Raw genomic sequence first — 54,832 nt, 5'->3', positions numbered from 1 at the left:
GGTCCGTTTTTGTGCAAAGTCTCTTGCTAATCTTCTATATTCATAAAAAAAGTTCTACCAATTATGACTAATCATGATTCGGTAGCGCAACCAAAAGCCCCAACCCGGAGAAGGTTGGGGCTTTTGGTTAAACCCGGTTAGCGGGAAGTTTATTGGCCGCCCTTTGTGGTGTCGGTCGGGGCTGGTTCGGGGTCCTTGGGGGCCGGCTTCTTGGGCTTGCCGAAGAGGTTGCCCAGCGTCTGGCTGGCTTGGGCTTTGAGCTTGGCCTGGGCTTCGAGGCGCTTCTTCTCAATTTCCTGGCGGGCCTTATCTTCCAGCTCAGCTCGTTTGCGGTCCAGCTCCTTGCGGGCACTGTCCTGGGCTACCTGGGTGCGGGCGGCCAGCTTCAGCTTGGCGTCGTCTACTTTGCTTTGCACCACACTCTGCACCAAACTCTTGGCTACATCCTTGGCCTGACTCTTCACGCTGCCGGTCGTCAGGGCCACCTGGGGCGAGGTTACCGTACCCCCGATTTTCAGGCCCAGCGTCACGCGCTCCGTACCCTTGATATCCTGCACGCCGGTAAGTTGGGTGAGCTTGGCATTCAGGGCGTTGCCCACGCGGCCAGTGGGCACGTCGAGGGCCATGACGTACTCCAGGGCCCCACCGATATTGGACGAGCCGCCCAGGGTGCTTTTCACCTGGCCCACGGTAAAGTCGAAGGGCTTCACGATGAAGTTCCCGTTGATAAGCTCAGCGGCCACGTCCTTATTGTTCACGGCAAAGCTCTTGAGCTCCTGCAGCTGGGTCAGGGAGCTGATTTTGCTCAGCACCGGCGAGGCGCCCACGGCAGCCCGCACCACCTCAAACAGGCCCTTGCCGGTGAGCGTGCTGTAGACGGGCATCATGTCCTGGCCCATTTCCCCGCTCACGTTGAAGTTGGTCGAGAAAATACCCTCAACCTGCGAAGCCAGTGGCACGAGCTTCTTCACCGAGTTGAAGGCGGTAAAGGCATTCTGGAAATCGAGGTTCTTGATATTGAGGCCCAGGTTGAACTTGGGGTGGGCCAAATCCTTGCTGGTGTAGCTGCCGGTGGTGGCAAAGTTGCCGCCGAGAGTATTAAACGTCAGCCCGTTGAGGTTTACGGCCTGGTCGCGCACAACCAAGGCGCCCTTCATGTTGTCGAGCTTGAGGTTGTCGTACACCACCTGGCCCACGTTGGCGTTCAGGGTCAGGTCGAAGAACTTCGGGATTTCCAGCACGCCGTCGGCCTGGGTGGGCGTGGCGGGGGCTTTGGCGGCCGTGGTAGCACCGGCGCTGGGCTTACCGCTCACGTTGTCTACCATCCACTCGTTCACGTTGAAGCGGCGCGAATTCACGTTCAGATTGCCGCGCAGGCTCTGACCGGGCGTAAAGAGGTAGCCCATGTAGTTTGAAATCGTGCCCGAGGCGGCAATGTCGGACGAGCCCACGAAGCCGGTCATGTCGCGCAGCACGATCTGGTCGTTGTTAAACGTGGCCGTGGCCTTGGTCACCTTCACGCCCTGGGGCAGGTCGGGGCTCTTATACGTTACGTTCTGGGCATTCACCGTACCCGAGGCCACCACGCTCTGGTAGCGGCCGGCTTCGATGTCGGCCATCTTGCCCTTGGCGGCCACGTTGCCGTTGAGGCGGCCCGTTACGGTCATGCCTTCCAGGGGGAAAATCTTGGTCAGCTTGGTCAAATCCACCACGCCCTTGATGTCGGCGTCGAAGATGGGCTTGTCGATGTTCTGAGCAGCCACGCGGCCTTCCAGCGGCTCCCCGTCGAGCAGCATCCGAAACTGCGGAATGTCGATGCGCGTGTCGTTTACCTGCCCGGTAGCGTTGACCACCGTGCCGTTCAAAGTCAGGTTTTCAATCGGGGCCGGAAATTGCTTGCTCTTCACGTAGCCGTTGGTCAGGTTCATCTTGGCATTCACCACCGGCATCTGGGTTTTAGAATACGTGCCTTTGGCCGTGGCGTCCACAAACAGCAAACCGCGCAGCACCAGGTCCTGCACGGGGTACACCTTCATCATCTCGGCCAGGTCCACGTTGGCTTTCACGCGGCCATCCACCTTCATCGGCTCCAGCCCGTCCACAATGACATTGCCGTCCACGGGATTTTTGCCCAGGTCCAGGTGAAACTGCTTCACGTTGACCTTTACGTTGTTGGTAAAGCCCGAGGGGTTGTCCACGTTCATGTCCACGTTGATGTTGCGGGCAGCCTGGGGCAGCTGCGGATACTGGAACATACCGTTCTTGATCTGCAGGTTCACGCCGTAGCCGGGCATTTTCAGCTCGTTCTGCACGCCCTTGAAGTAGCCGTCAAACGCCACTTTGCCCTCGGCCTTCACGTCCTTAAACTGCTCGGTATACACGCCCGGCACCAGACTCAGGATATTCTTGAAGTCAGTTTCCAGGGCCTTGAACGTCAGGTCGTAGGTAATGTCGGTGGCGTTGGGCAAGCCGATAGTACCCTGGAACGAGGCCGGAAAGTCGTTGAGCTGCACCTTGTTGTCCTTGAAGGTAAAGAGCATCTTGCCCAGGTCCATGGCCATGGTCACGTCGGCCGTCAGCTTCTTTTTCGAGACGTACTCGGTGCCGGCGTAGGTCATGGACAGCTGCTCGGCCGTGGTCTGGCTCACCAGGTCGAAGATGTTCTGGGCAAAGTCGCCCGAGCCCGAGTGGTTCAGCCCGCGCATTTCCATGCTGAACGGGATGGTGCGGTCCTCGTAGCGCAGGTGCCCGTCGTTTACCTTCCAGCCTTTAATGGCCAAACTCACCTGGCTCGTATCCTGGCCCTGGGCCGCCGCGGCCGAGTCCGAAATCATGATATCCCAGTTGGCCCGGCCGCTTTTCAGTACTTTGGCGCTGATATCGGGCTGGTCGAGCTCAATGGACTTAATCTTAATTTTCTCCCCGCGCACCACGCTCATCAAGTCCATGCCGACCCGGAACGCGGGCAGGTAAGCCAGGGTGTCGCGGGCAAAGGAATCCTTGCCAATGACCCGAAGCTGGTCGATGCTCAGGGCCAGGTCGGGAAAGGTGCGGAACAAGCTCAGGCTTACGTTGCCCGGGTCGTACTCCACTTTGGCATTCACGCGCTGGGCGAGCTGCTTGTCCAGGGCCTGCTTGATTTTATCCTTAAATAAGATGGGCGTTAGGGCCACGGCCGCCACCAGCACGACCAGAAAGATCAGTAAGCCTAAAAAGAACTTGCGCATACGAGGAAGAGTAAAAACGAAGAAGGAGTCGGAGCCAAGCCGCAGTATACTCAGCTGTTGACAAAAGTAGTGCAGAACTTACCGCCGCCGGGGCCCCGGGCTCGTAGATTTAAGGAAATAGCGCGGATGGCCCCGCCGGACGCCACTTGCTTAGAAGATGGATAATTTCGACTGTTTAGTTCCAGCGGCTGGCGCCGGCCACGTACGAAAACAGATACCTAACGCGTTAAGGAAGTTGCTTATGCGGACGTATCAGGTTTCTTCGGCTCAGGTTATTGGCTTGCCCCAGGTGCGGTGGCAGCCGCTGGCGGCTTCGGTGCTGGTAGCGGGCTGCCTCCTGGCCGGGGCCCATTCGGCCCAGGCCCAGGACTTGTACTTTGCCCAGCCCTACGCCACCCGCCTGCACACCAACCCGGCCTTCACCGGCCTGCTCGACGACTACAGCCTCACGCTCAGCTACCGTAACCAGTTTCCGACCCTGGCCGGTACGTTCCAAACCAGCCAGCTAGCCGCCGACTACCGCTTCCAGGACCAGACCAGCGCCGTGGGGCTGCTGCTCAACCTGGACCGCACCGGCAGTATTGGCTACACTAGGATAGAGGCCGGCGGCACGTACGCTTACCACGCCCGCCTCACGCCCCAGCTTAGCCTGAGTGCCGGCGCCCAGGCCAGTTACGGCAACCAGCGCATCAGCTACGACAACCTGGTGTTCGGGGACCAAATCGACAACAACGGTACCGTGCAGGGCAGCAGTGCCGAAGTGCTGGACTACAACCCGGTCAGCTACCTGACGCTGGGCACCGGAATCGTGCTCTACGGGGAGCGGTTCTGGCTGGGCCTGGCCGGGCACCATCTCAACCAGCCTGATTTGGGATTTCGAAGCCAAGCCAAACTGCCCCTTCGATTGAACTTAAACGGGGGCTACAAACATTACTTCGTGCGCAGCACCGTCAAGCAGCAATACCGCGAAATCAGCCTCTCGCCCACGCTCAGCTACACCCGGCAGGGCGGCAGCCAGCGGGCCGAAGCCGGCCTCTACGCCGTACTGACGCCCATCACGCTGGGCCTCGTCTACCGTGGGGTGCCCTTACCGGGTTCTGAGCGGCCCCAGCAGATCCTGACGGCCATTGCCGGGCTCAGCGTGGGCGCATTTCGGCTCGGTTATAGCTACGACGCGAGCCTGAGCGCCCTGAGTGCTGACCTGGGCGGGGCGCACGAGGTATCGTTGAGCCTGCGGCAGTTCGATTCGCTGGAAGCGGCTTGGCGCCGGTTGAAACGGCGTAATTACCCGTCAATTCCTTGCCCAGCGTTCTAAAATTTCGTATTATTGCATCCAAATTGCCTTTCCTAAATCATTTTCTCTCAGGTAGTTTCAACTTGATCATGAATTTTTCCAAGTACCTGCGTTTTGCGGTCGTAGGAGCCTGCGCGCTGGCTTCCTGTAAGGGTGGGCCGCCCACAGCTACCAAGCCCGGTAAGTACAGCTCGACCACGGGCATTGAGTACAACACCGAGGAAGGCATGAAAGTGGCCGACTACCGGGGTATCCCCGAAGGTCCCGGTTTGGTGTTTATCGAAGGTGGCCGTACGGTTCTGGGTACCCAGGAGGAGGACGTGACCATGTCGCACGACAACATCGAGCGGACGGTTACCATCGCCTCTTTCTACATGGATGAGGCCGAGGTGGCCAACATCCACTGGCTGGAATACCTGCACTTCGTGCGCAAAGACTCGTCGGAGGAAATTTACCAGCGTGCCCTGCCCGACACTACCGTGTGGGCCCGGGAGCTGTCTTTCAACGACCCTTACGTCGACTATTACTTGCGTTACCCTGGCTTCCGCTACTTCCCCGTGGTGGGCGTAAGCTGGCTGCAGGCCAACGACTACTGCACCTGGCGGACCTCGAAAGTAAACGAGCGCCTGGCTATGGAATCAGGGGAAGGCAGCGAACCAGCAACGAAGAAGAAAGGGCTGTTCGGCAAGAAAAAAGGTGGTGACGCCGCCGAAGGAACGGATACCGGTGGAGGCGTAAAAATCTCTATTGAGAATGGTAACACCCTACCCAACTACCGTCTGCCCACCGAGGCTGAATGGGAGTACGCTGCTCAGGCTCTGATCGGCACCCAGGAAGTGGGCAACGAAAACCAGGAAAACAAGCGGATCTACCCCTGGGATGGCCGTCAGGTGCGGAACCCCTATGGCAAGAGCATGGGTACTTTCCTGGCCAACTTCAAGCGCGGCCGCGGCGACTACGCCGGTATTGCCGGCAGCCTGAACGACGGCGCCATGATTACGGAGTACGTATACGCCTACCCACCAAACGACTACGGCCTGTATAACATGGCTGGCAACGTAAACGAATGGGTGCAGGATATCTACCGTCCCCTGTCGTTTGAAGACGTGGAAGATCTGAACCCCTTCCGTCGTAACGGCTTCCTGGACCCCTCCGAGAAGTACGACAAGAAAAACTACCAGTCGCTGATCGACGACCATGTGCGCGTCTACAAAGGCGGTTCGTGGAAGGACGTAGCTTACTGGCTGTCGCCTGGAACGCGTCGCTTCATGGCCGAAGACTCGGCTACGGCTGCCATCGGCTTCCGCTGCGCGATGATCAACGCTGGCTCGAATAAGTAAGCTGCGCAACGAATCCAACCGGATTTCTACAGAAAGGCCACCTGCAAGGGTGGCCTTTTTTGTTGGTTGCCCGCGAATCAGGCGGTAGTGTTTTTGACCCGCTCTGGACCCAAGAAGGGTTGCCGTTCCCGCTGTAAAAGCCAACGCCCTTCGGGGTCAGTGTTCGGCGCAGGCAATGGTGGCAATGCTGACGGCCCGGCAGCCCGCGTCCAGTAAGGCTACGGCGCAGGCTTCGAGCGTGGCGCCCGTGGTCAGCACGTCATCGACGACCAGCACGTGTTGGCCGATAATGGTGTGGGGCTCGGCTACTTCAAAGACGGTGGCCACGTTTTGCCAGCGCTGGAACCGGTTTTTGCGAGTTTGAGAATCGGTGTGTTCGAGGCGACGCAGAGCGGTGGCGCTCCAGGGCACTTGCAGACTTTCGGACAGCCCTTCAGCAAAGGTGTCGGACTGGTTGAAGCCGCGCTTGGCCAGCTTACGCGGGTGCAGCGGTACGGGCACAATCAGGTCGAACCCGGGCTGCAGACCTTGGGTCGTCAACTCGGCGCCGTACCAGCGGCCCAGCACCAGCCCGACTTCGCGCTGCCCCTGGTACTTAAGCTGATGCAAGAGATGCTGCACCCGGCCGCGGCGCAAAAACCGGAGGTAGCTCAGCGTATGTTGCAGCGGGACCTTGCCCCAGAAGCGGCGCGCCAAGGGGTTTTGCGGGGCAGACAGCTTATGATAGTCGGTGTAGGGCAGCTGGGCCCGGCACAGAGTGCAGATGTGGTCTTCGCCCCGCAGCAGGGACTCGGCGCAGGCCAGGCAGGTTTGGGGAAAAACCAGGGAGGCCAGATCGGCCAGGAAGGCGGGCAGCATAACCGGAGGAATAACGCTTGGTAACGATACTGGATAACGGGTAAAAGGTAAGGATTTCCCGGACAAGGACGGGGTAAAAAACGGTAGATGAGCCGACTAGCGGACCGCGGACCAAGTAAGAGTGGGGGCAGGCGACTTTTGTGCCTACTTTCGTGTTTATAGCCCAGACCTTACTAAGCTACTATGAGCCAAGTCACCGAGTTTAATGAGTACCGCCAGCGCATGAATGAGAAAATCATGGCGGCCGACAACAAAGTCATCAAGCGGTTTTTCAACCTCGACACCAACACCTACCAGGCTGGCGCCCTGGACGTAAAAACCAAGGAAATGCTGGGCTTGGCCTGCTCCATGGTGTTGCGCTGCGACGACTGCATCAAGTACCACCTGGGCAAGTGCCACGAGGAAGGAATCAATGATGAGGAAATCTACGAGGTGTTTGCCATTGCCAACCTGATTGGGGGCAGCATCGTGATTCCGCACTTCCGCCGGGCCGTGGAGTACTGGGAAATTCTGAAGGAGGAAGCCACCCCGCTGGCGCCGCTGCACCACCACGACGCCTAGCCATGCCGCTGCACACCGACGAAACCGAAGCGCAGTTTGAGGCCCGCTGGTGGCAGCTCATGAACGAGATGCGCACCCGATTCGGCAAAAAGCCCGACCTGAACGCGCTGCTGCTACTTATCGGGGTGCAGGAGTTGGGCCAGGGTGCCGGGCCTTTTACGAAAGAGCAAAAGCAGGACCTGATGCACATTGCCACCTGCCGGCTCTTCAGCCTGTCGGGCCACTATGCGCTGGACCACGTGGACGAAGATGGCTGGCCACACTACCGGCTGGTGCGGCCCGTGCCATTTGCCAACCTCAAGGAGCAGGAACGCATGCTCAAGTGGCACATGCTGGAGTATTTCGACGCCTTTATGAAGGAAGAGGAGTGACCTGGTGGCGTCTGAAAAACGGCATCTGGGCTAGTAGTCTAACGATGCTGTTGGCGGCTTCGGAAGCTCGGGCTCAGGAAATACTGGGCCAGGATATGCCCATCAGTCTGCAGGGTGGCCGCGTGCAGCCCGCAGCGGGGCCCCTGCGCATTCGGGAGGTAATCGACCTGCAGCCCAAGAGCAAGCTGCTGGGCGTGGCGCGGCGCAACATTGTGAGTCCGTTTCGTCTGATGGTGTTGCATCAGCCCCCCGCGGCCGAGCTGATGGCGCTCCTGCGCCGCTCCCTGCCCACGGCTCCGGCGGCACCCCAGTTTGTGCTGCGCCTAACCGAGTTTGGGGCTACGGCAATCAACCAGGGCAAGCTGAACGTAGCGGCCGAACTGGGCCTTGAGTACTACGTGCAGCACCCGGATAGCAATTATTACCTAGTAGCCCGCACCTACGCCAACGACCAGCAACTGCTAGTAGCCCAACCCGAACAAGCCTGCCCGCTCCTGCTGACGGCGCTGCTGCAGCAAAGCCTGGAGCAAGTGGCCCGGGCCGACTGGGACCAGCCGGGCCCGGCTTATACCTTGGCTCAGCTGCGCCAGCCGGTGGCAGCTCCGGCGCCCGATCTGCGGGCGGCGCGGCAGCCGGGCGTGTACCGGAGCTTTTACGAGTTTCGGCATAATACCCCTAACCAGCCGGGCAACGTGACGGTAGACGCCCGCGCTTACCGTAACACCGAGTGGCAGGGCAAGCGGGCCGTTGACCCGGCCCTGCTGACGCCCGAAGGCCGGCGCGTGGAGGTAAAAGACGCCTGGGGGTTCTGCGACGGGCAGCAGGTATACATCAAGTACCACGGCGAGTATTACTTGCTGGAGCAAAAAGGCAGTAATATCATGTTCTTTGCCCCCGACTTTGGGCACGATGGCAGCGGTTTGCTCAGCGCCGGGCCACCCCGCAAGGCTTTTTCCCTGAGTATGGTTACGGGCTTTATCCAAAGCTACCAGGGCACGGCTGGGGCGGCAGCTAGCCTGGGGAAGCGGCCCACCCACCTTATCGTGTACCGGCGCCGGGCCGGAGCGGCGCTGCCCGTGACGGTAGATGGCGAAGAACTGGGCCAGCTTGGGGCCGACCAGTACGTGTCGATTCCGTGGCAGGCGACGGGGCAGAAAGTGCAGTTGTGCGTGGGCGGGGCCTGCGCGCAGGTGCAGCCTACTGCCGCCACGGCCACCTACCTGAAGCTGGCCGAGGACGGCCGGGCGGCGTTGCGGGAAGTACCGGTGCGGGAAGGCGCCGCCCGCGTCAGCCGCTTGGCCGACCGGTAAATCATTGTGGACGACTGCGGTGGCCCGGGGCTGCCGCGGCCTTACTTTTACTTTGTGAAAATCATTACTTACAACGTGAATGGCTACCGCTCGGCCCTGAGCAAAGGACTGCTCGATTGGGTGAAAGAGGCCAACCCGGACGTGCTCTGCCTGCAGGAAATCAAGGCCGGTACCGCGCCGCTCGATGTGGCGGGCTTCGAGGCGCTGGGCTACCAGGCCTATATGCATCCGGCCCAAAAACCGGGCTACAGCGGCGTAGCCACGTTTACCAAAGTGCCGCCCCTGCACGTGGCCTACGGCTGCGGCACCGAGTGCTACGACCAGGAAGGCCGGGTCTTGCGTCTGGATTTTGCCGGCTGCTCGGTGCTGAACGTTTACATGCCCTCGGGCACGAGCAGTGAGGAGCGGCAAGCTTTTAAGGTGGAGTGGCTGCACTTTTTCCGGCGTTATGTCGAGCAGCTCAAGGGCAGCGTACCGCCCCTGGTTATTGGTGGCGACTACAATTGCTGCCAGCGCGACATTGACCTGCACAACCCCAAGGCCAATCAGAAAAGCCCGGGCTTCACGCCGGAGGAGCGGGCCTGGTTTGCCGACTTCCTGGCCGACGGCTTCGTGGACTCCTTTCGCCACCACCACGGCGACGCCACCGGCCACTACTCCTGGTGGACGTTCCGGGCCGGAGCCCGGGCCCGCAACGTGGGCTGGCGCCTCGACCACCTGCTCGTCGACCAGAGTCTGCAGCCCCGCATTGCCGACGCCGGCCTGCTGCCCGATGTCATTCACTCCGACCACTGCCCGGCTTTCGTGGAGCTGCGCTAGCCCCGGCGCTATCAGTAAAACCGGCCCCGGCCTTGCTCAGTGGGAGCAGTGCCGAGGCCGGTTTTTATAACCCCCAAAGCTAGGACGCCAGCAGCGCTTCGGCCACTTCCCGGCCCGTGGCCATGGCTGCGTTCAGGGACGGATAAGCCGCGTAGTCGCCGCAGCGGTAGAGGTTCTGGCTTAGCTGCAGGGGCTGGTGCGGGGGCTGCCCGCCCGGGTACACCGGCAGAGCCTGGGGCAGGTGGTAAGTGCGCAGGTGTTGCCAGCGCCGGGCTTCGGGGCCAAACCAAATGGCTAGGTCTTCGCGCAGATAGGTGGTTAGCTCCTCTTCCGTCAAGCCCTGGCTGCCATGGGTGCTGACCGAAACCAGGGTGCGGCCGGCCGGGGCGTAATCGGGGGCGACATGGCTGGGAAAGGCCACGTTGTGGGCCAGCGTGTTGGGTGCGGCGTTGAGGCGCAGCAGCTTGTCGGCCTTCACCGGCGAGGCCTCGGCGGCAAAATAGGTGCAGGTGGTGCGGCGCCAGGCCGTAGGGAAGCTCAGGCGGGAGGTGGGCAGCAGCCGGGCCGCCGCCTCGCCATCGGTAGCCACTACCACGGCCGCGGCATCCAGGGTTTCGCCTGAGGTTAGCTCTACGGCGTGGCTTTGCACGCTGGCCACGGCCGTATTCAGCCGGACGCTACCGGCGGGCAGGCGGGCGGCTAGCTGCTCAGGAATCTGCTGCATACCCAGGGCCGGAATGGCGGCCTCACCCTCCACGAACTGCTTGAAGACAAACTCGAAAAAGTTGCTGGCCGTGCTCAGGCTGCGGTCCAGGAACACGCCGCCGAAGAAGGGCCGGAAGAAAGAGTCGATGATTTGCTCACTCCAGCCGTTCTGGCGCAGGTACGTCAGCGTGTCGGCCGAGGGAAAGTCGAGCAACTCCTGGTTGGTGCTGGTTTTGACGCGCTTGGCTAGGGCCAGAATCCGGAACTTGTCGGCCAGGGTCCCGATGGGCGAAGTCAGGGCCGAAAACGCGGCCAGGGGCTGGTCCAGCGGGTTGACCAAGGTCGTCTGCCGGCCGTCGGCCAGGCGGATAGCCGCGCCCGAGCGAAACGCCCGCAGCCGCAAGGCCCCGTAATCCAGCAGGCGCTGCACTTCCGGATAACGGGTCTGGAGCACCTGAAAACCCCGGTCGAGGCGGAAGCCCTCGGGCGTCACGTCGGTGCGGACCCGCCCGCCCACGGCGTCGGCGGCTTCCAGCACCAGCACGGACCGGCCGGCGCGGTGCAGGTAGTTGGCGCAGGTGAGGCCCGCCATTCCGGCCCCGATAATGATGATGGGAGTAGCTGAAGTTTGGCTCATAGGTTCCTCAACTGTCAGCACCGGAGTAAGGTTGAGGCCAACGGCCGCTGAATAGTCGCTAAAAGTGAATGAGCAGCGGTTAAGTCGGAGTAAACAAGCTTGTTACGCACTTAAAACAGCGGCTTGCGGACTTTCATCACCTTGCGGGTTTTCATGGTGTAAAACTCCGCAATGCCGTTGCGGGCAAAGCTCACCCGCCACACGCCCATGACGTCGCCGAGCTTATAGCCGGTGGCCTGGTCCTGCGGGTACTGCTGCTTAATGAGGGCGTAGTCGGCCGCGGCAATGTCCTTCCCGACCTCCCCGTGGCAGCGCAGGCACTGCGCATCGCTGAGCACAATGGGCCGCTGGTATGCAAACACATCCGCCGTGGGCCGCTGGATGAGCCGGGCCGTGTCGGGTTGCAGCTCGGCCGCCGACAGCGGGGCCTGATTGCGCGGGTTACGGGGTCGGGCCGAGAAGCGCCGGGGCGTGGCCAGCAGCACCCGGGCCAGCGAATCGGTGGAGGCGTAGGCTTCGGGGCGGCAGTAGGGCAGAGCCGCGGCTACCCCGCCTTTGTGCAGCTGCTCGGCCAGCAGGCGGCGCAGTTCCCGGTCGGCCTGGCCCGTGAGCGAGTCGCCGGCCCAGCGGGTGGCCCGCAGGAAGTCGGCCGGCAGGATGCGCTTCACGGTCATGTTTTCCAGGGTCGTGGCAATCTGCTTCCCGTTTTCGATGTGCTCAATCTGGTCGGGCCGGCAGCCGGCCAGCAGCAGGCTCAGAGCCAGAATTCCGGCGAATAACGGGGGGAAAGCAGGGCGCATAGGGGCAGGAAAGCAAGGCACACAAACCGGCCGGCAACCACCGGCTTTGGTAGTGCAAACAACGCAAAGAATCGGAAGTTGGCCGCTAGCGGGCCAGCAAATACTCCCGTAGCGCCTCGTAGCTCGGTTCCAGCACGGTGCTTTGCTTGGGCTGCCGCATCAGCTCGTGCAAAGCCTCGGGCAAGGCAATGGTCTGGCCAATCAGCGGCTCCACCACCTCGGGGAACTTCACCGGGTGGGCCGTTTCCAGAAACAGGCCGTGCTGCCCGGGTTGGGTTTGCAAATATTCCTGCAGGGCATGGAAGGCCACCGCCCCATGCGGGTCCAGCATGTAGCCGGTCTGCTGGTACACCTGCTCGATGGTGGCGCTGGTTGTGGCGTCGCTCACCGTGCAGCCGTGAATCAGCCCGCTGATGGTGGCGTGGCTCTGGGCAAAGAGCTCCAGAATCCGGGTGAAGTTGCTGGGGTTGCCCACGTCCATGGCGTTGGAAAGGGTCGGCACGGCGGCTTTGGCCATAAAGTCGCCGGTGCGCAAGTAGCCGGCCACCGCGTCGTTGGCGTTGCAGGCGGCCACGAAGTGCCGCACCGGCAGGCCCGACACGTAAGCCAGCAGGCCGGCGCAAAGGTTGCCGAAGTTGCCGCTGGGCACGGCCACCACCGGCGGCTCGGGGTGCTGCCACTGCTGCCAGGCGTAGATATAGTACAGCTGCTGGGGCAGCCACCGGGCCACGTTGATGGAGTTAGCCGAAGTCAGGGTCAAATGGCTGGTCACGGCTGCGTCGGTGAAGGCCTGCTTCACCAGCTGCTGGCAGTCGTCGAAGTCGCCCTGCACTTCCAGGGCCGTAATGTTCTGGCCCAGGGCCGTGAGCTGCCGTTCCTGCACCGGACTCACTTTGCCCGACGGATACAGAATGACGACATCCACGCCTTCCACGCCCAGAAAGCCGTTGGCCACGGCCCCGCCGGTGTCGCCGGAAGTCGCCACCAGCACGGTTACCTTCTTGGTTTGCTGGCGCGAGAAGTAGCCCAAACAGCGGCTCATAAACCGCGCCCCCACGTCTTTGAATGCCAGCGTGGGGCCGTGAAACAGCTCCAGGGCCGCAATCTGCTCGGTTACGGGCACTACCGGAAACGGGAAGTCCACGGTTTCGGCGCAGATGCGGGCCAGCTCGGCGGCGGGTATCGTGGCGCCTACGTAGGGCTGCATCACCTGCAACGCCAGTTCGGCTTTGGGCAGGGTTTTGAGAGAAGCCAGCAGCTCCGGGGAGAAGCGCGGAATGGTTTCGGGGAAGTACAAGCCGCCGTCGGGGGCCTGGCCGGCAATGGTGGCAGCCCGGAAATCGACGTTCGGGGCCTGGTGCTTGAGGCTATAGTACTGCATTGGCGTGAAGCTGTTCGGTGGGCACCACCCGCACCCCGGCCGGACTGATGCGGGTGACGTAGGTGTGAAAATCGATGCCTAAATCGGTGTAAATCTGCTGCATGACCCGGGCCACGGCCTGGGCCGTTTCCTCGGTGCGGCTGAGCATGAAGATGGACGGGCCCGAGCCGGAAATACCCCCGCCCAAAGCCCCGGCCAGCCGGCTCTGCTCCTTCACGGCCGCAAAGCCCGGAATCAGAATGCTGCGCACGGGCTCGATGATGACGTCTTCCAGGGAGCGGCCAATCAGGTCGTAGTCGCCCTTGAGCAGGCCCGCCACCAGGCCGCCCACGTTGCCCCACTGCCGGATGGCGTCCTTGAGCAAGACTTCTTTCTTGAGAATCTGGCGGGCGTCGGAGGTCTTCACTTCAATCTGGGGGTGGACCACCGTCACGTGCAGCTCGGGCGCGGGCAGGGTCACGATGTCGAGCGTGGGCTCGGTGGCCCGAATCAGCGTGACGCCGCCGTAGATGGCCGGGGCAATGTTGTCGGCGTGCTGCACACCCGAGGCCACTTCCTCCCCAAACATGGCAAAGCGCACCAGCTCTTCCTGGCTAAACACGTTGCCCAGCAGCTCGTTGGCCCCCACCACGGCCCCGGCGGCACTGGCCGCGCTGCTCCCGATGCCGCTGCCGGGCTTGATGCTTTTCTGAATCCGGACCTCGATGCCGGTGCCCGCCGGGGCTTCGCGCAGCAAGGCCAGCAGGGCCGCCCCGGCCACGTTGCGGGTGGGCTCGGTGGGCAGGTTGTAGTCGTCCTCGTTGATGATGGTCACGCCCGGCGTATCGGTCAGGCGCAAGTGCATGGTATCGGTGGGCGTCTCGAGGGCAAAGCCCAGCACGTCGAAGCCGCAGACGACATTAGCCACGGTGGCCGGAGCCAGTACGGTGATGGAAGCAGACATAAGGTGAATCGTTTGAAAATCGTTGGTCATGCTGAGCTTGCCGAAGCATCTCGCGGGCTGATGTTGTTTATTCTGTCATCCTGAGCAAAGCGAAGGACCTTGTCACGCCGGAACGAGTCGTTGTTACGCAAATCGTTCTGCTCCCATAAGGTCCTTCGCTTTGCTCAGGATGACAGCCGGAAGAAGATGACAGCCGAAGAAAACACGTTCCCCTACCCCCGGGCCGTGCGGATGATGTCGGCAAAGACGCCCGAGGCCGTTACCTCGGCCCCGGCCCCGGCCCCTTTGATAACCATGGGCTGCTCGGGGTACCGGTCGGTGTAGAAGAGTACCGCGTTGTCTTTGCCGTGCAGGGCGTGGAAGTCGTGGCCGGGGGCTATGGACTGCAGGCCCACGCTGGCTTTGCCGTCGGCGTAGCGGGCCACAAACTTGAGCTTTTTGCCCTGGGCCGCCGCCGCGTCGTAGAGGCTGCGGAAATGGTCCTCGTGCACGGCCAGCTGCTCATAGAAGTCCTCCACGCTGCCTTCCATGCACGACGCGGGCAGAAACGACACGTTGTGAATCTGCTCCATCTCCAGCTTCTCCCCCGATTCGCGGGCCAGAATCAGGATTTTGCGGGCCACGTCGGTGCCGCTCAGGTCGAGGCGGGGGTCGGGCTCGGTGTAGCCTTCCTTCTGGGCCTGGCGCACCACCTCGGCGAAGGGCCGCTTGCCGTCGTAGTGGTTAAACACAAAGTTCAGGGTGCCCGAGAGTACCGCCTCAATCCGGTTCACCACGTCGCCGCTACGCAGCAGGTCGTTCAGGGTGCCGATGATGGGCAGGCCGGCCCCCACGTTGGTTTCGAACAGGAAATCGGTGTTGAACTCCTGGGCCAGCGACTTGAGCCGGGCGTAGTTCACGTACTCCGAGGCGCAGGCAATCTTGTTGCAGGCTACCACGGCCACGCTTTTCTCCAGCAGCGCCCCGTACACCTGGGCCACGTCGGCGCTGGCCGTTACGTCCACAAACACGGCGTTGCGCAGGTTGCGGGCGTGAATGGCTTCTACCAGTGTCGGTAGGTGCAGGGGCTCCCCGTTATCTAGGGCCTGCTGCCACTCGCCGGGCGCCAGGCCCTGCTCGTGCAGGGCAAACGTGCGGCTGTTGGCCACGCCCACCACGCGCACGTTCAGCTTGAGCTTTTCCTGCAGGTAGGCCTGCTGCCGGTCGAGCTGTTCCAGGAGCTTGCTGCCCACGTTGCCCACGCCCACCACAAAGAGGTTCACCTGCTTGCTGGTGGCCTCAAAGAACGACTCGTGCAGCACGTTGATGGCCTTTTTCACGTCCTGGGCCCGGATAACGGTCGAAATGTTCTTCTCCGACGAGCCCTGGGCAATGGCCCGGATATTGACCCCGTTGTTGCCCAGCGCCCCAAACATTCGGCCGCTGATGCCGGTGTGGTTTTTCATGTTCTCGCCCACCAGTGCCACAATGGCCAGGTCGGTTTCCAGGTGCAGGGGGTCCACTTTGCCCACGGCTATTTCGTAGGCAAACTCCTCGTCCACCGAGCGTTGGGCCGCCGCCGCGTCGCGGCTGTTGATGGCCACGCTGATGGAGTGCTCCGAAGAACTCTGGGTGATGAGAATCACGTTGATTTTCTCCCGGGCCAGGGCCTCAAACAGCCGCTTGGAAAAGCCCGGAATGCCCACCATGCCGCCGCCTTCGAGGCTGAGCAAGGCCAGCTGCCCGATGCTCGACAGCCCCCGCACAATGTGGTTGTTGGCCGGCGGACTCACCTCGACCAGGGTGCCGTGGTCAGTGGGGGCGAAGGTGTTCTTGATCCAGAGGGGAATGCCCTGGCTCATCACCGGCTGAATGGTGGGCGGGTAAAGCACCTTGGCCCCGAAGTGCGACAGCTCCATGGCCTCCTGGTAAGAAATGCGCGGAATGGGCCTCGCGTGGGGCACCAGGCGCGGGTCAGCCGTCATCATGCCGCTCACGTCGGTCCAGATTTCCAGCCGGCTGGCTCCCAGCGCTCCGGCGAAAATGGCGGCCGTGTAGTCGGAGCCGCCCCGGCCCAGGGTGGTGGTAATGCCCTGGGCATCGGCCGCCACGAAGCCCGGCACGATGTATAGCGCTTCGGGCTGCCCGGCCACGAAGTCGTTGATGAGCTGGTTGGTAGCGGCAAAGTCGACGGTGGCAAAGCCGTGCTGGGAATTGGTGCGGATCAGCTGGCGGCTGTCCTGCCACTGGTGCTGCACCTGCCGGGCTTTGAGGCTGGCCGCCACCAGCTGCGAAGCCAGCAGCTCCCCGAAGCTCATCACCCTATCGAGGGTGCGCACGCTGAGCTCCCCGAGCAAAAATACCCCGTCGCAGATGCCTTCCAGCTCGTTGCAGTGCGTCTTGACCAAACTTAGCACGCTGCTCTGGCTGGTGACGGGCACCAGCTCCCGGGCCGCATCCAGGTGGCGGCTTTCGATGGTGCGCAGGCGCTCCTTATAGTCTTCCTGGCCGGCGGCGGCCAGGCGACCGGCCTCAATCAGCGCGTCGGTGATGCCGCCCAGGGCCGAGACGACGACCACCGTAGTTTCCTGCCGGGCCGCGGCCGTTACAATATCCAATACCTTGGCAATGTTGGCCGCATTGGCCACCGACGTACCCCCGAATTTTAGAACCTGCATACTGCTTAGCTTGAAAAGAACACACGAAAAAGCCCGGGCGTGGAGGAATCCGCTGGGGACTTCCTCGGCTCGGGCTGCAACTCAAAAAGGAACTAGAGAGAAAGAGGTAGGTGCAGCCCGGTTACCGGGTTGTTGTGACCATACCTGTACCTGTGGGAATCACAGGCAGGACGCGGGAAAAGGCAGCTGTAGCGAAGGGCTGAAGCATTGGGCGCGTTGAATAGTGAGCCCAAAGTAGTGAATTATCCAACCCGAACAACCTCAGGCTCCCATTTTTAGTGATTTGGTAACTTTCGTAGCTACCTTCTACCCGTCCATCCGTCCGCGCCAGCCGACGACGCTTACCGGCCGCTCTGCCCCCGTTGCCACCGCCTCTGCGCTGGTTTCCACTCTCTCGGTAGTCATTGCCACTCTCCCTGCGCTCATTTCCACCGTCTCTACGGTCATTGCCGGCGTCTCTACGATGGTTTCCACTGTCCCTGCGACCATTTCCACCGTCCCTACGATGGTTTCCACTGTCCCTGCGACCATTTCCACCGCCTCTGCGATGGTTCACACCGCCTCTACCTTCGTTCACACCGTCCCTACGATCATTCACACCGGTACCGGCGGTGCGGGCGGCCCTGTTTAGTGCTTCGCCACCACCGGCGGGCAGCTCGGGGCGGCCAATGTAGCTTCCACCCTATATTCTATCGGTTACCTGGAACGCGGGGCCGGGTTCATCGTGTTTGTTTCCTTACCTTTGCAAACGCAAATACAATTCCCTGAAGGCAAGATGCTAGATAAACTGGAGGCCATTCGCCAGCGCTACGAAGACGTAAACGAGCAGCTGATGCAGCCCGAGGCCATGAGCGACATGAAGCGCTACAAGACCTTGAATAAAGAGTACAAGGACCTCGGCAAAATCGTGGCCGAGTATAAGAATTACCAGCAGGTGCTCTCCAACATCGAGGGTGCCCGCGAAGTTATTGCCACCGAGAAAGACGAGGACTTCCGCCAGATGGCCAAAGATGAGCTCGAAACGCTGCTGCCCGAGCAGGAGCGCCTCGAAGCCGTCATCAAGGAGCTGCTGATTCCCAAAGACCCCAACGACTCGAAGGACGTCATCATGGAAATTCGGGCCGGGGCCGGCGGCGACGAAGCGGCCATCTTCGCCGGCGACCTGCAGCGCATGTACATGCGCTTTGCCGAGCGCATGGGCTGGAAAATGGAACTCGTGGACGCCACCGAAGGCACCTCGGGCGGCTACAAGGAAATTATCCTGGCCGTGAAGGGCGAGGACGTGTACGGCAAGCTCAAGTTTGAAAGCGGCGTGCACCGCGTGCAGCGGGTGCCGGCCACCGAAACCCAGGGCCGGATTCACACCTCGGTGGCTTCCATCGTGGTAATGCCCGAGGCCGAGGAGCTCGACGTCCAGATCGACATGAACGACGTGCGCAAGGACCTGTTTATGTCGTCGGGCCCCGGTGGTCAGTCGGTTAACACGACCTACTCGGCCGTGCGCCTCACCCACTTGCCCACCGGCCTCGTGGCCCAGTGCCAGGACCAGAAGTCGCAGCTCAAGAACTTCGACAAGGCCCTGCAGGTACTCCGCTCCCGCCTTTACGAAATCGAGCTGGCCAAGAAGAACGAAGCCGAAGGTGCCCAGCGCAAGAGCATGATTGGCGGCGGCGACCGGTCCGACAAGATCCGCACCTACAACTACCCCCAGGGCCGGGTGACCGACCACCGCATCGGCTACACGGTCTATAACCTGGCCAGCGTGATGGAAGGCAACATCGACGACTTCGTGGAGCAGCTGCGCATCGCCGAAAGCGCCGAGCGCCTGCAGGAAGGCGTGGCGTAACCGTAACGCACTAAGCTGTACTATAATCCGTTTGTCATCCTGAGCCGCGCGAAGGACCTTACCCTGTTCGAACAAGTCGTTCCACTGGCACAAGGTCCTTCCCGTCGCTCAGGATGCCTTGTTTTTACCTGATCCACATTGCCGCTATGCGCTTTCTGCTACCCTTGCTGCTCGTCTTCTCCTGCCTGCTGACCGTGCTGCCGGGCTGCGAGCCGAAGGAGGACCTGCTGACCACCGACCCCGGCGCCAAACTCGAATTCTCGACCGATACGGTGCTCTTCGACACGGTCTTTACCCAGGTCGGCACCGTCACGAAGCGGCTGTGGGTGTACAACCGCAACAGCCGGGCGGTGAAAGTGGAGCAGATCAGCGTCGCGAATCCGGCCGTGTCGGAGTATTCCATCATCGTCAACGGCGACGGTGGCCCGCTGGCGAATAACGTCGAAATCCGGGGTAAGGACAGTTTGCTGGTACTGGTGCGGGCCAAGCTGGGCCCCGGCGCCCAGGCCGAGGGCAAGCCCTTCCTGATTGCCGACCAGCTCCGGTTCAAAACCAACGGCAACGACCAGCAGGTAGAGCTGGTGGCCTACGGGCAGAACGCCTTTTTCCACCGCGGCGTGCTGGCCTGCAATGAAGTGTGGACCAAAGCCAAGCCCCACGTGCTGCCCGGCTCGGTGCTGGTACCGGCCGGCTGCGTGCTCACCATTGAGGCCGGCGCCCGGGTGTATGCCCACGCCGGGGCGGCCATCGTTGTGAAAGGCACCCTGCGGGTAAACCCCGACTACGCGCCCCGGGGCGAAATCAAGCCCACCGACCCCAACATCGTGCGCTTTTCCGGCGACCGGCTGGAGGCTTTTTACAATGAAATTCCCGGGCAGTGGGCCGGAATTCAGTTCGACTCGGTGAGCAGCCGCAACAACGTGGTGCGCTACGCCGAAATCAAGAATTCGAGCTTTGGCCTGCTCACCTACAATCCCGGCAACCGCCAGCCGCGGCCCCGGGTGACGGTGGAGAATACCATTCTCAGGAACATTTCCGGCTCCCGCCTTTCCTTCGCCAGCGCCCAGGCCTTCGAGGGAGCCGGCGTGCTCAGCATTGCCGGCGAGTACACGCTGACCAACTGCCTGTTTACCAACTGCGGCGAGTACGCCATTTTCGGCCTTTCGGGTGGCACGTTCAACCTGAACTTCTGCACCATTGCCAACTTCACGCCCCAGTTCCGGCGCGAAACCGAGTCGTTGACTTTCTCCAATGAGCCGGTGGCCAAGTGGACCCAACTGCCCATCGTAACGCGCATCAGTATCCGCAACTCCATTATCTGGGGCTCGGTGCCGGAGGAGCTGCTCTTCCAAAACGGCAACGAGTATGCCGACCTTACCATCCAGAACAGCGTGCTGCGTACCCAGCGTTACAAGACGTCGTTTCCGGGCAACCTGATTAACACCGACCCCAAGTTTAAGCGGCCCGCCGGTCAGTTTGCCGATAGGTTCGACTACAACCTCGATACGCTTTCGGCCGCGAGCAATACGGCCCGGCCCTTTGGTGAGGTAGCTACCGACCTGCTGGGCCGCCCCCGCGACCTGAACACGCCCGACCCCGGCGCCTACGAACGCAAAAACCGTTAGCCTGCCCCTATGATCTGGATTCAGAAACGCCTGCGTATGCCCGCCGTGCGCCGCGGCTTCCACCTCATCACCGACGTGCTGGTGGCCGAGCTGCCCGAGCTGGAACGCATCAAAATCGGGACGGTCCACTTCTTTATCCAGCACACCTCGGCCAGCCTGAGCATCAACGAAAACGCCGACCCCACCGTGCGGCACGACTTCGAGCAGTACTTCAACCGGGCCGTGCCCGAAAATGCGCCCTACTTCCTGCACACCCAGGAAGGCCCCGACGACATGCCGGCCCACCTGAAAGCGGCTACGCTGGGCACTTCGGTCACCATCCCGATTACCAACGGCGAACTGGCCCTGGGCACCTGGCAGGGTGTATATCTGGGGGAGCACCGCAAAAATGGCGGCCGCCGCTGGATTGTGGTCACCCTCATGGGCACTGAAGGCTAAGCCCCGGAAATAAATCGGGCGGGCGGCAGGCCAAGCGCTAAGCATTTGCGTAAGAAGCAGCAAAGGCCTTTTCGCGCTATGTTATCTGCTCTGTTGCTTTCGTCGGTCAAACTCGTATCTGCCCTGGCAGTATGCGCCGCCATGAGCACCGGGCCCGACTTCGGCGACGACAGGTCCACCAGCCGCACCCAGGCTGGGCCGCCCACCACGCCCAAGCGCCGCACAGTGGCCCGGGCCGTAACGCCCCGCGCTACCTGCGTTACCACCAACGATACGCTGGCCGGGCAACCCTTCGGCGCCGAGCTGACCACCGATGAGCTGCTGCGGGCCGGGGCCAAGGTCGTGTCGCGGAGGTGTTTGGCCAATGTGCACGAGAAGGGCCAGACCGACACCATTCTAACCTTGCAGCATCAGGGCAACCAGTTCGAATTCTACTGTTTGCCCGAGCAGCGGCTGTTGCGGCGGGCCGTTATTACCAACTTCCGCCCCGGCTACGGCCAGCGCCTGCGCCAGACCCTGGACGCCTCGACCCGGCAAAATGGCGGCTCCTGCGCCAAGGTTCAGATTCGGGACACCGAGCGGGCCAACAACGTGTCGGCCACCTTCACGGAAGGCAAGCCGGCCGTGGCCCGCGTCGAGCCGTATCTGGATTAGTACCCCCGCTAAGGCAATACCGTAACCGTAGCCGAATAGCGCAGCGTGTCGAACATGACCAGCTTCTGCACGCCCCGAACCCGGTACGATTTCAGCAGCCCGTTCTGATAGTTTAGCGCCAATACTTTGCGCGAGAAAAACAGCGGGTTGTCCTGGGTCAGAGTGGCTTCGATGCTACCACCCTGCGTGTCCGTTTCCTCAATCCGCAGCTGGTCCACGATATTCTCAATTCCGGCTTTGCGGCGGTAGAGCTTCGCCGTAGTTACAGTGTCACCGGCCGGGGCGGCCACGGCTTCGTAGGCCCCGCGCAGGGCCGGCTTATTGATGTCGGCCTGGTAGAAAATCTGTAGCTCCTTGCTCCAGTCCACTTTTTCGACCCGGGTAGTTTCCACTTGCCCGTCGCGCAGGGTCACCCGCTTTTCTACGGCCGGCTGGCGCTGGGTGAGCAAAGCGGCCTGGTTGTCCAGAAAGCCCTTCACGTCGAAGTACAGCGGCTTGCGCGCCGGTTGCCCCGCACGGGTAGCTTCCGGCTCCTGACCACAGGCCGTAGTCAGGAGCAGGCAGGCGGCGGCCCAGAGTGCTTTACGCATTCGTGGAAGCGGCAGCGGGTTGGAGCAGCGAGGTGCCGGTCATATCGGCCGGTTGGGGCAGGCCCATCAAGGCCAGCACCGTGGGGGCAATGTCGCCCAGCTTGCCGTCGGCCAGGGTGCCCTCGTAGTCGGCATCGGCCAGAATGCAGGGCACCAGATTGGTAGTGTGGGCCGTGTTGGGGCTGCCGTCGGGGTTTATCATCATGTCGGCGTTGCCGTGGTCGGCAATGATGATACAGGCGTAGTTGCTGTCCAGGGCGGCCGTTACCACGTCCCGGGTGCAGGCGTCCACGGTTTCTACGGCTTTCACGGCGGCCTCAAACACGCCGGTGTGGCCCACCATGTCGGGGTTGGCGAAGTTGAGCACCACGAAGTCGGCCGACTTGGCCTGCAGCTCGGGCACCAGGGCGTCGCGCAGTTCGTAGGCACTCATTTCAGGCTGCAAGTCGTAGGTGGCCACCTTGGGGGAGGCGCGCATCAGCCGGGTTTCCCCGTCGAATTCCACCTCCCGGCCGCCCGAGAAGAAGAACGTGACGTGGGGGTACTTCTCGGTTTCGGCAATGCGGATCTGCTTTTTACCGTTGGCTTCCAATACCGCGCCCAACGTGTTTTCGAGGTTGTCCTTTTCGAAAATCGGGGTGACGCCCACAAACGTGGCGTCGTAGTTGGTCATGGTCAGGTAGTGCAGGTTCAGCCGGTGCATGTTGAAAGCGTGGAAATCCTGCTGGGTCAGCGCCTGCGTGATTTCCCGGCCCCGGTCGGTGCGGAAGTTGAAGCAGATTACCACGTCGCCTTCCTGAATGGTAGCCAGCGGCAGCCCGTCGGCCCCGACTTTCACAATCGGCTTCAAGAACTCATCCGTCACGCCGTCCTTATAGGAGTCCAGCATGCTCTGAATCAGGTTTTGCGACGGGGTGCCCTTGCCGTTCACCAGCAGGTCGTAGGCTACTTTCACCCGTTCCCAGCGGTTGTCGCGGTCCATGGCGTAGTAGCGGCCCACGATGGAGGCAATCTTGGCGCCGGTGCGGGCCGTGCTTTGCTCCAGGTCATTGACGTAGTTGACGCCACCCTTGGGGTCGGTGTCGCGGCCGTCGGTGAAGGCGTGAATAAACACCTTGTGCACGTCGGCATCATGAGCCAGGGTGCACAGGGCCTTCAGGTGCTCGATGTGGGAGTGCACCCCGCCATCCGACAAGAGCCCGATGTAGTGCAGGTTTTTGCCGTTGGTGCGGGCGTATTCGAAGGCTTTTTCCAGCGCCGGCATCGAGCCCAGCTTCCGCTCCCGGATGGATTTGTTGATGCGCACCAGATCCTGGTACACCACCCGGCCGGCCCCGATATTCATGTGGCCGACTTCCGAATTGCCCATCTGCCCGTCGGGCAGGCCCACGGCTTCGCCCGAGGCCTGCAGCTTACTGTGGGGAAAACGTTGAAACAGTGAGTCGACAAACGGAGTATTGGCCTTATCAATAGCCGATACTTCCGTATTCTGCGCCAAACCCCACCCGTCCAAAATCACCAGCAATACCTGTTTATTCATAGGGGCAAAGATAAGGGCACGGGTCGGAACGTGCACATTTTGTTGGTTTGGGTTAACTTAGAGCCGTGGCGACCGGCTGTAGGGACATTTAGATAAACCATGCCTACTTGGCATAGTTTTCGCGAACTGCATGATACATTCCCTACATATAGTATGAAACGCAACATTTTTCAGGTTATTACCGTCGTCTGGTTCTTGTTACTTTCCGTAACGGTACTGGCCCAGGGTGAAGCCTTCACGCCGGTCCGCAATGCCATCCGCAGCGGCTCGTCCCGGGAACTGTCCCAGTACTTTGGGTCGACGGTCGAGCTGAGCTTCGATGGGGACAAGCAAAGCTACAGCTCCACCCAGGCCGAGTTTGTGATGAAAGACTTCTTCGCCAAAAACTCCCCCGCCGGGTTCGACTTTGTCCACTACGGTGGTAGTAACGAAGGAACTCCCTACGCGGTTGGCAAATACGTCAGCAAAACCGGGGCCTACCGGATGTTCGTCAAGATGAAGTCGGCGCAGGGCAGCCTGGTGATTGACACAATTGATTTCACCAAGGAATAAGTCGTTTAGCCCCACCGGTAGCCCTAAGAATTTGAAAAAAAGCTACTTATTCTAACAGAAGCGTTGCCTAAAGGCGGCCAACTGTTTTTCTGGTTTCTGAGGAAGGCCCCGGCGCATGTCGGGGCCTTTTTCTATTTTTGCACCGTGCAAAACCCATCCTACCTGACTCCCGAAGCCCTTACCACCTTTATTCGGACGGCCCTGGCCGAGGATATCGGCGACGGCGACCATTCCTCCCTGGCCTCCATTCCGGCCGAGGCCCGCAACCGGGCCCATCTGCTGGTAAAAGACGCGGGCGTGCTGGCGGGCGTGGAGCTGGCCCACCTGATTTTTCGCGAAGTCGATACCGACCTGCAGGTGGAAGAGCTACTCAGCGACGGGGCCCTGGTGAAGCACGGCGACGTGGCCCTCATCGTGGAAGGCCGCTCCCAGAGCATCCTGACAGCTGAGCGCCTGGTGCTCAACTGCATGCAGCGCATGAGCGCCATTGCCACCAAAACGGCTTACCTGACCAGCCTGCTGGCCGGCACCAAGGCCAAGCTGCTCGACACCCGCAAGACGACGCCTAACTTCCGTATCTGCGAAAAGTGGGCCGTCCTCATCGGCGGCGGCGTAAATCACCGCTACGGACTTTTTGACGGTATTATTCTCAAAGACAACCACGTCGACTACGCCGGCGGCATCCGTGCGGCCATCGAGGCCACCCAGGCCTACCTCACGCGCACGGGCCGGCAGCTGCCCATCGTGGTCGAAACCCGCACCCTGGCCGAGGTGCAGCAAGTGCTTGAAATCGGCGGTGTCGAGCGGATTATGCTCGACAACATGGCCCCGGCCCTGCTGCGCGAAGCCGTAGCGCTTGTTGCCGGCCGCTTCCCCACCGAAGCCTCGGGCGGTATCACCGAGCAAACCATTGCCGACGTCGCCCAGACCGGCGTGGACTTCATCTCCGTCGGCGCCCTGACCCACTCCGTCAAAAGCCTGGATTTGAGCCTGAAAGCATTTTAAATTAATGTGCTAATGTGGTTGAATGTGCTGATGTGCTAATGCGTTATTGCTCATTGGCCGCCACTATATTCATTAGCACATCAGCACATTTCTCACATTAGCACATTACCCCCAAGATGCAACAACCCAATCAACGCGGTGGCTACCGGCAGGCCCAGGGGCCGGCGCCCATGGCCATTCGCACCAAGAAATACCAGCTCGACACCGATACCTACACCCGCATGGCCATGGCCCAGGTGTGGCGCAAGGAGTGGTGGTACGCGCTTATTCCGCTGGCCCTAGGCCTGCTGCCCGCTATTATCTGGCCCTCGTGGTGGTGGCTGCTGGCGGCCGTGCTGCTCACGCTGCTGTTTGTGCTGCTGCGCTCGGCCCAGATTACGGGCGTGGCCCAGATGGAGCAAAGCAAGGCCCTGTTTGAGCGCATGCACTACGAAATCGACAACCGCCAGGTGATTCTGCGCCAGAGCGACACCAAGGGCATGGGCCTGACCTGGGACATGATTGGGCAGGCCCGGCGCGACAACGACGCCTACCTGCTGTGGCTGCAGCCCCCCGCGGCGGCCGATGAACTCAAGGGCTTCAAGGGCTGGATGGCCCGCACTTTCAACGTGCCGATCTTCCTGCACTTCCCGCTGCGCATCTTCAACTCGCCCAACGATATCAAGCTGTTTGACTCGATGCTGCGCCGCAAAAACCTGCTGCCGGCCCAATCTCCGGCCGCTCCCGCGCCGACGAGCCCAACTTCCGCGTAACTTTGACCCGGCCACGCCGGTACAGTACTCTGGTACGAAGCAGGTAAGGCCGCCGGTAAAAGTCCGGTACCGGGCTGGTCATCGGCCCCAACGCTTAGCATTTCAACTCTTTACGAACATGACTAAAAATCTTCTGCTCTCCGCCGTGGCCGTGGCCACCCTGGCCCTGAACGCCTGCAGCAGCGAACCCTCGGACCTGCGTCCGGAAGCCAAAGTATCCGTGGATCAGGTAGCTCCTGGCACCCGCTCGAGCGATAATTTCGACCTGGGCACGGAGCATGAGCCCAACCAGGCCAAGGGCGGCGCCATTGCCGCGCCCATCAGCTCGGACGTAGAGTTTGAGAAGGACCGCCACCCCAACGCCGAAGCGGCCCGCTCGGCCAACGGTGAAGCCGAAGACCGCACCAAGGCCAAGGAAGCCGCTCCGGCTCCCGCCGAAACCCTGCACGACAACGACGAAAAGCCCGCTGAGAAAATGAAGGAGGAGTAGTATCCTCCTCGTTATCAGATGCCTGACCCCATTTGCGGGTGCTCCCAACAGGTTGTTGGTGGCGCCCCAGATGGGGTCAACTTCTTTTATAAGAGCCCAGCGTTCACCGGGCTCAGACGTGGGCGCCAACTTAAAGTCGATGGCTTTTTGTAACATTGTTGCAAAATTGCGCGTCTGCCTGAACTGCCGCCGCGCTTAGCTCCGCCCACCATTCCGCTTACCTCCTTCCTTTCCGAATGCCACAATCCGAAGCCGAATGGTTTAGTACCTGGTTTGATTCGCCTTATTACCACCTGCTCTACCGGGACCGAAACCACACCGAAGCCCGGGTATTCATCGACGAGCTGCTCACCCACCTGCATCCTAAGCCCACGACCCGCCTGCTGGATCTGGCCTGCGGCAAAGGTCGGCACGCTATTTATCTGAGTGAGAAGGGTTATGACGTAACCGGCGTGGATTTGTCGCCGGAAAGTATTGCCCACGCCCAGCAGTACGCCCACGAGCACCTGCACTTTCATGTGCACGATATGCGCGACCCGCTGCCCTACGGTCCGTTCGACTTCATCTTCAACCTGTTTACCAGCTTCGGCTACTTCGCCAACGAAACCGAAAACGTGGTAGCACTCCGCTCGGCGGCGGCGGCCTTGCGGCCCGGGGGCAAGATGGTCATCGACTTCATGAACACCGAGCTGACGGTGCGCGGCCTGGTGGCCCGGGAAGAAAAAACCGTGGACGACATCACCTTTCACCTGCGCCGCCACCTCGACAACGACTTTATCGTCAAGGAAATCAGCTTCGTGGACCGCGACGGGCAGCAGCAGCACTACCAGGAGCGGGTGCGGGCCCTGAGCCAGGAGCGGTTTGAGGAGTACTTCCACATGGCTGGCCTGCGCCTAGCCGAAGTGCTGGGCGACTACCACCTGGGCCCCTACGACGAAAAGACCAGCCCCCGTATGATCTTCGTTTTGAAAAAATAGATTTTAATGTGGTGAATGGGAGAAATGTGCTGATGTGCTAATGCTTGATATACAGACTACTGCTACAAGCAAGGCTCAGTACATTTCCACATCAGCACATTAGCACATTAACGCCTATGTGGTTTGCCGTTTTTCTGTTGTTTCTGACCGTGCTGGGGGCCGGGTGGCTGACTCGGCTCGTGCCAACGGCCCGCACCGTGTGGATGAAGCCGCTGCTGGCGTTTAGCGGCGCCTACCTCTTCACGCTGACCATCATGCACCTGCTGCCGGAGGCCCTGAGCGTGGGTCCGGAGTTTAGTCACCGCATTGGATACTTTGTGCTGGCCGGCTTTTTTGGGCAGCTACTGCTGGAGGTTTTTTCGCAGGGCGTGGAGCACGGGCACGTGCACTACCACACCTCCCACGCCGGACGGGTGCCGTTTCTGCTGTTGTTCTCGCTCGTGCTGCACTCCTTTTTGGAGGGCAGCATCCTGGTGAAGTCGCCGGATGCGGCGGGGGTGGGCCAGAGCTTCTACGCTATTCTGGCCGGTATTGCTCTGCACCACGTTCCGGCCGCATTTGCCCTGATGGCGGCCCTGTTGCTGCGGCTCAACAGCTTTAAACGGGCCTTTCCCTACCTGATCATCTTTGCGCTGGCCGGGCCGGCAGGTGTTGTCGTCAGCAACTACGTGGTGCTGGAAGAGCTGCTGCGGGGTGGTTGGTATGCGGGCTTGCTGGGGTTGGTGGCCGGCAACTTTCTGCACGTCTCCACCACCATCCTGTTTGAAACCAGCCCCGAGCACCACCTCAACCTGCCCAAGCTGGCGGCTACCGTGGCCGGCTGCGCCCTGGCTCTGGCCGTGGATATGGTGTAACGCAAACTGGGCCACCCACTTACAAATCGGCTTCGAGCGTGGGCCCCGAGCCGCGCAGAAACCGTTCGAGCTGGGCGGCCCGGGCCGTTTGCTGGGCCAGAGCCTCCTGCAAGGCCACCAGCCGCCGGCGCATGGCCACGATGATGTCAATGGCTTCCTTGCTCATGCCCAGGTCGTGGTGCAGGCGGGCCAGGCGGGCTAGGTGGTCGGTTTCGCCGTGGATGGCGCCCGGCACGCCGGGGGCATCATCGAGCAGGCCCAGGTCAACAAACTCGCGGACGTCGGCCTCGCTCAGGCCGTATTGGGCCGAGCATTCGAGCAGAGTGATGGTGAGGACATTGGTTTCCATAACGCAGTTAAGCTTCGTTGCGGAGAGTAGCCAGTTGCTGGATTAACGCTTTTTCTTCCTCGGTCAGGTTTTGGGGCAAAGTCAGGGTCAGGCGCAGGTACAGGTCGCCAAACTGCCCGGCCTGCTTGTACACCGGAAAGCCCTTGCCGCGCAGCCGCAGCCGGGTGCCGTTCGGGGTTTCGGGCTTAATCTTGATTTTAACCGGCCCCGAAAACGTGTCCACCACCTGCTCGCCGCCCAGCAGGGCCTTGTAGATGCTCACGGGTACGTCCATGGTCAGGTCGGCGCCGGTGCGGGTATAGCGTGCGTCGGGCTGCAGCCGGATGGTGATGTAGAGCGAGCCGCTGGGCCCACCGTTGCGGCCCGGGGCGCCCTGGTCGCGCAGGCGGATGGTTTGCCCGTCTTCCACGCCGGGCTGAATGTTGATGCGCAGCTTTTTGCCGTTCACGGTCAGCGTGCGGGGCCCGCCCTGATAGGCATCTTCCAGGGTCAGCTCCAGCTCGGCTTGGTAGTCCTGGCCGGCCGCCGGCCGCGGACTGCCGCCGGCCCCGCCGAAGATGGAGCTGAAAAAGTCAGAAAAGTCAGCCCCACCGAACGGGTCATTGCTGCCACCCCCGCCAAAGCCTTCGAAACCGCCGCCGCCCTGGGTGTACTGCGACCAGTCGAAGCCCCCGCCGCCGGGCTGCCCGCCCCGGCCGGCCCCGGCCTGCTGGTAGCGCTGCCAGTCGGCCCCGAGCTGGTCGTACTTGCGGCGTTTTTCCTCGTCGCTGAGCACCTCGTTGGCCTCGTTTACTTCCTTGAACTTACGCTCCGCATTCGGGTCGTTCGGGTTTACGTCGGGGTGATACTGGCGGGCCAGCTTGCGGTAAGCCTTCTTGATTTGGTCAGTGGTAGCGTTTTTTTCGACGCCCAGAATCTTGTAATAGTCTTTGTAGTCCATGATGGATGTGCGGGTGGCAGCTTGGCCGTGCGGGCCGGGCCGAAGGTGCAGTTCGGCGGGGCCCGCACGGCCAAGGTTATTTCTTCAGTGGGTCGTGGCCCCAGTTCATAAGGGAGTAGCGCCAGCGCGAATGTTCTTTGTCGGCGTGCGGGCCCTGGGCCAAGTGGCGGCTAATATAGGCGTGAACCTTGCGCATGTGGGCTTCATCCTCGGCGGTGAGGTCGGCTTTCTTCTTCTGCAGAATCTGGATGATGTGGCGGCCCGACTTGTGGCCGATGCTTTCCCCGTCGCCATCGTTCTGCCCCACCGATTTGGATTCCTCCGTTGTAAGCCACTTTTCCAGCTCCGCCGCCGTCATATTGACTTGCTGCTTGAACTCGGCGTAAATGTTCGGGGTCGTTGGCTGATTGGTCATGTGGTGGAGCTTGACGTAAGGGAATGAGTGGACGAAGGACAAGAGAAGTTGTTTTTAACGCCAGCCGGTAAAAGTTGGTTGTTGCGGGCGGGGCCGGAACTTTCGCCAGGTTTTTGTATTTTACACTACCGCTACCAAGCTCTACCTCTCTCACTTTAATGGCTCACGTATGAAGCTTCGTTTCTCATTTCTGTTGACGCTCGGGCTGGCCGTCGCCGGCTTTGCCGCCCAGGCTCAAACCAAAGTAGCGCCCCGCCGGGCCGTGGCACCCAAGCAAAAAGTTGTGGTGCGGGAAGGCGTGACGCTCAAAGACGGCGTGGTGATGCAGGAAGGCAAAGTGCTGGTAACCCAGCAGGGCCACACCACCCCCCTGGCCGACGCCACGACCCTGACCAACGGCACCAAAATCATGGCCGACGGCACCGTGACCAAGCCCGACGGCAGCACCGTAACCCTGCAGGAGGGCGACATGATGTCGCTCAGCGGCCGGCTGACTACCAAAGCCATGAAGGCCGAGCAGGACAGCCTGATGATGATGGCCAAAAATGGCAAGGGCAAGGCCAAGGTCAAGCGTAAAAACTAGCTTGGCTGGTTTGCTTTCATTCACAAAAAAGCTCCGCGGCAGGCTGCCGCGGAGCTTTTTTGGGGACTAAACCTGGCTGTAGTCCCGGAAGATTTCGTGGACTTCGACCTCGTCGCGGGCTTCCACTATTTCGTTGATGACGAACTGGATTTCGGCTTCGGTCCAGCCCTGGGCTTCGGCCGCTTTGACGAAGGCACTCAGGGATGTAAACCGGTCGGCTTCGGCCGGCTGAAGCCATTTTACTTTTTTGCGGATGCGCATACGGCAGCAGCTGGAGTTAAAGAAAGTGAGAGGAAACGCTTAGCGCCGACCCGCGGCCCGCACCACTTTGAGCTGCACGGGCGCCACTCCGGCGTCGACGATGTCTATTTTACGGGCGGCCTTGCGCGAAAGGTCGATGACGCGGCCCTTGGCGTGCGGTCCCCGGTCGGTTACGGTAACCTTAACCGAGCGGTGGTTGCGCGGGTTCGTGACCTTGACCACCGTACCAAAGGGCAGGGTGTTGTGGGCGGCCGTGAGCTTGTTGGGCCGGTAAGTAGTGCCACTGGCCGTTTTACGTCCGTCGAACTTATCGGCGTAGTACGAGGCCCCACCCGACTGAGTAAAGGCGTTTTTGCTGCCGCCGCAGCTGCTCAGCAGCGCAACAACCAGCAGCAGGGCGGTAGAACCGCGAAATAAGGCTACAGTCATCCAGACTAAGTTAGTGAGGTTTACCGGGCCTGGTCGGCCGGGCGGCTGGAATCCGCAAGGCCAGCAGATTCTCGAAGTTACCCTGAAACACGTTAAAGTCGACCGTACCGCGGATGCCAGGCACGTAGGCTTCGTCGCTGTGCTGCCAGATTATCCACTTGTCGCGGGGCAGCTGGGGGCTTTCCACTTCGTAGTGAGCCAGCCAGAGCGGGTAGTCGTCGAAGTGCCCGGCCAGGTGGCGCTTGTAGAAGCTGTAGTTGGAGTACAGAATTGGCTTCACGCCATAATGCCGCTCCACCAGCCGCAGCCAGGTGCCCACGCCCCGGCGCATCACGGCCACGTCGTGAAACTCGGGAGCTTCCACGTCAAGCACCGGCGGCAGGTCGCCGGCCGCCAGGGGCACGGTGCGCGTGAACAGGTTGGCTTGCTTGGCCCCGTCGTAGTTGGGCTGAAAGTAGTGGTAGGCGCCCCGGTAAATGCCCGCGGCCCGGGCCTGCTTCCAGTTGCGCTGGAAGCGGGCGTCGCGCAGGGTTACCCCCTCACTGGCCTTGATGAAGGCAAAGCGCACGTTGTGCTCGGCTACGGTTTGCCAATCAATTTTACCTTGATAAGACGAAACATCGATGCCGTGCACCGAGTAGCCGGCCAGCATGGGCGTTTTTTCGCGGCCCGTGAGCTGACCGAAGGTAAAGCTGGCGTAAGCGCGGCGGGCGTAGCGGTGAATCTGGCGCTGGTAGCGCAGGTACAGGGCCACGCTCACGATTCCCAGGGCCAGCACGGCCAGGCCCAGATAGCGGCGCCAGGGAGTAGCGCGGCGGCGCGAAACAGGTCGGGAAGATTTATTCATGAGAGTTGCCATGCCAAAGGTAACGAACAACCCGGGCCCAATGATGCCCGGTGGCCGGCAAAAACCTGCTTGCGGAGGGGCTGGGAGCCCCAACCGGCGCAGATGCCCACGCTTTTGAGCACCTTTGCAATTCCTGCCGCTTATCTTCTTCTGTTATGTCCCAGCCCAATCCCCACGATGTTCGCGACGAATCCGGCCACCTTATTCGGGAGCTGCACGGCGTCACACTGGCCCAGATTCTGGAGTACCTAGTGGCCCGCTACGGCTGGCCCGGCCTCGACGAGCGAATCCGCATCAACTGCTTCTCGGTCAATCCGTCCGTTAAGTCCAGCCTGACGTTTTTGCGCCGTACGCCCTGGGCCCGGGCTAAGGTGGAAGATCTGTACGTGCGGGCCCGGACGGCCGAAATCCTGGGCCGGCAGCTACCCTAGCGGGCAACTAAACGGGAGCGGGAGAGTATAGCAGGCAAATTTCCTGGTACAGTTCTTGGCTAGCGTTGGACAAGACAAGGAAATACCTTCACTCTCCCACCCCTTCTACATGAAAAACCGCACGCACAACTTCTTCAGCGCCCTACTTTTTGCCGGCTTAGTCATTGCCGGTAGCTCGGTCCAGGCCCAGAATAAAAAGATTGGCGCCGCCGTCCAGAACGGTAACGGAGCCTACGTGCTGAAAACAGACCGCTCGGTGTGCATGACCAATACGCTGCTGGGCCTTTCTACGCTGCCCAGCACGGGCTGCGTAAATATGACCCAGGAGAAATTCATCGTAACGCCCAGCGGCAACTCATCGGCCATCTGGCGCGGCACGGTGCCCGAGGGCCAGCGGCCCGCCCAACGCGTAGTTTATAACTCAACCTACGTGGAAGTAGCTGAAGGGCCCACCAAGGGCGCGACCTACAACACGGTGGCTACCACCGAGCCCTCGGGCGCCGTTACCCTGACTTTTGACCGTAAGCCCAACGGCAAGAAATAACGGCAGCCGTAGCCAGCCCACGATGCCCAGTCGGCCAGTCGGATATCCGGCTGGCCGACTTGTTTTTGTAGCTTGGGGCTGCAATGGCTGAAATCAACCAAAAGTCCGGGCCCGGGGCGCTGCTGCTCGGGGCCGTGTTGTTCGTCGCGTTTGAAACCGTGGCGTATTACTTGCTGCGCTGGCTCACCTCGGGCCTGGGCATGACCGACCAGTTTCAACCCGAAAACACCATCGTCAGCAATTGGGTCAAGACGGTGGTATTTCTGCTGCTGCACCTGGCCCTGGTGGTGGCGGCCGTGCTGGTGCTCAGCAACCGGCTGCCGCGGCGCTACCGCGGGCAGGTGATGGGCTGGTTTTACCTGTCGCTGCTGCTGGGCTTCGTACTGTTGATTCCGCTGTTTGGCTAACTACCCGCGGGTCCGCCAGGCAATAAAAAAGCCACTGCGGAAGGCAGTGGCCAAGTGGAACAATGGTGTCGGTCGGCCCCGACGGTATGAACGATGCAGCAGGAGCAGATTCCTAGCGCTGCTTGATTTCGATTTCGCGCTTCTGAGCGGCGGCATCCTTGAAGGGAATGCGCACCTGTAGCTCCCCCCCTTTGTGCACGGCGTCGATGCGGCTCAGGTCGAGGTTGGCGGGCAGGTCCAGGGTTTGGGCAAACAGCGGGGCTGCTACCTGGTCCTCGGGCTTATGGCGGTACTCACAGTACACCGTCAGGCGCGTGTTGTCGAGCACGACGTGGAAGTTTTCGGGGCTTACGGCCGGAATGGCTACCCGCACGACCACGCCCTGTTCGCGCTTATCCACGCGCACTACCGCCTGGGCCGTGCCGCCACCCAAGGTGTTGAGCAGGTCGAGCTGGGGGGCGATGTTGCGAATAAACTCTTTGCTAATCAGATTCATGGCTGGTTTCCTTTCTTGGTTGACAGCACAAATACAAATGCTGTACCAACCTGAATCAAGACCCGTGCAGGCCTGCTTACGGTCAAATTGGCGGTTTTAAGCTCCGCCACCCGGTGCATTCCGGCCATTGTGGCTGAATTTCAGGTCGTAAAAAGTCGTTCTTGCAGCTTTTACTACCCGATTGAAGGCCTAACAAGCCAGCAATTAGCCCTGGGCCGGCCGGGTGCGTATAGAGAGCCGAACCGTTACCTCAATCCGCGCATGAAAGATTCTGCCGCCTTTGACTTGTTGACCCTGGCCAGCCGGGCACCCCACCACGTGCACAAGGACGACGCCCAGCGGGAAACCGAGCGAATCCGGCAAGACTTGGTGGAGCTGCAGGACCGGCTTTACGCCGAAAACCGCCGCAGCGTGCTCGTCATTTTGCAGGGCATGGACGCCAGCGGCAAGGACGGACTGATTCGTAAGGTCTTCAGCGGCCTCAACCCGCAGGGCGTGCGGGTGCACTCCTTCAAGGAGCCGACCACCGAGGAGCTGGCCCACGACTTTCTGTGGCGGGTGCATCAGCAGGTGCCGCGCCACGGCATGATTCAGGTCTTCAACCGCTCCCACTACGAGGACGTGCTCATTACCCGGGTCGAGCAACTGATAACCACCGAGGAGGCCCGGCGGCGCTTTACGGCCATCAATGCCTTCGAGAAGCTGCTGCAGCAGGCTGGCACTACGGTGCTTAAGTTTTACCTGCACGTATCGGAAGACGAGCAGCGCGAGCGGCTGCAAGAGCGTATCAACGACCCGGCCAAGCAGTGGAAGTACGAGGCCGGCGACGAAGCCAAAGCCCTGAAATGGCCGCTTTACCGGGCCGTGTACGAAGACGTATTCCGGCACTGCAACCCCGACAGCTGCCCCTGGCACCTAGTGCCCGCCGACCAGAACTGGTACAAAGCATATGTCGTGGCCAAAACCCTGCGCGACGCCCTGCGGGAGCTGGACCCGCAATACCCGGCCAGTAAGCTAGACCGGCCGAAGCAGGTGTAGGCTTCCTGCCCAAAGGCTTACACCGTCCAGAGGTCGTCGGTTTGGGCCAGGATTTCGTTTTGCCACAGCAGCTGCTCTTCCCGGATGGGGTAGGGCGCATCGTGGCGAATGGTCTGGTACACGGCTTCGAACAAGCCCGTGTAGTCACCTTTAGCGGCGGGCAGTACGGTGGTAGTTTTCACGTCGTTGCCGCCAGCAATGGTCAGGGTGCCGGCCTGGTCGGCGGGCTCGAGGCCGTATTCCGGGGCCAGGGGCGAGAGGCCGGCCAGCAGTTGGGCTTCCTGCACGTCGCTGCGGTTTTTGCGGAAGCTGCCCTGGGTGCCGTGCACCACGAAGGCCGGGAGCGGGTCGGCAATGAGCAGCCCCGAAGCCACCGTAACCGTGAAGCCCGAGTACAGCAGCTGAATAGAAAAATAGTCGTCGACCTGGGTGCCGGCGCGGAAGCGGCCGGTGGTTTTGCGCGTTTTCAGGGGCTGGCCAAACAGGCTGAGGGCCTGGTCGAGCAGGTGGGGGCCCAGGTCGTAGACCAGGCCGCTGCCGGGCAGGGGCGTTTCCTTAAAAGGCTTGGGGTTGAGCGTGGTCTTGAACCGGTCGTAGCGAAAGGTAACCTCCACGAGCCGCCCCAGCTGCCCGCCCTCAATGACTTGCTTAACCAACTGAAAGTCACTGTCCCAGCGGCGATTCTGGTAGGCCAGCAGGTGCTTGCCCTGTTGCCGGGCCAGGCCCCACAGCTCCCGCACTTCCTCGGGCGAAGTGGCCACGGGCTTTTCCAGCAGCACGTGTTTGCCGGCCAATAAGGCCTGGCGGGTGAAGTCGGCGTGGGTATTGCTGGGCGTGTTGACAACCACCAGCTCCAGACTGTCGTCGGCCAGCAGGGCCTCCACACTGTCGTAGCTCGTCACGCCGGGGTAGAGCTGCTGGGCTTCCTTACGGCTGCGCTCCGTGACGGCGGCCAGCTCAAAACCGGGATGGGTGGCAACAAACGGGGCGTGGAAAACCTTGCCCGACATACCGTAGGCCAGCAGGCCCGTGCGAATTTGTGTCATATAGATAGATAGTTGAGGCGAACAGCCAGCCGGGCCATGGCCCGACCAGGTACCGCAGCCGAAGTCGTGTTTGGCTGCAGTACGCAAAGTACACGCCTCAGCCGGACTTTGGCGCCGGTTATCCGCCCAACTACTCCTAGAAACCGGCCGTGGCCGCCGGCCCGACCAGTCGGCTTCAGCTTACTTGGCCCGGCGTAAGCTCGTTTACGCCCGGGCAAACCATTTCAGCCAGCTCCAGCCTTTGGAGTGCTGCTTGCTCAACTGAGAACCGGCGGCATCATCGGCGGCGGGCTTGGTGGCGGGCAGCGGCTTTTTACCAGCCGCCTTGCTGGCCGTGCTGCTCTTGGTGGGGCGGCTCGTCGCGGCAGACTTTTTACCGCTCGTGCGGCCCAGCTTGGCCAGCAACGACGGCGCGGCGGGCGTGTGAAACTGCCAGGTGGGGTTGCCATCCAGGGCGTACATGGCCTGCTGCCCGGTGGTGTCGTTCTGAAAATACTCCACCACCCGGGCGTAGTAGGTCTTGTTGGGCGTCAGATTCCGGATGGTCACGGCGCTGTCGGGGCTGGCGGCCACCACGTAGGTTCCCTTGCTCAGGGCCGAGCCGTGGCCGAAAGCGGCGTCGGCGGCGTAGCTGGTGCCATCGTGGGGCAGGGTTTCCACGGGGCTGCCTTCCCGCACCACCACCAGGCGGCGGCTGCCGTTGCCATTGGTCCAGCGCAGACTAGCCGCGGTGGGCTCAGTTACCTTGCTCCGCAGGGCGGCGGCATTCTGAGCGGGAGGGAAAAAGTCCTGAGTAGGCCATTCGGTGGCGCCTTCCACACACTCCCAGCCCAGTTTTTCCAGGTCGTTCCAGAACCGGTTGGGGTTGGCGCGGCTGTTGAGCAGAATGGCCCAGGTGTAGCCGTCGGCCGTTTGGGCCACGCAGCTGGCCGTGCCGTCGAGGCTGCCGGTGTGCCAGTTCACTTTTTTGCTTACCATCCAGCCCTTGCCGTAGTGGCGGTTGTTGTCGGATGGCTCCATCATCTGGGACTGAGTGGCGGGAGTCAGCACGTCGGGCTGGGCCGGGTTGCCGTCGGTGGCCAGCAGGAAGCGCACCAGGTCCCGGGCGGTAAACAGCCAGCCGCCGTGGGCATTCATGGCCTCAATGTTCCAGCTGCCGTAGGCCGCCGGCACTTCTTTGCCGTTGCCGTAGCAGGAAAGTCGGTGGTCCTTGCTGAAGTACTCTGCTTCGCGCTCAGCCTTATTAACCAGCAGGTTACGACCCAGGTGCGCCTCGTGAATCCCGGCCGGGGCCAGGATGTGCTGCTGCACCCAGGCCTCGTAGGGCTGCCGGGTTACCTGCTCCAGAATCTTGCCCAGCACCAGGTAGCCCACGTTGGAATAGGCGTAGCGGGCCCCAGGCTTGAAGTCGAGGCCCTTGCTGAGCAGAAAGCGCACCATGGTGGAGTCGCCCACGGGGTTGGGCACGCTCAGCGCGTCGGCCACGTGCAGCGGGAAGTCGATGGGGTCGGAGGTGTTGTAGCCGTCCACGCCGTTGTTGCGGTTCCAGCCGGCGCTGTGCTCGAGCAGCTGCTGCACGGTGATGTCGTAAATCCGCCCGTCCTGAATGGCACTGCTGTAGTAGGCCGACTGCAAATACCCCTCGGGGCCGAAAGCTTTGTGCTGCAAATCAATCCGGCCTTCTTCCACCAGCTTCATGATGGCCGTGGCCGTCACGGGCTTCGACACGCTGGCCACCCGCAGCAGGTGGGAGGGGCGCATGGGCTCGGTGCGGGCCAGGTCGGCGTAGCCAAAGGCCCGGCAGTACACCAGCTTGCCCTGCCGGCTGATGGCCACCGAAGCCCCCGGAATTTTCCAGCGCTTCATAAACTGCTCAATGGCGGCGTCGCAGTGGGCCAGCTGCGGCGTAGAGGCCCCCGTTTGCGCCAGCGCGGGAAACGCCAGCAGCCCCAGCACTAGGGCCAGTAATTTCTTCACAAATCCAACTTGGCAGGTAAGACGCTAAACCGCCGGTTTGCGGGCCGGCCAGTCTTTCGACTGAACTACAAGTTTATTGGATTATTCTGAAGAAATGGCAAGCCGTTATTTAGAATAAGTTGTAATTTTTGAAGGTAAATAACTGGCTGGTTGCGGCTTGTTGCTTGGGAGTCGGAGTAGCGCAAATAGCCTGCAGCAAGCAGCCACCCGCTAAAATGTAATTATGGCGTTGTGGCGGCCGGCACCTCAACGTCGGCGGAAAGGGAAGCGGAGCGGGGCCCCGGCTGGTAAAATACCTAGATGTAGGTATTGCGCGGGCTCGGCAAACGCAGGAATATTGGGGTACCACCGTTGCCGTGCCGGGGCAGCGTTCTGCCAGCTGCTGCGCTACGGTACAACGGTGTTTTCAGCAGAAAACTCAAGGTATACGGCGCTTCGGCGCCCAGTCCGGGCAAGTAGTGGTTGGGGTCATCTGGGCTCAACCCGCTTGTTTACAGGCGCGGGGCTTTGCCTCGTGCCTGTTTTGCTTTCGGGGCCACGGCTAAATTTTCCCGATGGGGTTACTACTTGCAGCCGGTGGCCGTAGCTTTGCCCGCTTACCCGCCGCCCATGCCCTTGCCGCTCCTGCCCGATTTTCTGACGCTCACCTACCGGCCCGACCTGCACTTGCTCGTGGTGCGCTGGCAGCGCCTGATTTCGGTGGCCGAAATGCAGCAGGGCTACTTGCTCATCCTGGAGCACGCCGCCGCCCACGCCTGCCGCCACTGGCTACTCGACGGCCGCCGCCGCTTCAACACCGACCGAGAAGGGGCCCAGTGGATGCTCAGCTCGTTTTTGCCCCTGCTCCAGCCCCGCCTGCAGCAGCGCACCTACCTGGCCTACCTGCTGGCCCCCGTAACCCTGCGCGACCAGGACGCCGACGCCGCCTTTCCGCCGGCCGCCTACTTCAACGGCCGGCCCTTTCTGGGGGAGCGGTTCGTGGAGGAAGGCGAGGCCATCCGCTGGCTGCAGCAGCAACCTTAGCCCGGTTTTCCTCCTTACTATATCGTCTGAACTCCCTCTTGCCATGAAGCAGCGTCGCGCCAAGCCGGCCGGTCGGCCCACCGTATTTCCCGCCGAAAACCGCTTTGAGCGTTGGGACGCCCGCACCCTGGCCGCTCACCCCGACACTGAGTTTGAGCAGTGCCACTTCATCGGCTGCGACTTTTCCGGGGCCCAGCTCGGGCAGCTGCGGTTTGCCGACTGCCTCTTCGAGCGCTGCAACCTCGCCTCGGCGGCCATGGCGGGGGCCAGCCTGCAGAACGTGGCCTTTGCCGACTGCAAGCTCTCGGGCGTGCAGTTTGCCGCCTGCCGCGACTTTCTCTTCGAAGTACACTTCCAGGGTTGCCAGCTGCACTACGCTTCCTTCTTCGGCAAAAAGCTGCGCAACACCCGCTTTGTGGGCTGCTCCCTGACCGATGCCGACTTCACCAGCGCCGACCTGACCGAGGCGGCCTTTGCGGACTGCACCCTGCGCGGCACCGTGTTTCGCAGCACCCAGCTCACGGGCACCGACTTTACCACCGCCTCCGAGTTCAGCATCGACCCCGACGGCAACACTCTCACCAAGGCCCGTTTCACCCTTACGGGCCTGCTGGGCCTGGTCGATAAGTACGGTATAATCGTAGAGTAGGGGCTGGGGCTGGTCTGCCACCAAAACCCGCGCCCTCCCAATTCAGTTTAGGCTACTTACTCAACCCTGCATACTTATGGCCAGTCTGTTTACGCCGCTCACCATTCGCGGCCTCACGATTAAAAACCGCATCACCGTCTCGCCGATGTGCATGTACAGCAGCCGCGACGGGTTCGTCAACGACTGGCACCTGGTGCACCTGGGCAGCCGGGCCGTGGGCGGGGCGGGCCTCATCATCACCGAGGCCGCGGCCGTGGCGCCCGAGGGCCGCATCACCCCCGACGACCTGGGCATCTGGAGCGACGAGCACCTACCGGGCCTCAAGCGCATCACCAACTTTCTGGCCGAGCACGGGGCCGTGCCCGGGATTCAGTTGGCCCACGCCGGCCGCAAAGCCAGCACCTTCACTTCCTGGAAAGGCAACGGCGTAGTGCCCGAAGCCGAAGGCGGCTGGCAAACCGTGGCGCCCAGCGCCGTGCCGTTTCACGCCGGGCAGCCCGAGCCCCTGGCCCTCGACCAGGCCGGCATTGATAAGGTTATTGCCGACTACCGGGCCGCCACGCTGCGGGCCCTGGCGGCGGGCTTTCAGGTGGTGGAAATCCACGCGGCCCACGGCTATTTGCTCCACGAGTTCCTTTCGCCCCTGAGCAACGCCCGCACCGACAGCTACGGCGGCTCGTTTGAGAACCGCTGCCGCCTGCTGCTGCAAATCGTGGACGTGACCCGCGCCGAGTGGCCGGCCGAGTACCCGCTGTTCGTGCGCATCTCGGCCACCGACTGGACCGAGGGTGGCTGGACCGCCGAGGATTCCGTGGCCCTGGCCCGCCTGCTCAAGGAGCACGGCGTGGATTTGATTGACTGCTCGACCGGCGGCAACGTGCCTACCGCCCCAATTCCGGTGGGCCCGGGCTACCAGGTGGAGTTTGCCGAGCGGGTCCGAAAAGAGGCCGACATCCTGACCGGGGCCGTGGGCATCATCACCTCCGCCCAGCAGGCCGAGAGTATCATTGCCAGCGGGCAGGCCGACCTGGTGCTGCTGGCCCGCGAGATGCTGCGCGACCCCAACTTCCCGCTGCACGCCGCCCAGGAGCTAGGTGTGGATGTGGAGTGGCCCGTGCAGTACGCCCGCGCCAAGCGCCACAAGTAAGGGCGTGGTCCGCCCCCGCCGGGTCGCGCCCCACGAGTACCCCAGCCGCCCACCCGGGTAGCCAAAAAGAGGGCCGGAGTTGCTAATTCAGCGACTCCGGCCCTCTTTTTGGCCACTCAAGTCGCCGAATCGGCAACCCGAGTGGCCAAGCTGGTTACTGGGGTCCTTTTTCTGGCAACTCGGGTAGCCTCGGGGGTATTCGGTAGGGGCCGGCGAAGCTAGTCGGCGAGCTGGCCCTGCTCGCGGAGCCAGTCGAAAATCAGCTGGTCGACGGCCGATACGCGGGGGCGGTCCTGGTAGGTGAGCCAGGCGAGTTCCGCAATTTCGGCGGCGGGCTGCAGCGTACCGCTATAGTCGGCGGCGTAGCAGAGCATGCGTACCAAGACTCCCTCGGCGTGGCCGTGGGCCTGGGCTTCGAAGGTGCCCAGGTAGCGCAGACTCTCCGGCGTGAGCGTCACGGTCAGCTCCTCCCGGATTTCCCGAATCAGGGTCTGGGCGTCGGTTTCGCCAGCTTCGCGCTTGCCACCGGGAAAGTAGTAACGGTCTTTGCCCCGGCTGCGGGTGCTCAGCACCAGGCCCTGGTGCAGGTGCAGCCAAGCTACTTTGTCGATAATCTGCATGGGGATTGGTCGTAATCAGGCGGATACTATATTTAAGGAGCCGTCGGCAAAGATAATCGGGGCCATGCAGCCCCGAGCTTGCGGCGCTGTCTTTGGCGCGACGCGCGCCAGCAGTCGGTTTTTGGGGTTTCTCCCCCGATTACGACCGCCGGAGCTGCTCGTACCGGAACCAAGCCGGCTCCTGGGTTGTCGCTCGGGGGTAGCGGCCTTTTTTCTGCCTTCCCATACATCTGCATAATGACCAACAAAAACCAACTTTTACTCGCTCTGGGTGCTCTGGGCACCGCCGCCGGCCTTACCCTGGCGGGCTGCGCCGCCAGCACTCCGGCTGCCACGGCCACCACCCCGGCTGCCGATGCTACGGCTACGGCTACGGCCACGGCCTCGACCACGACCACCGCGGCGCCCGGCTCCCTGCCCTCCGTACCCGGTGTGGGCCTGGATGTGTCCAACATCGATAAGTCGGTGTCGCCCTGCGACAACTTCTTCCAGTACGCCTCCGGGACCTGGCTTAAGAACAACCCGGTGCCCGCCGCCGAGTCGCGCTGGAGCTCCTGGAACCAGCTCATCAACCAGAACGAGACCGTCATGCGGCAGATTCTGAACGATGCCGCCGCCAACCGCACCGCGCCCAAGGGCTCGAACCTGCAGAAGGTGGGCGACTACTACGCCACGGCCATGGACTCGGTGGGCATTGATACAGCCGGCCTGAAGTATCTGAAGCCCGAGCTGGACCGCATTGCCGCCATCAAGGACCTGAAAGGCCTGCAGACGGCCCTGAGCCGCCAGCAGATGCTGCAAACCCGCTCGGTGCTGGGCCTGGGCGTACGCCAGGACCGCAAGAAAAGCACGGAGTACGCCGTCTATATGTCGCAGGGCGGCCTGACACTGCCCGACAAGGACTACTACCTCAAGGACGATGCGCGCTCCAAGCAGATCCGCACGGCCTACCTGACCTACCTGACCAACATGTTCCGGCAGCTCGGCGACAACGAAGCCACCGCCGCCAAGAACGCCAACACCGTGATGCGCCTGGAAACGCGGCTGGCCAAAGCCAGCAAGGACCGCGTGGCCCTGCGCGACCCCTACGCCAACTACAACAAGATGACGGTGGCTGAGGCCAACCAGCAATTTCCCAACCTGGGCGTAACCAGCCTGCTGCAGCAAGTGGGCCTGGGCTCGGCCAAGGAAGTTATTGTGGGGCAGCCCGAATTCCTGAAGGAAGCCAGCACGGCCCTCAAGCAAGAGCCGCTGAATGACTGGAAAACCTACCTGCGCTGGCACGTGACGAACTCGGCCGCATCGGCTCTGCCCACGGCTTTCGTGGATGAGTCGTTCCGCTTCAACCAGGTGCTGACCGGCGCCAAGGTGCAGCAGCCCCGCTGGAAGCGTATGCTGCGCGCCACCGACGGCGCCCTGGGCGAAGCCTTCGGCCAGCTCTACGTGGACAAGGCCTTTGCGCCCGAAACCAAGCAGAAGGCCCTGGAAATGGTCGGCAACATCAAGTCGGCCATGGCCGAGCACATCCAAGGTTTGGAGTGGATGAGCGCCGCCACCAAGACCGAAGCCCTGAAGAAGCTGAACGCCTTCACCGTCAAAATCGGCTACCCCGACAAGTGGAAAGACTACTCGGCCCTGAATATGTCGCGCGAGTCGTACCTGCAGAACGTAATGGCCGCCCGCATATGGGAGTATAAGGACAACGTGAGCAAGTACGGCAAGCCGATTGACCGCGGCGAGTGGGGCATGACCCCGCCCACGGTGAATGCCTACTACAACCCGTCGATGAACGAAATCGTGTTTCCGGCCGGTATCATGCAGCCCCCGTTCTTCGACCCCAAAGCCGACGACGCCGTCAACTACGGTGGCATGGGCGCCGTAATCGGCCACGAAATCACCCACGGTTTCGACGACCAGGGCCGGCAGTCGGATGCTGAAGGCAACCTGCGCGACTGGTGGACCAAGGAAGACGCCGACAACTTCACCAAGCGCGCCGACATGGTGGGCGGGCAGTATTCGGCCTTCTCTCCCCTGGATTCGGTGTTCGTGAACGGCAAGCTCACGATGGGCGAAAACCTGGCCGACTTCGGCGGCTTGGCCCTGGCCTACTCGGCCCTGGAAAAGCAACTGGAGAAAAAGTACGGCGCCAACGCCCGCCCCAACTACGACGGCTTCACGCCCGAGCAGCGCTTCTTCCTGAGCTGGGCCCAGGTGTGGCGCACCAACGCCCGCCCCGAATACCTGCGTCAGCAGGTGCTCACCGACCCGCACTCCCCGGCCCAGTACCGCACCAACGGCCCCCTGCAGAACATGACCCAGTTCTACGAGGCCTTCGGCTGCAAGGAAGGCAAGATGGTCCGCGCCGAAAACCAGCGCGCCAAGATTTGGTAACTGTGAAGTGGTGAACTAGTGAACTGGTGAGTTGTCGTTCTAGTTGCGCCGCTCTGCGCTAGCCGAACAAAAAACTCACCACTTCACCTAGAAAGGCGTTTCGGATTATCCGAAACGCCTTTTTTGCGTTTCAGGGCCCGCCGCCAGCCAACCTCACTCACCGCGCCGGCCGTAGAACGGGCTGCACCAACGCAGTACCCGCCATGCCCTTGCACCCTCAGCTCGACCAGAAGCTCAGCAAGCTCTACGAGCCCTCTACCCGCATCGACGACGTATTTAAAGGGCACGACATCACCTTCGTGACCAACGACCAGGGTGAGCCGGTGATGCTCTTTATCGGCCGACGCAAACCCAACGGCGCCATTGCCGGCGAGCGGTACGTGCGCACTATCAAGCGGCAGCCCGGTACCCAGCAGGTCTTGTCGAGCCACTGGGATTTGAAGGGCAAAACCCAGGGTTAGAACGGAAAGCTACAGGCTAACTAGACCAGAAGCAGCTGAATAGCAGCGAAGAGACTATAGGGAATTCCTATATTCAGCCCCAGCTTCTTCGCCATCTATTCTTCTATCCGAATGTCAATTGCTTCTTCTCAACTCCGCCTGCGGGCCTGGTTTCTGGTCGTATTCCTTATGTGGGCCACCGCCAACCCGGCTCCCGCCCAGCAAAAAGCAGCCGGCCTGGCCAACGGCACGCCCACTATTACCACCACCGATGGCGTGCAGCTCTACACCAAAGTGGCCGGCAAGGGTCTGCCCTGCGTGTTCGTGCACGGCGGCCCCGGCTCGGGCAGCTACGCCATTGAGGCCCTGGCGGGCAAAACGCTGGAGCAGAACTTCCAGATGATTTACCTCGACCAGCGCGGCAGTGGCCGCTCGGCCTCCGACCCCGCGAAAAACTACGCCATTGAGCGGCTGGTGCAGGACCTGGAAGAGGTGCGCCAGCAGCTTCACCTCGACAAGTGGGTGGTGATGTCGCACTCCTTCGGCGGCATCATTGCCACGGCCTACGCCAGCAAATACCCCGAGCGGGTGCAGGGCCTGGTGTTGGTCAACAGCATCCTGAACCTGCCCGCTTCCATGGAAAGCACCGCCGCCAACGGCTATAAGCTGCTGCCCGAAGCCAGCCGCCCGCCCCTGGACCCGGCCGCGCCCCTGCCCCAGCGCTTCGGCATGGTGATGGGCCTGCTGGGGCAGCAAGGGCTGATGAACCGGTTTATGTACGCCAACGACTCGACGCCGGCCCGCCTGAGCCGCGTGATGAAGGGCGTGCCCGCCAACCGTGACTTTGCCACCACGCTATTTCAGGGTCCCGCCATCCAGGGCTACGTGCAGGATCTGACGCCGGCTACGGCCGCGCTGAAAATGCCGGTGCTGGTTGTCTCGGGCCAGGACGACTACATGGTGGGCCCCGAGCATTACAAGTCGTTTCAGTTTCCCAACCAGCAGGTTGTCGTAGTACCCGGCCGCCATTATGCCCTTATTGAAAGTCCCACCGAGTTCAACCAGGCCCTGGTGAGCTTCCGCAAAAAGCTGCCCCGCAAAGCCTAAGCAAGCTGCCCGGCCGGAATCTGCGTAAGTTGCGGCCCAAACCCACCCAATGAGCGCCGACCTGACTTCCGACCTGCTGGACCTGACCTACCGCGCCGACCTGGACATTCTGGTGGGCCGCTGGGGCTACCAGCCTGCCGTAGAGCAGCTGCCCGCCGTGTATGAGCAGCTTCGAAAGCAGGGCCAGGAGTCGGGCTGCCGCTTCTGGCTGCAGGATATCCGCCGCCGTAGCTTCAACGACCCGGTTACGACGCAGTGGCTGCTCACCAAGTTTTTTCCCGCTATGGGCCGGCAGCTGGGGGCTCAGCTCTGCGTGGCGTACCTGGCCAGCCCCACCCTGAAGGAGGCTATTATGGCCGGGCCGAGTTTCCGTACTCCCGAGTTTTACGACCAGCAGCCCTTCGTCGTGGCCTTTTTCGGCGACGAGGGCGAGGCCATCAGTTGGCTGCACGAGCGGCAGCGCCGCCAGGCCTTGGGCTAACCCTGCTGCTGGCAAGCCTGCCCGAGCGCGGCCACTACCCGCTGCAGCTGCTGCCGGGTGGCCGCATCGGTTACCTCGCCGGTGGCGCTTAGTTTGGTGCGCACCCCCGGTATGAGCAGGCTGGCTTCTTCCACAATCTGTGTATTCAGCGCCGTGAGGGTCAGCTGCAGGGCAGCGTGGGCTTTGTCGCCGCCCAGGAAACTGGGCGAGGCACTCATGATGGCCACCGGTTTATTAGTCAGCAGGGTCGTGGAAACCGTCCAGTCCAGGGCATTTTTAAAGGCGCCGGGCATCCCGTAGGCGTACTCCGGCGTGCAAAATAAAATACCGTCGGCGGCGGCCAACCTCTGTCGTAGCGTGGTTACGGCCCTGGGCAGCGGCTCCGCGTCCAGCTCGGGGCTGAAGTGGGGTAAGTCGGCCAAGCCTTCGTAGAAGCCAAACCGGACGCTGGCTGGGGCCAGGGCCGCCGCGGCGCGCAGCAGCTGGCCGGTGGTAGAGGCGGGGCGCAGGCTGCCGCCAAAAGCGAGAAGGTGCATCGAAGAGCAGTAAAGACAAGGAACGAAGTAATGGGAATCAGAGAAGGCAATCTGCTTAAAAAGCCAATGGGCAGCCCGCGCGAAACGAGCTGCCCATTGGCGCGGCAGAAGCCAGCCGCGGCTACTGGATAAAGTGCGGCCGAATCAGGTTTTCGAAGGTGAAGATTTCGTCCCACTTGGCCTGACTCAGCAAGCCCCGCTCAGTTACAGCCACGTCGTACACCGATTTGCCGGTGCGTAGGGCTTCCTTGGCAATTTCGGCCGAGGTTTCGTAGCCCAGCACGGGGTTGAGCTGGGTCACGATGCCGACGCTGTTGCGCACGAGCTGCTCGGCGTGGGCCACGTTGGCCGTAATACCCACCACGCACTTGTCGCGCAGGGTCCGGCAAGCGTTGGTCATGTACGAAATGGAGGTAAACAGGGCGAAGGAGATGACCGGCTCCATCACGTTGAGCTGCAGCTGCCCGGCCTCGGCGGCCATGGTCACCGTCAGGTCGGCCCCGATGACGTAGAAGGCTGTCTGGTTGACTACCTCGGGCACCACGGGGTTCACCTTGCCGGGCATAATGCTGGAGCCCGGCTGCAGGGGCGGCAGGTTGATTTCGTTGAAGCCCGTGCGCGGCCCCGACGAGAGCAGGCGCAAATCATTGCAGATCTTGGAGAGCTTCACGGCCGTGCGCTTCAGTACGCCCGAGAGCTGCACGTAAGCGCCCGTGTCGTAGGTAGCCTCAATCAGGTCGCCGGCTAGGCTCAGGTCGAGGCCGGTGATGGTGCGCAGGTGCTCGGTAACCAGCTCGGCGTAGCCGTCGGGGGCATTCACCCGGGTGCCGATGGCCGTGGCGCCCATGTTAATTTCACTGATGAGGCGGCGCGAGTCCTCAATGCGCAGCAACTCCTCGCGCAGGTTGGTAGCAAAGGCCCGAAACTCGTCGCCCATGCTCATCGGCACGGCGTCCTGGAGCTGGGTGCGGCCCATTTTGAGCACGTTCCGAAACTCCTCACCCTTGGCAGCAAAGGCATCGGCCAGGTTGCCCAGGGTTTGGGCGTAGCCGATCAGCTTGTTGCTCAGGGCAATGCGGAAAGCCGTAGGGTAGGCGTCGTTGGTGCTCTGGGAGCAGTTGACGTGGTTATTGGGGTGGCAGAACTCGTACTGGCCCTTGCGGTGGCCCATCAGCTCCAGGGCCACGTTGGCAATAACCTCGTTGGCGTTCATGTTGACCGAGGTACCGGCCCCACCCTGAATCATATCGGTCAGGAACTGGTCGTCGTACTGGCCGGCGGCTACTTTGTCGCAGGCCGTGGCAATGCAGTCGGCAATGGCGGGGTCGAGCACGCCCAGGTCCCGGTTGGCCAAGGCCGCAGCTTTCTTCACGTAGGCCAACGACTGCACGAACAGGGGCTCAGTGCGCAGCGGAATACCGGTGATGTTGAAGTTTTCGAGGGCCCGCAGGGTCTGGATGCCGTAGTACGCGTCGTTGGGAATGCTCCGCTCGCCAAGGAAGTCGTGTTCAAGCCGGGAATTTGTCATGGGAAATGCGTTCAGGGGGTAGGCTCCTTCTACGGGAACGGAGGAGCTTGGGCGGGAAATGTAGGTCAACTGGTAATAACAGCGGAAGCCAGAAAATGGCTGCCGGCAACGACGGCCGTTACCGGGCCGCAAAGTTCAGCATTTTTGGTGGGCAGGGGCCCAAGTAGCTCGTCTTTAGCTCACCAGTACCGCGCCCTTTTGCTCCCGGTAGGCCGAGGGCGTCAGGCCGGTGAGGCGGCGGAAGGTGCGGTTGAAGTGGGACAGGTTGTTGAACCCGCTGGCGTAGCTGACTTCCGTAATGGGCAAATCCTGCAGCAGCAGCAGCCGGGCGTGACTAATGCGGTATTCCTGCAGAAAGTTGGTGAGCGTCTGGCTGGTCATCTTCTTGAAGTAGCGGCAAAACGCGGGCACCGACAGGTTAGCCACGTCGGCCAGATCCTGCACCGTAATGGGCTCGGCAAAGTGCTCCTGAATGTACTGGTAGATGCGGCCCAGGCGCTTTTGCTCTTTCACCTGCACGCCCGAGCCGCCCATATCGGCGTGCAGCTCGGTCACGTCGGCAGCATCGGCCAGGGTGTAGAGCACCTGTAGCAGCGTAAGCAGGCGAATGGGGGCCGGCTGCTCCATCATCCGGCGCAGGGCATCACCCACGGCCGCGCGGGTATCAGGCCCAAATGAGAGGCCCTGCACCGAGCGCACGAAAAGCTGCTGCACGGCCGCCAGCTCGGGCCGCTGCAGGAAAGTCTCGCCCAGGAAGTCGGCCCGCAGCTGCACCACCACCTGCTCGAAGGGGCCGTGCTGCTCGTGGCTGAAGCTCAGGTGGGGCAGGTTGGGGCCCATAAAGAGCAGCTCGCCGCCCTCGTAGCGCGACACGTGCTGCCCGATGTGGCGCCGGCCGCTGCCCTGTGGAATGTAGAGCAGCTCGTATTCGGGGTGGTAATGCCACAGGATTCCCCCTTCCTCGGCTTCCGTGTAATGCAGCAGCCGGAAGGAGCTGCCGGCCGAGGGCTGGATTGGTTCGAACTCGAGCTTCATACTTTGTTAACCCAGAAATGCTTTGCGGAATCGTTTTCGGGACAAATTTAGGTAAAATAGTATTACAAGTGGCTAACCTGTGGGTAGTCAGAGCGTTATACAGGGCCTACCTTTGCCCTCGTAATCTGCCAAGTTATGCCGCGTATGCTGACTCCCCGCCCGGAGGCGCCGGTTTCCCCGAACCGTGCCCGCTGGGCGGTAACCCTGGTTTTCTTTCTGCACGGCTTGCTCTTCGCCAACTGGGCCGCCCGTCTGCCCGAGCTCGAGCATCACTACGGCATCGAGCACCGGGAGCTGGGCCAGGTGTTGTTTTGTAATGCCCTGGGCGCCTGGGGCGCTATGCCGCTGGCCAGTTGGCTGCTGCCCCGCTTCGGCAGCCGCCGCCTGACGACCATCGGGGCCCTGCTGTTTTGCGCCTTTATTCCCGGCCTGGCGTTGCTCGATAGGGTAGACCATCTGATGGCCCTGTTTCTGGCCTTGGGGGCGGCTACTGGCTTGCTTGATGTAGCCATGAACTCCCAGGCTATCCAGGTGGAGCAGCGGTACCCGCGGCCCATTATGTCGTCGTTTCACGCGGCCTTTAGCCTCGGCGGCATGCTGGGCGCCGGCGCCGGGGCGCTGGGTGCTCATCTGCACTGGTCCTATGCAACGCACCTGCTAAGCTTTTCCGCCGTCAGTCTGCTGCTGGTCGGCGCCGCGGCCACCCAGCTGCTGCCCGTTGAGCAAGCAGTTTCTGAAACTAATGAGGCTGCCGCTACGCCGGCCGGTTTCCGCTGGCCCAGCCGGCTGGTAGTAGGGCTGGGCATCGTCGCCTTTTGCTGCATGCTGGGCGAAGGTGCCATGGCCGACTGGAGCACGATTTACTTGGTCCAGGACACCCACGCCAGTGCCGCCCTGGCCCCGCTCGGGTACGCAGCCTTTTCCCTGGCCATGGCCACGGGCCGTGTGCTGGGTGATGCGGCGGCCTTGCGCTTCGGGGCCCAGCGGCTGGTGGTGGCCGGCGGTTTGCTGGCCTTGGTTGGTCTGCTGGGCCTGCTGCTGGTGCCACTCCCGGCCGTGGGCATCGGTGGGCTGGCGCTGATTGGGCTGGGCCTGTCCACGGTTATTCCCACGGTATTCAGCGCCACCGGCCAGCAGTCTGATATGGCGCCGGCCGCGGCGCTGGGCCTGGTTTCGACCATCGGCTACGGGGGCTTTCTGCTGGGGCCGCCGGTTATCGGCTGGCTGGCCGATGCCCTGACGTTGCGCTGGGCCCTGGGTATTGTGGCCACGCTGTTCGTGGTGCTGGTAGGAGTGGGGCTCACTCTGCGCCTGACTTCCCGCGTCCGCGCCGCGCACTTGGAACCCGTGCTGGTTGGCTAAAGTGCCGCTGACCCGCACGGTAGTATCACCCTAACGTCTTCTCCTCATGAAAACTGATAACACATCTACCGGCCAACCCAGGAGCCTGACTTCGCGCCAAACGCACGAGCTCAAAACCTGGCCCGCCTGCTTTGCCGCCGTCGAGTCGGGCGCCAAACCCTTCGACGTGCGCGAAAACGACCGAAACTACCAGGTCGGCGACGTGCTGCTGCTGCGCGAGTACGAGCCCGAAACCGAGCAGTACAGTGGCCGCACCCTGCTCCGCTCGGTCAGCTACGTGCTGCTGGGCGGTTCCTTCGGCCTGGAAGCCGGCTGGTGCGTGGTGGGCTTCGGGGCGCTGCCGCCGCTGCCGCCGGGCATCAACGACACCAAGCTTTGGTAGCGTCCCCGTTTTTTTCGCTGCGGCCCAGGCTGCGGCGGTTTTAGTCACTTAACTCACTCGCCATGCATTTTCTCCCCGTCTGGTACCTTTCCCCCGCCGATTCGTTGCGCGCCCTGCGGCAGGCCAAGCTCTTCTGCCTGCGCACCATCCCGTATTTGCTGAAAAACAAAAAAGCCTGGTCGTACTAAACCAGGCTTTTTACTTCTCTTAAGTACCCGGAGCCGCTTAGGCTTTGGTTTCCTGCAGCAAGTCGCTGCGCAATGACGATTCCCGAATCAGCAGGTTGGGCTGCAGCACCACTTGCCGGGGCGCCACCTTGGTCGGGCCTTCGTTAATCAGCTCCAGCAGCATCTTTACGGCCGTGCGGCCCATTTCCTCGCAGCGCTGGTCTACCGAGGTCAGCATGGGTTCGGTTAGCGAATCGAATAGCTCGTTGCTAAAGCCGGCCAGGGCCACATCCTGCGGAATGCGTAAGCCGCGGCGTTTAATAATTTGCATGGCGCCCACCAAAGCCAGGTCGTTGCACGAAAACACGGCGTCGAGCTGCGGAGCCTGGTTGAGCAAGCACTCCATGCCCTGCCGCCCATCCTGAATGCGCAGGTCGCTGAAATTAACCAGGGCCGGATCTACTGGCAGCCCGTTGTGACGTAGCGCATCGGCGTAGCCCTGGTAGCGGTTACGGCAGATATTCAGGTGCTGGGGCCCGCCCAGGTGGGCAATTTGCCGGCAGCCCTGCTCAATGAGGTGGCACACGGCCTCGTAGCCGCCCTGGTAGTCGTTGAGCACTACGGCACTCACGTCTTGGCTTTCCACTACCCGGTCAAAAAACACCATAGGAATGCCCCGGCGCCGGATTTCTTCCAGATATCCAAAATCGTGGGTCGAGAGCGACAAGGACAGCAGAATACCGTCTACCTGGGCGTTGAGCAAGGTTTCGACGTTCTTTTGCTCCTGGGCCGCGTCTTCATTCGACTGGCAGATCATCACGTTGAAGCCCGCCTGGGTGGCAATGGTTTCGATGCCTTTCACGACGAGGGCGAAAAACTGCCCGTCGATGTGGGGTACCACTACGCCCAGCGTGTTGCTGCGGCCCTTGCGCAGGGCGGCGGCCAGCTGGTTGGGCTGGTAGTTCAACTGGCGGGCCAGCTCCCAGACGCGCTTTTTCGTCGCGTCGCTGATGCGACTATGGTCACTCAGCGCCCGTGATACCGTCGAAACGGATAGGTTGAGCTGAGCAGCTAAATCGGATATGGAAGCGCGATGAGTAGACACAAGAGCAGGGGAATAAGCGGCAAGTTCGCACAAATCAACCAACCGGCCGACCTAAATCATCGGCCGGCCCTTCAAGAACCGCCGAAATCAACCAGTAGTTCAGGCGCCAAAACGGGCTGTAAAATTTACTGTCGGCTAATTGCTGCTCGGGTGGGAGTGGGGCGGGGCGGCAAGATGAATATATGTGCACAATTGCGCAAACGTTTGCACAATTGTTTTCAACTTCCTACATTCGAGCCGTTAAAAATACTGGTTGGCAGACTAGGCCCGGGAGGCCCTTTCAGCCAGGAGTTTATTACCAGCCGCACTCGTCCGTACTAGTCCATGGGTCGTCATCGTCACTCTCTGAGCCTGTCCCGCAAACAGCAGGCTTACCTCGCCGATTTTATCAACTCTGATATCCTCTCCAAGCAGCAGCGCAACCGCGCCCAGGTGCTGCAGCACTGGATTGCCGACCTGTCGGTGCAGGAGTCGGGGGAGCTGCTGGGTCTGAGCATCGACCGGGTGTACAGCATGCGCCGGGCATTTTCCCAGCAGGGCTTCAAGGACTATCTGCACGCCGTGCCGCGTTGCGGGGCGCCCAATAAGCTTACGCCTAAGCTCGAAACTCTGCTGCGTCGCCTCACCCAGCAGGCCGAGGCCAAAGGCAAGCGTCTAACCCTGTCTCTGCTTGCCAAGCGCGTTGTGGAGCTCGGCTACGCCGACCGGATCTGCACCGTCACCGTGCAGCGGGCTCTCAAGCAGGTGAAAGCCGCCCAACTCACCACTACTGACCAGCCGGCCTACGCCCTCGTGCAAAGCTCCCGCCTCAACGCAGAGCAGGCCGCCTAGTCTGTTATAGTATCTCCTTTAGAAGCCAGCCCGAGCCTTGTCTCGGGCTGGCTTTTTGTTTGGGCTCCAAGCACGGGGTACGATGGGGGAGGGGAGCCGCGTTTATTGGCAAAGCCGAAAACTAGCCCAGCTGGCTGCGCTTTGCGTACAGCAGTACTTATTGGCCTTCTGATGCGTCAACTGCTGCTCTCCACTCTCTGCTGGCTTCTGCTACAACCCTGCGTAGCTCAAGTGCGGCCTGCTACTCCCCGCCAGCTTTTTCCGGGCTTGTTTGAAGCCGTCCAACTGAGCCACGTATTCACCGATGGCAAAACCTTCGTCGATGCCACGCCTCTGCAGCCGCCCGCCACGATTCTGGCGGCCTGGAATGCGGAAAAGCAACGCCCCGGCTTCGACCTGCGGCAATTCATCCAAGCACACTTTCAGCTCCCTTCAACTACTGCCGCCGAGTACCGCAGCACGGTGAGCCGGGGCCTGCACCACCACCTCGACACGCTCTGGACCGTGCTGCAGCGTCCGGCCACGGGCACTGTACCGGCGTATTCCTCCCTGCTGCCCCTGCCCAAGCCATATCTGGTACCCGGCGGGCGTTTTCGGGAGGTCTACTACTGGGATTCGTATTTCACCATGCTCGGCCTACGTGAAGCCCACCGCCTCGACCTAGTGCGCAGTATGGTTGATAATTTTGCCTTCCTGATCAAGCAATACGGCTTCGTGCCCAACGGCAACCGTACCTACTACTTGACCCGCTCTCAACCACCCTTTTTCTCTCTCATGGTGGAGCTGCTAGCCCAGGAGCAGGGCGACACCGTATTGTCGCGCTACCAGCCGCAACTGCTGCAGGAATATGCTTACTGGATGCAGGGAGCTGATTCTCTGGCACGCGGCCACGCCATTCGGCGCGTAGTTCGTTTACCCGGCGGCGAGTTGCTTAATCGATATTGGGACTCCAGCGCTGAGCCCCGTGAAGAGTCCTATGCCGAAGACGTAGCCGCCGCCCAAGCCAGCCACCGGCCCGCTCCGGAAGTCTACCAGGATATTCGGGCCGCTGCCGCTTCTGGCTGGGACTTTAGCACCCGCTGGTTTGGCCCTGCTGGCACTCTGTCCAGCATCCGTACCACCGCCCTGGTGCCCGTCGACCTGAACTGTCTGCTCTCGGCACTTGAGCAAAGTATAGCGCGTAGCTATGCCGTGCAGCACAATAAGTCACAAGCTCAGGCTTGGCAGAAAAAGGCAAAGCTGCGTCGTAAAGCCATCTTGCGATACTGCTGGAATCCACAAAAAGCCTGGTTCACCGACTTCGACTGGCAAAATAACCAACCCGCTGCAGTTATGACTCTAGCCGGAGTATACCCTTTAACGTTTGGAATTGCTACCACCCGACAGGCCCAACTCGTAGCCGAGAGCTTGCAGAAAAGCTTTCTGCAAAACGGGGGACTTCAAACTTCGCTTAGCCAGAGTGGGCAGCAGTGGGACTCGCCTAACGCCTGGGCGCCACTGCAGTATCTAGCTATTACAGGGCTCAACCGTTACCATCACGTTGCGCTTGCCGATACTATCAGTACGCGTTGGGTAAGACTCAACACCAGAGTATTTCAACAAACCGGAAAGCTGCTGGAAAAATATAATGTAATCAACCTCACTCTGCCAGCCGGTGGCGGTGAGTATCCTTTGCAGGATGGCTTCGGCTGGACTAATGGAGTGCTACTTGACCTGCTCAATCGACCAGCTAGTAAAACCCAGTAGCGGGCGCAAATTAGTTAGTTCACTAACCAATGCATTTCCACTCACGGCAGCGTAGCAGTTCGCTTCCCGGCCGAGTACCATGCGTCGGAGTACCGTTTGGGTCAGCGGCATTACCCGGCCTGCTCCCGGGCCGAAGCGCTGCCACCCCGGCGGGGCCGGTAGCGGGCGCCCGGAGCTCCACGGCCGGGGCGGGGGGGTGAAACGCAAAACACCCCCTCGCAGCCCGAAGTCGCGAGGGGGTGTTGGCAAAAAAGGTTGGCGGCGACCGACTCTCCCACCGGTGAAGGTAGTAC

At 61.7% G+C, this 54,832-nt stretch carries 56 protein-coding genes; 33 read left to right on the top strand and 23 right to left on the bottom strand.

What is annotated here, in order from left to right:
* Positions 1–149 precede the first annotated feature (149 nt).
* Entirely contained in the window at positions 150–3,227 is a 3,078-nt protein-coding gene (locus CLV45_RS17300; protein ID WP_100337738.1) for an AsmA family protein, read from the bottom strand.
* Between the two features lie 241 nt (positions 3,228–3,468).
* On the opposite strand from CLV45_RS17300, the gene CLV45_RS17295 reads away from it, so the two are divergent.
* Positions 3,469–4,542, top strand: a complete 1,074-nt coding sequence (locus CLV45_RS17295) for a PorP/SprF family type IX secretion system membrane protein (RefSeq protein WP_157807611.1) — start codon at positions 3,469–3,471, stop codon at positions 4,540–4,542.
* 68 nt (positions 4,543–4,610) lie between these two features.
* The gene (locus CLV45_RS17290) at positions 4,611–5,861 is read left to right on the top strand and encodes an SUMF1/EgtB/PvdO family nonheme iron enzyme (protein WP_211289964.1); all 1,251 of its coding nucleotides are present in this window, start codon (positions 4,611–4,613) and stop codon (positions 5,859–5,861) included.
* Positions 5,862–6,017: 156 nt separating this feature from the next.
* Here CLV45_RS17290 and CLV45_RS17285 read toward each other — a convergent pair whose 3' ends face one another.
* Positions 6,018–6,719, bottom strand: coding sequence for a ComF family protein (locus tag CLV45_RS17285; RefSeq protein ID WP_100337736.1), 702 nt, complete (start codon positions 6,717–6,719; stop codon positions 6,018–6,020).
* A 183-nt stretch (positions 6,720–6,902) separates the two neighbouring features.
* Between CLV45_RS17285 and CLV45_RS17280 the strand changes: the two genes are divergently transcribed.
* From CLV45_RS17280 to CLV45_RS17265, 4 genes are all read left to right on the top strand, one after another.
* A complete protein-coding gene (locus CLV45_RS17280) occupies positions 6,903–7,280 on the top strand; it encodes a carboxymuconolactone decarboxylase family protein (RefSeq protein WP_100337735.1) in 378 nt (125 codons plus the stop codon).
* 2 nt (positions 7,281–7,282) lie between these two features.
* A complete protein-coding gene (locus CLV45_RS17275; protein WP_100337734.1) occupies positions 7,283–7,651 on the top strand; it encodes a hypothetical protein in 369 nt (122 codons plus the stop codon).
* 95 nt (positions 7,652–7,746) lie between these two features.
* Positions 7,747–8,961 carry a hypothetical protein gene (locus tag CLV45_RS17270; RefSeq protein ID WP_157807610.1) on the top strand — a complete coding sequence of 405 codons (1,215 nt, stop codon included), beginning with the start codon at positions 7,747–7,749 and terminating at the stop codon, positions 8,959–8,961.
* A gap of 54 nt (positions 8,962–9,015) precedes the next feature.
* On the top strand, positions 9,016–9,780 hold the full coding sequence (locus CLV45_RS17265; protein ID WP_100337732.1) for an exodeoxyribonuclease III: 765 nt from the start codon (positions 9,016–9,018) through the stop codon (positions 9,778–9,780).
* A 79-nt stretch (positions 9,781–9,859) separates the two neighbouring features.
* Here the strand turns inward: CLV45_RS17265 and CLV45_RS17260 are convergent, their stop codons facing one another.
* The 5 genes from CLV45_RS17260 to thrA form a co-directional block, all read right to left on the bottom strand.
* Positions 9,860–11,122, bottom strand: coding sequence for a protoporphyrinogen/coproporphyrinogen oxidase (locus CLV45_RS17260; protein ID WP_157807609.1), 1,263 nt, complete (start codon positions 11,120–11,122; stop codon positions 9,860–9,862).
* Positions 11,123–11,232: 110 nt separating this feature from the next.
* Complete coding sequence (locus CLV45_RS17255) at positions 11,233–11,922, bottom strand: Tll0287-like domain-containing protein (protein ID WP_100337731.1); 690 nt, start codon at positions 11,920–11,922, stop codon at positions 11,233–11,235.
* Between the two features lie 85 nt (positions 11,923–12,007).
* Positions 12,008–13,303: a threonine synthase gene (gene thrC / locus CLV45_RS17250; RefSeq protein ID WP_100337730.1), complete on the bottom strand. Its 1,296-nt coding sequence runs from the start codon at positions 13,301–13,303 to the stop codon at positions 12,008–12,010.
* Positions 13,290–14,246: a homoserine kinase gene (locus CLV45_RS17245; RefSeq protein ID WP_100338242.1), complete on the bottom strand. Its 957-nt coding sequence runs from the start codon at positions 14,244–14,246 to the stop codon at positions 13,290–13,292. Before CLV45_RS17245 ends, thrC begins: the two co-directional genes overlap by 14 nt.
* 212 nt (positions 14,247–14,458) lie before the next feature.
* Positions 14,459–16,903, bottom strand: a complete 2,445-nt coding sequence (gene thrA, locus CLV45_RS17240; protein ID WP_100337729.1) for a bifunctional aspartate kinase/homoserine dehydrogenase I — start codon at positions 16,901–16,903, stop codon at positions 14,459–14,461.
* A 775-nt stretch (positions 16,904–17,678) separates the two neighbouring features.
* Here thrA and prfA point away from each other — a divergent pair.
* The 4 genes from prfA to CLV45_RS17215 all read left to right on the top strand — a co-directional run bounded on the left by prfA (position 17,679) and on the right by CLV45_RS17215 (position 21,466).
* Positions 17,679–18,749 (top strand): peptide chain release factor 1, encoded by a 1,071-nt coding sequence (gene prfA, locus CLV45_RS17230; RefSeq protein ID WP_100337727.1) that lies wholly within the window; start codon positions 17,679–17,681, stop codon positions 18,747–18,749.
* A 113-nt stretch (positions 18,750–18,862) separates the two neighbouring features.
* Positions 18,863–20,374 (top strand): hypothetical protein, encoded by a 1,512-nt coding sequence (locus tag CLV45_RS17225; protein ID WP_157807608.1) that lies wholly within the window; start codon positions 18,863–18,865, stop codon positions 20,372–20,374.
* A gap of 9 nt (positions 20,375–20,383) precedes the next feature.
* Positions 20,384–20,812 (top strand): secondary thiamine-phosphate synthase enzyme YjbQ, encoded by a 429-nt coding sequence (locus CLV45_RS17220; RefSeq protein ID WP_211289963.1) that lies wholly within the window; start codon positions 20,384–20,386, stop codon positions 20,810–20,812.
* Positions 20,813–20,890: 78 nt separating this feature from the next.
* Positions 20,891–21,466 carry a hypothetical protein gene (locus CLV45_RS17215; protein ID WP_157807607.1) on the top strand — a complete coding sequence of 192 codons (576 nt, stop codon included), beginning with the start codon at positions 20,891–20,893 and terminating at the stop codon, positions 21,464–21,466.
* Between the two features lie 8 nt (positions 21,467–21,474).
* Here the strand turns inward: CLV45_RS17215 and CLV45_RS17210 are convergent, their stop codons facing one another.
* Together CLV45_RS17210 and gpmI are read right to left on the bottom strand one after the other, a co-directional pair.
* On the bottom strand, positions 21,475–22,056 hold the full coding sequence (locus CLV45_RS17210) for a hypothetical protein (RefSeq protein WP_100337724.1): 582 nt from the start codon (positions 22,054–22,056) through the stop codon (positions 21,475–21,477).
* Complete coding sequence (gene gpmI, locus CLV45_RS17205; RefSeq protein WP_100337723.1) at positions 22,049–23,596, bottom strand: 2,3-bisphosphoglycerate-independent phosphoglycerate mutase; 1,548 nt, start codon at positions 23,594–23,596, stop codon at positions 22,049–22,051. The genes CLV45_RS17210 and gpmI overlap by 8 nt, the downstream gene beginning before the upstream one ends.
* Before the next feature lie 153 nt (positions 23,597–23,749).
* On the opposite strand from gpmI, the gene CLV45_RS17200 reads away from it, so the two are divergent.
* The 6 genes from CLV45_RS17200 (at position 23,750) to CLV45_RS17175 (ending at position 28,226) form a co-directional block, all read left to right on the top strand.
* Positions 23,750–24,148, top strand: coding sequence for a DUF4783 domain-containing protein (locus tag CLV45_RS17200; protein ID WP_135396634.1), 399 nt, complete (start codon positions 23,750–23,752; stop codon positions 24,146–24,148).
* A gap of 144 nt (positions 24,149–24,292) precedes the next feature.
* The gene (gene nadC, locus CLV45_RS17195) at positions 24,293–25,153 is read left to right on the top strand and encodes a carboxylating nicotinate-nucleotide diphosphorylase (protein ID WP_100337721.1); all 861 of its coding nucleotides are present in this window, start codon (positions 24,293–24,295) and stop codon (positions 25,151–25,153) included.
* Positions 25,154–25,269: 116 nt separating this feature from the next.
* Positions 25,270–25,905: a hypothetical protein gene (locus tag CLV45_RS17190; RefSeq protein ID WP_100337720.1), complete on the top strand. Its 636-nt coding sequence runs from the start codon at positions 25,270–25,272 to the stop codon at positions 25,903–25,905.
* 118 nt (positions 25,906–26,023) lie between these two features.
* Entirely contained in the window at positions 26,024–26,395 is a 372-nt protein-coding gene (locus tag CLV45_RS17185; RefSeq protein ID WP_100337719.1) for a hypothetical protein, read from the top strand.
* Positions 26,396–26,631: 236 nt separating this feature from the next.
* Entirely contained in the window at positions 26,632–27,372 is a 741-nt protein-coding gene (locus CLV45_RS17180) for an SAM-dependent methyltransferase (RefSeq protein WP_100337718.1), read from the top strand.
* Positions 27,373–27,488: 116 nt separating this feature from the next.
* A complete protein-coding gene (locus tag CLV45_RS17175; RefSeq protein WP_100337717.1) occupies positions 27,489–28,226 on the top strand; it encodes a ZIP family metal transporter in 738 nt (245 codons plus the stop codon).
* 19 nt (positions 28,227–28,245) lie between these two features.
* On the opposite strand, the gene CLV45_RS17170 is transcribed toward CLV45_RS17175, so the two are convergent.
* The 3 genes from CLV45_RS17170 to CLV45_RS17160 form a co-directional block, all read right to left on the bottom strand.
* On the bottom strand, positions 28,246–28,575 hold the full coding sequence (locus CLV45_RS17170) for a hypothetical protein (RefSeq protein ID WP_100337716.1): 330 nt from the start codon (positions 28,573–28,575) through the stop codon (positions 28,246–28,248).
* 7 nt (positions 28,576–28,582) lie between these two features.
* On the bottom strand, positions 28,583–29,515 hold the full coding sequence (locus CLV45_RS17165) for a DnaJ C-terminal domain-containing protein (RefSeq protein ID WP_100337715.1): 933 nt from the start codon (positions 29,513–29,515) through the stop codon (positions 28,583–28,585).
* A 76-nt stretch (positions 29,516–29,591) separates the two neighbouring features.
* Entirely contained in the window at positions 29,592–29,930 is a 339-nt protein-coding gene (locus tag CLV45_RS17160; RefSeq protein WP_100337714.1) for a DUF3140 domain-containing protein, read from the bottom strand.
* 169 nt (positions 29,931–30,099) lie between these two features.
* On the opposite strand from CLV45_RS17160, the gene CLV45_RS17155 reads away from it, so the two are divergent.
* On the top strand, positions 30,100–30,513 hold the full coding sequence (locus CLV45_RS17155) for a DUF6799 domain-containing protein (protein ID WP_157807606.1): 414 nt from the start codon (positions 30,100–30,102) through the stop codon (positions 30,511–30,513).
* Between the two features lie 66 nt (positions 30,514–30,579).
* On the opposite strand, the gene CLV45_RS17150 is transcribed toward CLV45_RS17155, so the two are convergent.
* Genes CLV45_RS17150 through CLV45_RS17140 form a run of 3 tightly spaced genes read right to left on the bottom strand, consistent with a single transcriptional unit; the run spans position 30,580 to position 32,050 of the window.
* Positions 30,580–30,774, bottom strand: a complete 195-nt coding sequence (locus CLV45_RS17150; protein ID WP_100337712.1) for a hypothetical protein — start codon at positions 30,772–30,774, stop codon at positions 30,580–30,582.
* Positions 30,775–30,813: 39 nt separating this feature from the next.
* Entirely contained in the window at positions 30,814–31,203 is a 390-nt protein-coding gene (locus CLV45_RS17145) for a septal ring lytic transglycosylase RlpA family protein (protein WP_100337711.1), read from the bottom strand.
* Positions 31,204–31,213: 10 nt separating this feature from the next.
* Positions 31,214–32,050: a glycoside hydrolase family 25 protein gene (locus CLV45_RS17140; protein ID WP_157807605.1), complete on the bottom strand. Its 837-nt coding sequence runs from the start codon at positions 32,048–32,050 to the stop codon at positions 31,214–31,216.
* A 155-nt stretch (positions 32,051–32,205) separates the two neighbouring features.
* On the opposite strand from CLV45_RS17140, the gene CLV45_RS17135 reads away from it, so the two are divergent.
* From CLV45_RS17135 to CLV45_RS17125, 3 genes are all read left to right on the top strand, one after another.
* A complete protein-coding gene (locus CLV45_RS17135) occupies positions 32,206–32,481 on the top strand; it encodes a VF530 family protein (protein WP_100337709.1) in 276 nt (91 codons plus the stop codon).
* 109 nt (positions 32,482–32,590) lie between these two features.
* Positions 32,591–33,025 carry a hypothetical protein gene (locus CLV45_RS17130; protein ID WP_100337708.1) on the top strand — a complete coding sequence of 145 codons (435 nt, stop codon included), beginning with the start codon at positions 32,591–32,593 and terminating at the stop codon, positions 33,023–33,025.
* A gap of 83 nt (positions 33,026–33,108) precedes the next feature.
* The gene (locus tag CLV45_RS17125; RefSeq protein ID WP_100337707.1) at positions 33,109–33,432 is read left to right on the top strand and encodes a hypothetical protein; all 324 of its coding nucleotides are present in this window, start codon (positions 33,109–33,111) and stop codon (positions 33,430–33,432) included.
* A 112-nt stretch (positions 33,433–33,544) separates the two neighbouring features.
* Here CLV45_RS17125 and CLV45_RS17120 read toward each other — a convergent pair whose 3' ends face one another.
* Positions 33,545–33,928, bottom strand: a complete 384-nt coding sequence (locus CLV45_RS17120) for an Hsp20/alpha crystallin family protein (protein ID WP_100337706.1) — start codon at positions 33,926–33,928, stop codon at positions 33,545–33,547.
* A 261-nt stretch (positions 33,929–34,189) separates the two neighbouring features.
* Here CLV45_RS17120 and CLV45_RS17115 point away from each other — a divergent pair, with 261 nt between their 5' ends.
* Entirely contained in the window at positions 34,190–34,966 is a 777-nt protein-coding gene (locus CLV45_RS17115; protein WP_100337705.1) for a PPK2 family polyphosphate kinase, read from the top strand.
* Between the two features lie 17 nt (positions 34,967–34,983).
* Here CLV45_RS17115 and CLV45_RS17110 read toward each other — a convergent pair whose 3' ends face one another.
* Positions 34,984–36,012 carry a Gfo/Idh/MocA family oxidoreductase gene (locus CLV45_RS17110; protein WP_211289962.1) on the bottom strand — a complete coding sequence of 343 codons (1,029 nt, stop codon included), beginning with the start codon at positions 36,010–36,012 and terminating at the stop codon, positions 34,984–34,986.
* 204 nt (positions 36,013–36,216) lie between these two features.
* Complete coding sequence (locus CLV45_RS17105) at positions 36,217–37,989, bottom strand: serine hydrolase domain-containing protein (protein WP_100337704.1); 1,773 nt, start codon at positions 37,987–37,989, stop codon at positions 36,217–36,219.
* Between the two features lie 609 nt (positions 37,990–38,598).
* On the opposite strand from CLV45_RS17105, the gene CLV45_RS17100 reads away from it, so the two are divergent.
* The 3 genes from CLV45_RS17100 to CLV45_RS17090 all read left to right on the top strand — a co-directional run bounded on the left by CLV45_RS17100 (position 38,599) and on the right by CLV45_RS17090 (position 40,808).
* The gene (locus CLV45_RS17100; RefSeq protein ID WP_157807604.1) at positions 38,599–39,012 is read left to right on the top strand and encodes a hypothetical protein; all 414 of its coding nucleotides are present in this window, start codon (positions 38,599–38,601) and stop codon (positions 39,010–39,012) included.
* Between the two features lie 43 nt (positions 39,013–39,055).
* Complete coding sequence (locus tag CLV45_RS17095) at positions 39,056–39,661, top strand: pentapeptide repeat-containing protein (protein WP_100337702.1); 606 nt, start codon at positions 39,056–39,058, stop codon at positions 39,659–39,661.
* Positions 39,662–39,737: 76 nt separating this feature from the next.
* Positions 39,738–40,808, top strand: coding sequence for an NADH:flavin oxidoreductase/NADH oxidase (locus CLV45_RS17090; RefSeq protein WP_100337701.1), 1,071 nt, complete (start codon positions 39,738–39,740; stop codon positions 40,806–40,808).
* A 218-nt stretch (positions 40,809–41,026) separates the two neighbouring features.
* Here CLV45_RS17090 and CLV45_RS17085 read toward each other — a convergent pair whose 3' ends face one another.
* Positions 41,027–41,428 (bottom strand): NUDIX hydrolase, encoded by a 402-nt coding sequence (locus tag CLV45_RS17085; RefSeq protein WP_100337700.1) that lies wholly within the window; start codon positions 41,426–41,428, stop codon positions 41,027–41,029.
* A 237-nt stretch (positions 41,429–41,665) separates the two neighbouring features.
* Here CLV45_RS17085 and CLV45_RS17080 point away from each other — a divergent pair, with 237 nt between their 5' ends.
* From CLV45_RS17080 to CLV45_RS17065, 4 genes are all read left to right on the top strand, one after another.
* A complete protein-coding gene (locus CLV45_RS17080; RefSeq protein WP_100337699.1) occupies positions 41,666–43,819 on the top strand; it encodes a M13 family metallopeptidase in 2,154 nt (717 codons plus the stop codon).
* Between the two features lie 203 nt (positions 43,820–44,022).
* Positions 44,023–44,280, top strand: coding sequence for a hypothetical protein (locus CLV45_RS17075; RefSeq protein WP_100337698.1), 258 nt, complete (start codon positions 44,023–44,025; stop codon positions 44,278–44,280).
* A 111-nt stretch (positions 44,281–44,391) separates the two neighbouring features.
* Positions 44,392–45,366, top strand: a complete 975-nt coding sequence (locus CLV45_RS17070; protein WP_100337697.1) for an alpha/beta fold hydrolase — start codon at positions 44,392–44,394, stop codon at positions 45,364–45,366.
* A gap of 49 nt (positions 45,367–45,415) precedes the next feature.
* Complete coding sequence (locus CLV45_RS17065) at positions 45,416–45,847, top strand: hypothetical protein (protein ID WP_100337696.1); 432 nt, start codon at positions 45,416–45,418, stop codon at positions 45,845–45,847.
* Here the strand turns inward: CLV45_RS17065 and CLV45_RS17060 are convergent.
* The 3 genes from CLV45_RS17060 to CLV45_RS17050 all read right to left on the bottom strand — a co-directional run bounded on the left by CLV45_RS17060 (position 45,844) and on the right by CLV45_RS17050 (position 48,946).
* Positions 45,844–46,383, bottom strand: coding sequence for an NADPH-dependent FMN reductase (locus CLV45_RS17060; RefSeq protein ID WP_100337695.1), 540 nt, complete (start codon positions 46,381–46,383; stop codon positions 45,844–45,846). The two genes, CLV45_RS17065 and CLV45_RS17060, sit on opposite strands and share 4 nt — an antisense overlap.
* 121 nt (positions 46,384–46,504) lie before the next feature.
* A complete protein-coding gene (gene aspA / locus CLV45_RS17055; RefSeq protein ID WP_100338239.1) occupies positions 46,505–47,911 on the bottom strand; it encodes an aspartate ammonia-lyase in 1,407 nt (468 codons plus the stop codon).
* 174 nt (positions 47,912–48,085) lie between these two features.
* Positions 48,086–48,946, bottom strand: coding sequence for a helix-turn-helix domain-containing protein (locus CLV45_RS17050; RefSeq protein ID WP_100337694.1), 861 nt, complete (start codon positions 48,944–48,946; stop codon positions 48,086–48,088).
* Between the two features lie 144 nt (positions 48,947–49,090).
* Here CLV45_RS17050 and CLV45_RS17045 point away from each other — a divergent pair, with 144 nt between their 5' ends.
* From CLV45_RS17045 to CLV45_RS25500, 3 genes are all read left to right on the top strand, one after another.
* The gene (locus tag CLV45_RS17045) at positions 49,091–50,308 is read left to right on the top strand and encodes an MFS transporter (RefSeq protein ID WP_157807603.1); all 1,218 of its coding nucleotides are present in this window, start codon (positions 49,091–49,093) and stop codon (positions 50,306–50,308) included.
* Between the two features lie 46 nt (positions 50,309–50,354).
* Positions 50,355–50,690, top strand: coding sequence for an ASCH/PUA domain-containing protein (locus tag CLV45_RS17040; RefSeq protein ID WP_100337692.1), 336 nt, complete (start codon positions 50,355–50,357; stop codon positions 50,688–50,690).
* A 62-nt stretch (positions 50,691–50,752) separates the two neighbouring features.
* A complete protein-coding gene (locus CLV45_RS25500) occupies positions 50,753–50,878 on the top strand; it encodes a hypothetical protein (RefSeq protein ID WP_262496896.1) in 126 nt (41 codons plus the stop codon).
* Positions 50,879–50,915: 37 nt separating this feature from the next.
* Here the strand turns inward: CLV45_RS25500 and CLV45_RS17035 are convergent, their stop codons facing one another.
* A complete protein-coding gene (locus CLV45_RS17035) occupies positions 50,916–51,962 on the bottom strand; it encodes a LacI family DNA-binding transcriptional regulator (RefSeq protein ID WP_170061884.1) in 1,047 nt (348 codons plus the stop codon).
* A gap of 324 nt (positions 51,963–52,286) precedes the next feature.
* Between CLV45_RS17035 and CLV45_RS17030 the strand changes: the two genes are divergently transcribed.
* On the top strand, positions 52,287–52,793 hold the full coding sequence (locus CLV45_RS17030; RefSeq protein ID WP_100337690.1) for a COG3415 family protein: 507 nt from the start codon (positions 52,287–52,289) through the stop codon (positions 52,791–52,793).
* A 171-nt stretch (positions 52,794–52,964) separates the two neighbouring features.
* Entirely contained in the window at positions 52,965–54,539 is a 1,575-nt protein-coding gene (gene treF / locus CLV45_RS17025) for an alpha,alpha-trehalase TreF (RefSeq protein ID WP_211289961.1), read from the top strand.
* Positions 54,540–54,832 lie beyond the last annotated feature (293 nt).

The sequence above is a fragment of the Hymenobacter chitinivorans DSM 11115 genome (assembly GCF_002797555.1).
Taxonomy (GTDB): Bacteria; Bacteroidota; Bacteroidia; order Cytophagales; family Hymenobacteraceae; genus Hymenobacter; species Hymenobacter chitinivorans.
This window is presented reverse-complemented; position numbering and strand designations above follow the sequence as displayed.

Coding starts and splice junctions, on each gene's coding strand:
- CLV45_RS17300 (WP_100337738.1), bottom strand. CDS start 3,227: ATGCGCAAGTTCTTTTTAGGCTTACTGATCTTTCTGGTCGTGCTGGTG.
- CLV45_RS17295 (WP_157807611.1), top strand. CDS start 3,469: ATGCGGACGTATCAGGTTTCTTCGGCTCAGGTTATTGGCTTGCCCCAG.
- CLV45_RS17290 (WP_211289964.1), top strand. CDS start 4,611: ATGAATTTTTCCAAGTACCTGCGTTTTGCGGTCGTAGGAGCCTGCGCG.
- CLV45_RS17285 (WP_100337736.1), bottom strand. CDS start 6,719: ATGCTGCCCGCCTTCCTGGCCGATCTGGCCTCCCTGGTTTTTCCCCAA.
- CLV45_RS17280 (WP_100337735.1), top strand. CDS start 6,903: ATGAGCCAAGTCACCGAGTTTAATGAGTACCGCCAGCGCATGAATGAG.
- CLV45_RS17275 (WP_100337734.1), top strand. CDS start 7,283: ATGCCGCTGCACACCGACGAAACCGAAGCGCAGTTTGAGGCCCGCTGG.
- CLV45_RS17270 (WP_157807610.1), top strand. CDS start 7,747: ATGCCCATCAGTCTGCAGGGTGGCCGCGTGCAGCCCGCAGCGGGGCCC.
- CLV45_RS17260 (WP_157807609.1), bottom strand. CDS start 11,122: ATGAGCCAAACTTCAGCTACTCCCATCATCATTATCGGGGCCGGAATG.
- CLV45_RS17255 (WP_100337731.1), bottom strand. CDS start 11,922: ATGCGCCCTGCTTTCCCCCCGTTATTCGCCGGAATTCTGGCTCTGAGC.
- thrC (WP_100337730.1), bottom strand. CDS start 13,303: ATGCAGTACTATAGCCTCAAGCACCAGGCCCCGAACGTCGATTTCCGG.
- CLV45_RS17245 (WP_100338242.1), bottom strand. CDS start 14,246: ATGTCTGCTTCCATCACCGTACTGGCTCCGGCCACCGTGGCTAATGTC.
- thrA (WP_100337729.1), bottom strand. CDS start 16,903: ATGCAGGTTCTAAAATTCGGGGGTACGTCGGTGGCCAATGCGGCCAAC.
- prfA (WP_100337727.1), top strand. CDS start 17,679: ATGCTAGATAAACTGGAGGCCATTCGCCAGCGCTACGAAGACGTAAAC.
- CLV45_RS17225 (WP_157807608.1), top strand. CDS start 18,863: ATGCCTTGTTTTTACCTGATCCACATTGCCGCTATGCGCTTTCTGCTA.
- CLV45_RS17220 (WP_211289963.1), top strand. CDS start 20,384: ATGATCTGGATTCAGAAACGCCTGCGTATGCCCGCCGTGCGCCGCGGC.
- CLV45_RS17215 (WP_157807607.1), top strand. CDS start 20,891: ATGTTATCTGCTCTGTTGCTTTCGTCGGTCAAACTCGTATCTGCCCTG.
- CLV45_RS17210 (WP_100337724.1), bottom strand. CDS start 22,056: ATGCGTAAAGCACTCTGGGCCGCCGCCTGCCTGCTCCTGACTACGGCC.
- gpmI (WP_100337723.1), bottom strand. CDS start 23,596: ATGAATAAACAGGTATTGCTGGTGATTTTGGACGGGTGGGGTTTGGCG.
- CLV45_RS17200 (WP_135396634.1), top strand. CDS start 23,750: ATGAAACGCAACATTTTTCAGGTTATTACCGTCGTCTGGTTCTTGTTA.
- CLV45_RS17190 (WP_100337720.1), top strand. CDS start 25,270: ATGCAACAACCCAATCAACGCGGTGGCTACCGGCAGGCCCAGGGGCCG.
- CLV45_RS17185 (WP_100337719.1), top strand. CDS start 26,024: ATGACTAAAAATCTTCTGCTCTCCGCCGTGGCCGTGGCCACCCTGGCC.
- CLV45_RS17180 (WP_100337718.1), top strand. CDS start 26,632: ATGCCACAATCCGAAGCCGAATGGTTTAGTACCTGGTTTGATTCGCCT.
- CLV45_RS17175 (WP_100337717.1), top strand. CDS start 27,489: ATGTGGTTTGCCGTTTTTCTGTTGTTTCTGACCGTGCTGGGGGCCGGG.
- CLV45_RS17170 (WP_100337716.1), bottom strand. CDS start 28,575: ATGGAAACCAATGTCCTCACCATCACTCTGCTCGAATGCTCGGCCCAA.
- CLV45_RS17165 (WP_100337715.1), bottom strand. CDS start 29,515: ATGGACTACAAAGACTATTACAAGATTCTGGGCGTCGAAAAAAACGCT.
- CLV45_RS17160 (WP_100337714.1), bottom strand. CDS start 29,930: ATGACCAATCAGCCAACGACCCCGAACATTTACGCCGAGTTCAAGCAG.
- CLV45_RS17155 (WP_157807606.1), top strand. CDS start 30,100: ATGAAGCTTCGTTTCTCATTTCTGTTGACGCTCGGGCTGGCCGTCGCC.
- CLV45_RS17150 (WP_100337712.1), bottom strand. CDS start 30,774: ATGCGCATCCGCAAAAAAGTAAAATGGCTTCAGCCGGCCGAAGCCGAC.
- CLV45_RS17145 (WP_100337711.1), bottom strand. CDS start 31,203: ATGACTGTAGCCTTATTTCGCGGTTCTACCGCCCTGCTGCTGGTTGTT.
- CLV45_RS17140 (WP_157807605.1), bottom strand. CDS start 32,050: ATGAATAAATCTTCCCGACCTGTTTCGCGCCGCCGCGCTACTCCCTGG.
- CLV45_RS17135 (WP_100337709.1), top strand. CDS start 32,206: ATGTCCCAGCCCAATCCCCACGATGTTCGCGACGAATCCGGCCACCTT.
- CLV45_RS17130 (WP_100337708.1), top strand. CDS start 32,591: ATGAAAAACCGCACGCACAACTTCTTCAGCGCCCTACTTTTTGCCGGC.
- CLV45_RS17125 (WP_100337707.1), top strand. CDS start 33,109: ATGGCTGAAATCAACCAAAAGTCCGGGCCCGGGGCGCTGCTGCTCGGG.
- CLV45_RS17120 (WP_100337706.1), bottom strand. CDS start 33,928: ATGAATCTGATTAGCAAAGAGTTTATTCGCAACATCGCCCCCCAGCTC.
- CLV45_RS17115 (WP_100337705.1), top strand. CDS start 34,190: ATGAAAGATTCTGCCGCCTTTGACTTGTTGACCCTGGCCAGCCGGGCA.
- CLV45_RS17110 (WP_211289962.1), bottom strand. CDS start 36,012: ATGACACAAATTCGCACGGGCCTGCTGGCCTACGGTATGTCGGGCAAG.
- CLV45_RS17100 (WP_157807604.1), top strand. CDS start 38,599: ATGCCCTTGCCGCTCCTGCCCGATTTTCTGACGCTCACCTACCGGCCC.
- CLV45_RS17095 (WP_100337702.1), top strand. CDS start 39,056: ATGAAGCAGCGTCGCGCCAAGCCGGCCGGTCGGCCCACCGTATTTCCC.
- CLV45_RS17090 (WP_100337701.1), top strand. CDS start 39,738: ATGGCCAGTCTGTTTACGCCGCTCACCATTCGCGGCCTCACGATTAAA.
- CLV45_RS17085 (WP_100337700.1), bottom strand. CDS start 41,428: ATGCAGATTATCGACAAAGTAGCTTGGCTGCACCTGCACCAGGGCCTG.
- CLV45_RS17080 (WP_100337699.1), top strand. CDS start 41,666: ATGACCAACAAAAACCAACTTTTACTCGCTCTGGGTGCTCTGGGCACC.
- CLV45_RS17075 (WP_100337698.1), top strand. CDS start 44,023: ATGCCCTTGCACCCTCAGCTCGACCAGAAGCTCAGCAAGCTCTACGAG.
- CLV45_RS17070 (WP_100337697.1), top strand. CDS start 44,392: ATGTCAATTGCTTCTTCTCAACTCCGCCTGCGGGCCTGGTTTCTGGTC.
- CLV45_RS17065 (WP_100337696.1), top strand. CDS start 45,416: ATGAGCGCCGACCTGACTTCCGACCTGCTGGACCTGACCTACCGCGCC.
- CLV45_RS17060 (WP_100337695.1), bottom strand. CDS start 46,383: ATGCACCTTCTCGCTTTTGGCGGCAGCCTGCGCCCCGCCTCTACCACC.
- aspA (WP_100338239.1), bottom strand. CDS start 47,911: ATGACAAATTCCCGGCTTGAACACGACTTCCTTGGCGAGCGGAGCATT.
- CLV45_RS17050 (WP_100337694.1), bottom strand. CDS start 48,946: ATGAAGCTCGAGTTCGAACCAATCCAGCCCTCGGCCGGCAGCTCCTTC.
- CLV45_RS17045 (WP_157807603.1), top strand. CDS start 49,091: ATGCTGACTCCCCGCCCGGAGGCGCCGGTTTCCCCGAACCGTGCCCGC.
- CLV45_RS17040 (WP_100337692.1), top strand. CDS start 50,355: ATGAAAACTGATAACACATCTACCGGCCAACCCAGGAGCCTGACTTCG.
- CLV45_RS25500 (WP_262496896.1), top strand. CDS start 50,753: ATGCATTTTCTCCCCGTCTGGTACCTTTCCCCCGCCGATTCGTTGCGC.
- CLV45_RS17030 (WP_100337690.1), top strand. CDS start 52,287: ATGGGTCGTCATCGTCACTCTCTGAGCCTGTCCCGCAAACAGCAGGCT.
- treF (WP_211289961.1), top strand. CDS start 52,965: ATGCGTCAACTGCTGCTCTCCACTCTCTGCTGGCTTCTGCTACAACCC.